Source organism: Dokdonella sp. (assembly GCF_017744955.1).
Classification (GTDB): Bacteria; Pseudomonadota; Gammaproteobacteria; order Xanthomonadales; family Rhodanobacteraceae; genus Dokdonella_A.
The window spans coordinates 1-56,081 of the sequence record NZ_JAGIAG010000018.1 but is presented as its reverse complement, the minus strand read 5'-3'; the positions used below and the strand labels follow the sequence as shown (position 1 = coordinate 56,081).

Annotated in this window: 53 protein-coding genes and 1 tRNA gene (1 of these 54 running past the window's edge); 32 read left to right on the top strand and 22 right to left on the bottom strand. The window is 65.8% G+C overall.

The genetic code is table 11. From position 1 onward, the window contains the following. Window positions 1–658 carry the 5' portion of an FAD-binding oxidoreductase gene (locus J7520_RS18775; RefSeq protein WP_345776925.1) on the bottom strand. Its footprint begins 491 nt before the window's first position, so 658 of the gene's 1,149 nt are visible here — the first part of the coding sequence; it begins with the start codon at window positions 656–658; its stop codon lies off the left edge, out of view. 461 nt (window positions 659–1,119) lie between these two features. Here J7520_RS18775 and J7520_RS18770 point away from each other — a divergent pair, with 461 nt between their 5' ends. The 5 genes from J7520_RS18770 (at window position 1,120) to J7520_RS18750 (ending at window position 6,846) form a co-directional block, all read left to right on the top strand. Further along, window positions 1,120–1,356, top strand: a complete 237-nt coding sequence (locus J7520_RS18770) for a hypothetical protein (protein ID WP_291191831.1) — start codon at window positions 1,120–1,122, stop codon at window positions 1,354–1,356. A 699-nt stretch (window positions 1,357–2,055) separates the two neighbouring features. Beyond that, on the top strand, window positions 2,056–2,352 hold the full coding sequence (locus J7520_RS18765) for a 2-hydroxyacyl-CoA dehydratase (protein WP_291191829.1): 297 nt from the start codon (window positions 2,056–2,058) through the stop codon (window positions 2,350–2,352). 463 nt (window positions 2,353–2,815) lie between these two features. Beyond that, window positions 2,816–4,042, top strand: a complete 1,227-nt coding sequence (locus tag J7520_RS18760) for a site-specific integrase (RefSeq protein WP_291191827.1) — start codon at window positions 2,816–2,818, stop codon at window positions 4,040–4,042. Between the two features lie 3 nt (window positions 4,043–4,045). After that, window positions 4,046–4,576, top strand: a complete 531-nt coding sequence (locus J7520_RS18755; protein ID WP_291191825.1) for a hypothetical protein — start codon at window positions 4,046–4,048, stop codon at window positions 4,574–4,576. Window positions 4,577–4,935: 359 nt separating this feature from the next. Continuing rightward, the gene (locus J7520_RS18750) at window positions 4,936–6,846 is read left to right on the top strand and encodes an AAA family ATPase (RefSeq protein ID WP_291191823.1); all 1,911 of its coding nucleotides are present in this window, start codon (window positions 4,936–4,938) and stop codon (window positions 6,844–6,846) included. Between the two features lie 706 nt (window positions 6,847–7,552). Here the strand turns inward: J7520_RS18750 and J7520_RS18745 are convergent. Both J7520_RS18745 and J7520_RS18740 read right to left on the bottom strand, forming a co-directional pair. Further along, window positions 7,553–8,713 carry a YaaC family protein gene (locus J7520_RS18745; RefSeq protein ID WP_291191821.1) on the bottom strand — a complete coding sequence of 387 codons (1,161 nt, stop codon included), beginning with the start codon at window positions 8,711–8,713 and terminating at the stop codon, window positions 7,553–7,555. A 251-nt stretch (window positions 8,714–8,964) separates the two neighbouring features. Beyond that, window positions 8,965–9,291, bottom strand: coding sequence for a helix-turn-helix transcriptional regulator (locus tag J7520_RS18740; protein ID WP_291191819.1), 327 nt, complete (start codon window positions 9,289–9,291; stop codon window positions 8,965–8,967). A 176-nt stretch (window positions 9,292–9,467) separates the two neighbouring features. On the opposite strand from J7520_RS18740, the gene J7520_RS18735 reads away from it, so the two are divergent. Beyond that, the gene (locus J7520_RS18735) at window positions 9,468–9,791 is read left to right on the top strand and encodes a hypothetical protein (RefSeq protein WP_291191817.1); all 324 of its coding nucleotides are present in this window, start codon (window positions 9,468–9,470) and stop codon (window positions 9,789–9,791) included. A gap of 106 nt (window positions 9,792–9,897) precedes the next feature. On the opposite strand, the gene J7520_RS18730 is transcribed toward J7520_RS18735, so the two are convergent. From J7520_RS18730 to J7520_RS18715, 4 genes are read right to left on the bottom strand one after another with little or no spacing between them, the layout of a single operon-like run. Then, window positions 9,898–11,985, bottom strand: coding sequence for a 3'-5' exonuclease (locus tag J7520_RS18730; protein WP_291191815.1), 2,088 nt, complete (start codon window positions 11,983–11,985; stop codon window positions 9,898–9,900). Then, entirely contained in the window at window positions 11,982–13,088 is a 1,107-nt protein-coding gene (locus J7520_RS18725) for a hypothetical protein (protein WP_291191813.1), read from the bottom strand. The genes J7520_RS18730 and J7520_RS18725 overlap by 4 nt, the downstream gene beginning before the upstream one ends. Continuing rightward, window positions 13,085–13,630, bottom strand: a complete 546-nt coding sequence (locus tag J7520_RS18720; protein ID WP_291191812.1) for a hypothetical protein — start codon at window positions 13,628–13,630, stop codon at window positions 13,085–13,087. Before J7520_RS18720 ends, J7520_RS18725 begins: the two co-directional genes overlap by 4 nt. 24 nt (window positions 13,631–13,654) lie before the next feature. After that, entirely contained in the window at window positions 13,655–16,486 is a 2,832-nt protein-coding gene (locus J7520_RS18715; RefSeq protein WP_291191810.1) for a site-specific DNA-methyltransferase, read from the bottom strand. Window positions 16,487–16,601: 115 nt separating this feature from the next. On the opposite strand from J7520_RS18715, the gene J7520_RS18710 reads away from it, so the two are divergent. Continuing rightward, window positions 16,602–16,808: a hypothetical protein gene (locus J7520_RS18710; RefSeq protein WP_291191808.1), complete on the top strand. Its 207-nt coding sequence runs from the start codon at window positions 16,602–16,604 to the stop codon at window positions 16,806–16,808. A 53-nt stretch (window positions 16,809–16,861) separates the two neighbouring features. On the opposite strand, the gene J7520_RS18705 is transcribed toward J7520_RS18710, so the two are convergent. Both J7520_RS18705 and J7520_RS18700 read right to left on the bottom strand, forming a co-directional pair. Beyond that, the gene (locus tag J7520_RS18705) at window positions 16,862–20,020 is read right to left on the bottom strand and encodes a DEAD/DEAH box helicase family protein (RefSeq protein WP_291191806.1); all 3,159 of its coding nucleotides are present in this window, start codon (window positions 20,018–20,020) and stop codon (window positions 16,862–16,864) included. 281 nt (window positions 20,021–20,301) lie between these two features. Next, window positions 20,302–20,377, bottom strand: a tRNA-Phe gene (locus tag J7520_RS18700). Between the two features lie 197 nt (window positions 20,378–20,574). On the opposite strand from J7520_RS18700, the gene J7520_RS18695 reads away from it, so the two are divergent. The 3 genes from J7520_RS18695 to J7520_RS18685 all read left to right on the top strand — a co-directional run bounded on the left by J7520_RS18695 (window position 20,575) and on the right by J7520_RS18685 (window position 23,810). Further along, a complete protein-coding gene (locus tag J7520_RS18695; RefSeq protein WP_291191804.1) occupies window positions 20,575–20,964 on the top strand; it encodes a BlaI/MecI/CopY family transcriptional regulator in 390 nt (129 codons plus the stop codon). Continuing rightward, window positions 20,954–23,326 carry a M56 family metallopeptidase gene (locus J7520_RS18690; protein ID WP_291191802.1) on the top strand — a complete coding sequence of 791 codons (2,373 nt, stop codon included), beginning with the start codon at window positions 20,954–20,956 and terminating at the stop codon, window positions 23,324–23,326. Before J7520_RS18695 ends, J7520_RS18690 begins: the two co-directional genes overlap by 11 nt. Window positions 23,327–23,399: 73 nt before the next feature. Next, complete coding sequence (locus J7520_RS18685) at window positions 23,400–23,810, top strand: DUF6491 family protein (protein ID WP_291191800.1); 411 nt, start codon at window positions 23,400–23,402, stop codon at window positions 23,808–23,810. A 22-nt stretch (window positions 23,811–23,832) separates the two neighbouring features. Here J7520_RS18685 and J7520_RS18680 read toward each other — a convergent pair whose 3' ends face one another. Beyond that, window positions 23,833–24,021, bottom strand: coding sequence for a hypothetical protein (locus J7520_RS18680; RefSeq protein WP_291191798.1), 189 nt, complete (start codon window positions 24,019–24,021; stop codon window positions 23,833–23,835). A gap of 12 nt (window positions 24,022–24,033) precedes the next feature. Between J7520_RS18680 and J7520_RS18675 the strand changes: the two genes are divergently transcribed. Both J7520_RS18675 and J7520_RS18670 read left to right on the top strand, forming a co-directional pair. Then, window positions 24,034–24,438, top strand: a complete 405-nt coding sequence (locus tag J7520_RS18675) for a DUF6491 family protein (protein ID WP_291191796.1) — start codon at window positions 24,034–24,036, stop codon at window positions 24,436–24,438. Window positions 24,439–25,422: 984 nt separating this feature from the next. Further along, window positions 25,423–25,863 carry a DUF6491 family protein gene (locus J7520_RS18670; protein WP_291191794.1) on the top strand — a complete coding sequence of 147 codons (441 nt, stop codon included), beginning with the start codon at window positions 25,423–25,425 and terminating at the stop codon, window positions 25,861–25,863. 9 nt (window positions 25,864–25,872) lie between these two features. Here J7520_RS18670 and J7520_RS18665 read toward each other — a convergent pair whose 3' ends face one another. The 4 genes from J7520_RS18665 to ftsY are packed head-to-tail and all read right to left on the bottom strand — an operon-like array spanning window position 25,873 to window position 29,030. Beyond that, complete coding sequence (locus J7520_RS18665; protein ID WP_291191792.1) at window positions 25,873–26,145, bottom strand: oxidative damage protection protein; 273 nt, start codon at window positions 26,143–26,145, stop codon at window positions 25,873–25,875. Then, complete coding sequence (gene mutY, locus J7520_RS18660; protein WP_291191790.1) at window positions 26,142–27,221, bottom strand: A/G-specific adenine glycosylase; 1,080 nt, start codon at window positions 27,219–27,221, stop codon at window positions 26,142–26,144. Before mutY ends, J7520_RS18665 begins: the two co-directional genes overlap by 4 nt. Next, complete coding sequence (locus J7520_RS18655; RefSeq protein ID WP_291191788.1) at window positions 27,218–27,895, bottom strand: hypothetical protein; 678 nt, start codon at window positions 27,893–27,895, stop codon at window positions 27,218–27,220. The genes mutY and J7520_RS18655 overlap by 4 nt, the downstream gene beginning before the upstream one ends. Then, the gene (gene ftsY, locus J7520_RS18650; protein WP_291191786.1) at window positions 27,888–29,030 is read right to left on the bottom strand and encodes a signal recognition particle-docking protein FtsY; all 1,143 of its coding nucleotides are present in this window, start codon (window positions 29,028–29,030) and stop codon (window positions 27,888–27,890) included. The genes J7520_RS18655 and ftsY overlap by 8 nt, the downstream gene beginning before the upstream one ends. 67 nt (window positions 29,031–29,097) lie before the next feature. On the opposite strand from ftsY, the gene rsmD reads away from it, so the two are divergent. The 8 genes from rsmD (at window position 29,098) to J7520_RS18610 (ending at window position 35,127) form a co-directional block, all read left to right on the top strand. After that, window positions 29,098–29,691, top strand: coding sequence for a 16S rRNA (guanine(966)-N(2))-methyltransferase RsmD (rsmD, locus tag J7520_RS18645; RefSeq protein ID WP_291191784.1), 594 nt, complete (start codon window positions 29,098–29,100; stop codon window positions 29,689–29,691). A gap of 45 nt (window positions 29,692–29,736) precedes the next feature. Then, window positions 29,737–30,231 (top strand): pantetheine-phosphate adenylyltransferase, encoded by a 495-nt coding sequence (coaD, locus tag J7520_RS18640; RefSeq protein ID WP_291192265.1) that lies wholly within the window; start codon window positions 29,737–29,739, stop codon window positions 30,229–30,231. A gap of 91 nt (window positions 30,232–30,322) precedes the next feature. After that, window positions 30,323–30,835, top strand: a complete 513-nt coding sequence (locus tag J7520_RS18635) for a hypothetical protein (RefSeq protein ID WP_291191782.1) — start codon at window positions 30,323–30,325, stop codon at window positions 30,833–30,835. Between the two features lie 101 nt (window positions 30,836–30,936). Beyond that, a complete protein-coding gene (locus tag J7520_RS18630) occupies window positions 30,937–31,260 on the top strand; it encodes a YfhL family 4Fe-4S dicluster ferredoxin (protein WP_291191780.1) in 324 nt (107 codons plus the stop codon). Window position 31,261: 1 nt separating this feature from the next. Next, a complete protein-coding gene (ggt, locus tag J7520_RS18625; protein ID WP_291191778.1) occupies window positions 31,262–32,947 on the top strand; it encodes a gamma-glutamyltransferase in 1,686 nt (561 codons plus the stop codon). A gap of 167 nt (window positions 32,948–33,114) precedes the next feature. Next, the gene (locus tag J7520_RS18620) at window positions 33,115–33,978 is read left to right on the top strand and encodes an MBL fold metallo-hydrolase (protein ID WP_291191776.1); all 864 of its coding nucleotides are present in this window, start codon (window positions 33,115–33,117) and stop codon (window positions 33,976–33,978) included. Then, window positions 33,975–34,706, top strand: a complete 732-nt coding sequence (locus tag J7520_RS18615; RefSeq protein ID WP_291191774.1) for a TMEM43 family protein — start codon at window positions 33,975–33,977, stop codon at window positions 34,704–34,706. The genes J7520_RS18620 and J7520_RS18615 overlap by 4 nt, the downstream gene beginning before the upstream one ends. A gap of 22 nt (window positions 34,707–34,728) precedes the next feature. Then, a complete protein-coding gene (locus J7520_RS18610; protein ID WP_291191771.1) occupies window positions 34,729–35,127 on the top strand; it encodes an MAPEG family protein in 399 nt (132 codons plus the stop codon). Between the two features lie 57 nt (window positions 35,128–35,184). On the opposite strand, the gene J7520_RS18605 is transcribed toward J7520_RS18610, so the two are convergent. Further along, a complete protein-coding gene (locus J7520_RS18605) occupies window positions 35,185–35,733 on the bottom strand; it encodes an NUDIX hydrolase (RefSeq protein WP_291191768.1) in 549 nt (182 codons plus the stop codon). Window positions 35,734–35,807: 74 nt separating this feature from the next. On the opposite strand from J7520_RS18605, the gene J7520_RS18600 reads away from it, so the two are divergent. Beyond that, on the top strand, window positions 35,808–37,292 hold the full coding sequence (locus J7520_RS18600; protein WP_291191765.1) for a hypothetical protein: 1,485 nt from the start codon (window positions 35,808–35,810) through the stop codon (window positions 37,290–37,292). Window positions 37,293–37,507: 215 nt separating this feature from the next. On the opposite strand, the gene J7520_RS18595 is transcribed toward J7520_RS18600, so the two are convergent. Next, on the bottom strand, window positions 37,508–38,437 hold the full coding sequence (locus tag J7520_RS18595) for a 5'-3' exonuclease H3TH domain-containing protein (protein WP_291191762.1): 930 nt from the start codon (window positions 38,435–38,437) through the stop codon (window positions 37,508–37,510). Window positions 38,438–38,668: 231 nt separating this feature from the next. Here J7520_RS18595 and J7520_RS18590 point away from each other — a divergent pair, with 231 nt between their 5' ends. Continuing rightward, window positions 38,669–39,274: an ECF-type sigma factor gene (locus J7520_RS18590; protein ID WP_291191759.1), complete on the top strand. Its 606-nt coding sequence runs from the start codon at window positions 38,669–38,671 to the stop codon at window positions 39,272–39,274. Further along, on the top strand, window positions 39,271–42,315 hold the full coding sequence (locus tag J7520_RS18585; protein WP_291191756.1) for a tetratricopeptide repeat protein: 3,045 nt from the start codon (window positions 39,271–39,273) through the stop codon (window positions 42,313–42,315). Before J7520_RS18590 ends, J7520_RS18585 begins: the two co-directional genes overlap by 4 nt. 116 nt (window positions 42,316–42,431) lie before the next feature. On the opposite strand, the gene J7520_RS18580 is transcribed toward J7520_RS18585, so the two are convergent. After that, window positions 42,432–43,001, bottom strand: coding sequence for a nitroreductase (locus tag J7520_RS18580; protein ID WP_291191753.1), 570 nt, complete (start codon window positions 42,999–43,001; stop codon window positions 42,432–42,434). 161 nt (window positions 43,002–43,162) lie between these two features. On the opposite strand from J7520_RS18580, the gene J7520_RS18575 reads away from it, so the two are divergent. The 4 genes from J7520_RS18575 to J7520_RS18560 all read left to right on the top strand — a co-directional run bounded on the left by J7520_RS18575 (window position 43,163) and on the right by J7520_RS18560 (window position 46,672). Further along, window positions 43,163–44,290 carry a Re/Si-specific NAD(P)(+) transhydrogenase subunit alpha gene (locus J7520_RS18575; RefSeq protein WP_291191750.1) on the top strand — a complete coding sequence of 376 codons (1,128 nt, stop codon included), beginning with the start codon at window positions 43,163–43,165 and terminating at the stop codon, window positions 44,288–44,290. Window positions 44,291–44,401: 111 nt separating this feature from the next. Further along, window positions 44,402–44,698 (top strand): NAD(P) transhydrogenase subunit alpha, encoded by a 297-nt coding sequence (locus J7520_RS18570; protein ID WP_291191747.1) that lies wholly within the window; start codon window positions 44,402–44,404, stop codon window positions 44,696–44,698. 5 nt (window positions 44,699–44,703) lie between these two features. Beyond that, the gene (locus J7520_RS18565; protein ID WP_291191744.1) at window positions 44,704–46,113 is read left to right on the top strand and encodes an NAD(P)(+) transhydrogenase (Re/Si-specific) subunit beta; all 1,410 of its coding nucleotides are present in this window, start codon (window positions 44,704–44,706) and stop codon (window positions 46,111–46,113) included. A 7-nt stretch (window positions 46,114–46,120) separates the two neighbouring features. Continuing rightward, a complete protein-coding gene (locus J7520_RS18560) occupies window positions 46,121–46,672 on the top strand; it encodes a L,D-transpeptidase family protein (RefSeq protein ID WP_291191741.1) in 552 nt (183 codons plus the stop codon). Window positions 46,673–46,702: 30 nt separating this feature from the next. Here the strand turns inward: J7520_RS18560 and J7520_RS18555 are convergent, their stop codons facing one another. Next, window positions 46,703–47,302: a cysteine hydrolase family protein gene (locus J7520_RS18555; protein WP_291191738.1), complete on the bottom strand. Its 600-nt coding sequence runs from the start codon at window positions 47,300–47,302 to the stop codon at window positions 46,703–46,705. Between the two features lie 113 nt (window positions 47,303–47,415). Here J7520_RS18555 and J7520_RS18550 point away from each other — a divergent pair, with 113 nt between their 5' ends. Further along, complete coding sequence (locus J7520_RS18550) at window positions 47,416–48,318, top strand: LysR family transcriptional regulator (RefSeq protein ID WP_291191736.1); 903 nt, start codon at window positions 47,416–47,418, stop codon at window positions 48,316–48,318. 21 nt (window positions 48,319–48,339) lie between these two features. Here J7520_RS18550 and J7520_RS18545 read toward each other — a convergent pair whose 3' ends face one another. The 4 genes from J7520_RS18545 to J7520_RS18530 form a co-directional block, all read right to left on the bottom strand. Then, on the bottom strand, window positions 48,340–48,762 hold the full coding sequence (locus tag J7520_RS18545; protein WP_291191733.1) for a hypothetical protein: 423 nt from the start codon (window positions 48,760–48,762) through the stop codon (window positions 48,340–48,342). Between the two features lie 101 nt (window positions 48,763–48,863). After that, a complete protein-coding gene (locus tag J7520_RS18540; protein WP_291191731.1) occupies window positions 48,864–49,688 on the bottom strand; it encodes an isocitrate lyase/phosphoenolpyruvate mutase family protein in 825 nt (274 codons plus the stop codon). Between the two features lie 52 nt (window positions 49,689–49,740). After that, window positions 49,741–50,229 (bottom strand): GNAT family N-acetyltransferase, encoded by a 489-nt coding sequence (locus J7520_RS18535; RefSeq protein ID WP_291191728.1) that lies wholly within the window; start codon window positions 50,227–50,229, stop codon window positions 49,741–49,743. Next, the gene (locus tag J7520_RS18530; RefSeq protein WP_291191725.1) at window positions 50,226–50,870 is read right to left on the bottom strand and encodes a pyridoxamine 5'-phosphate oxidase family protein; all 645 of its coding nucleotides are present in this window, start codon (window positions 50,868–50,870) and stop codon (window positions 50,226–50,228) included. Before J7520_RS18530 ends, J7520_RS18535 begins: the two co-directional genes overlap by 4 nt. Window positions 50,871–50,997: 127 nt before the next feature. Here J7520_RS18530 and J7520_RS18525 point away from each other — a divergent pair, with 127 nt between their 5' ends. The 4 genes from J7520_RS18525 to J7520_RS18510 form a co-directional block, all read left to right on the top strand. Further along, the gene (locus tag J7520_RS18525; protein WP_291191722.1) at window positions 50,998–52,437 is read left to right on the top strand and encodes a PLP-dependent aminotransferase family protein; all 1,440 of its coding nucleotides are present in this window, start codon (window positions 50,998–51,000) and stop codon (window positions 52,435–52,437) included. Window positions 52,438–52,546: 109 nt separating this feature from the next. Beyond that, window positions 52,547–53,101, top strand: a complete 555-nt coding sequence (sufT, locus tag J7520_RS18520) for a putative Fe-S cluster assembly protein SufT (protein ID WP_291191719.1) — start codon at window positions 52,547–52,549, stop codon at window positions 53,099–53,101. A gap of 255 nt (window positions 53,102–53,356) precedes the next feature. Continuing rightward, entirely contained in the window at window positions 53,357–53,776 is a 420-nt protein-coding gene (locus J7520_RS18515; RefSeq protein ID WP_291191716.1) for a hypothetical protein, read from the top strand. A 346-nt stretch (window positions 53,777–54,122) separates the two neighbouring features. Beyond that, on the top strand, window positions 54,123–56,081 hold a 1,959-nt coding region (locus tag J7520_RS18510), incomplete at its 3' end, for a S8 family serine peptidase (protein ID WP_345776924.1).

The following is a 56,081-nucleotide window of genomic DNA, read 5'->3' as shown; positions in this document are numbered from 1 at the left end:
ATTGCTGCGCTTCGTAGCCTCCGGCGAGCACGAGGTGGCGGCAGCGGATGCGCGCGTCGGTGTCCGTCCGCACGTGCACGGAGCCGCGTTTGGGGGAGAATTCGACCATCTGCGTGCGATCGAACACGCCTTTCCCCCTGCGCGCGACGACGGCGAGGAGGCGGTGCGTGAGCTGGTAGGGATCCACCTGCGCGGCGACGGCGGAAAGAATGGCCGCCGGCGCGGTGAAACCGAACTCGCGGCCGACGTCTTCGGCGTCCAGGAGGCGCACGTCGAACCCGTGTGCCTGCCGCAGCGCGGCCTCGCGGCGCAGCCGGAACTGATGATGCCACTTGCTCGCGTAGTAGAGGCTTTTCGCGTTGCGGAACTCGACCCCGCGAAATCTTCCAGCGAGTCGCGCGAGCGCGGGAATCGCCGCCGCGCAGGCGCGGTACGCCAACAGGGCGTCTTCGCGGCCGTACATGTCGACCAGATCCTGCAGCTCGGTGTCGATCTCGTACTGGAGCAGGGCGGTGCTGGCGGCGGTGCTGCCCCAGCCGGCTTCGCGACGGTCGATGACGCAGACGTCGTGTCCGGCCTGCAGCAGCGTCCAGGCGATCAGCGCGCCGGTCACGCCGGCACCTACGACGAGGACGTCGCAGTCGATGTCCTCGCGCAATATCGGATAGTTGCCGAGGAGGCCGTTCTTGACGTTCCAGTAGGGATAGCCGCTGCTCAGGTCCATGGAGTTGCTCGCGCTGATCTACATCGCCGCGGATCGCACGGCCGGGATACGAACGTCATCGGCGCGGAAGCGCGCCGCGGTCCCGCATCCACGGCCGGCGGTTTCGGTTGTGCCAGGCAAGGGTAGTTCCTTCGGTGCGATGGGTGTGCGGCAAGAGGAATACCACGGGACATCTTCGGAGAATGCTTCGGACGAGGATGTGGCTTTCCCAGGAAATTTGCCGCCAGTGGCTCGTCCGAAAAGCCATCGAAGGCATTGATATCGGGGGGGGGGGCGCTCGATGGCGACCTCAGGGCATACCCACGATCCTGCCCACGGTTCTCGTCGCTGCCCGACACGTCGCTGTACTTGAGACACCGTACACCGAAGCTTCGCGCCCCAGCTCAGGAGGCGCTATGCAGACGATCTACGTGGTGGAGACGTACAAGGAAGCGGAAGGACAGTTGTGGCCGGAGCGAGCGGTGATCTGCCGGAGCGATCAGGACGCGATCGGCAGGGCGCGGATGCTGTCCGAGAGCGCAACGGGCGTCATCGCCTACAGCCAGCTCGTCGACCCGGACGCGGGCGACTACGACCAGCCTGTGATCCTGGCGCAGCACGGTTCCGTCCCGAGTGAGAGTCGCGCCATCTGAGATCGCCTCGGTCGATCCTACGTCCGCCCGCCACCCCTCCGGCGGGCATCGTCACAGCCACTTGCCCGCAGCCGCCGTCGTGAGATGCCGGGTACTGCGGGCGTTTTCTCGTCTGCTCGATGACGCATGTGGGAGATTTCCAACAGCAACGGCTTCATCTGGCGGCATCGTTCGCTCAGCTTGTCGTTGCGCCACTACGTGGCCAGGATACGGAAGTTCTCGCCAAGGAATAACAAAAGCCCCGCCTAGCGCGGGGCTTTCAGTAGCTCGCTATCGCAGTGCAGGCAATGGTTGAGCCAGGGCCAGCAGATCGTGATCCAACCGATCTTTAGCGCGAACGGTTTCCGGCACCTCGGACAGGGCCAGAAAGCGACGTAGAAGAATAGCGGCACATAGATGGCCACCATGACCAACGCAATCCACGGGGCGATGAGCCCGGAAAGCAGTATCGCCAGAACAGCTGCCAGCAGAAGCACCAAGAACATCCTTCTCGCACGACGAAAGTTTCGTGCCTCGCTGGGCGAGATTGTCGAAGGAGGTGGCTCAGTATCGGACAAAGCTCTACCTCTGAAGGGCAGCTCGACGGCATCGACTCCGCATGGAATGGTAATACCATTCGCGCCCGCGTCAGATCCGCCGGACATCATTCGCTCCGCGAGAGCGTCAGACGCGCCGATCTTCCCTTGAGCCCGACTCCGCATGAAGCAGAACACCTACGACTTCCGCCAGTTCCAGGAGGAGCTTGCGGCGCTGGACCGAAAGGGCGATACGCAGAACGCTCCGGATCCAACGGTGGCGAAGATGGGGGCGGAGGCTCGCCTGGCGCAAGCCAAGGCGGAGTTCATGGCGCTACGCAAGCGCTATCGCCTTACGGTCGCCCATGTAATCGCGTTCTTCCCTGAGGAAGAGGGCGTCGCCTACCTTCAAGAACTCATTGCTGAGCAGGAAGGGAAATCGAGGCGTAAGGCGAAGAGCACGAGTTCTCCGGCGCCGTAGACAGGATGTTGCTCATTGGGATGCATCCTGTCGTTCGGTCTGCATTCTGGCTGCCGTCATACAGCTGTGGCCTGCTTCGTGCGCCAGTCTGCTCCGACGAGTACGCCGAAATGACATGCTTAGGGGTGGACTCGATGGCGGCGTGTTGCAGTACGGGCGCCTAGCTGTCCCATTGCAGGTACCACGCAGGCACCGGCGGGAGTCTAAGAATTCAGAGTTTGCGCGGATCTGCGCTAAGCACCTGATTTAGTGGTGGCGGGGACGGAATCGAACCGCCGACACGGGGATTTTCAAGCCGGCGAAACGCAATTTGTAACTCATTGATTTGCTTCGTAGCCGGTGAATCGCATCGGTCTAACACTATGTTTATAGAGGATAAATCGGTGACAAATCGCGTTGTCTCGGGGAAATTCGATCACCGTGGCGCACGTTGCGTCACGGCTACTGATCGGATACGAAACCCATGGCAAAAGTCAGAATCACGGACAAGCATCTTCGCTCGATGCGGCCTCCGCCGCCCGGCAAGAACGCGATGGACTATGACGACGAGCTCCGCGGCTTCGCGGTACGCATCACGTCATCCGGGGCGCGCACTTTCATTCTTTCGTACGCGTTTAAAGGAATCGAGAGGCGGTTCCCATTCGGTCGCTATCCCGCGGTGTCCGCGGAGGCCGCCCGCCGTCGCGCGTTAGAGTTGCGTCGCGCTGTCGACTTGGGGGGAGACCCTGCGGGACAAAAGCAGCAGGAAGCACGCGAGATGACGATGGGGCGCCTCGCTGAACGCTATCTCGCAGAGCACGCAGTCAAGAAGAGGTCGGGAGCGGAAGACAAACGTCGCGTTGAAAAGTATGTCCTCAAGGCTTGGCGGCACCATCGCGTCAAAGACATTCGCCGCGCAGATGTCGACGAACTTACTAGTCCGATCGCGGCGCGTGGCGCGCCCTACGAAGCGAACCATCTTCTCGCACTGGTTCGGAAGATGTTTAGCTTCGCCGTGGACAAAGGGGTTATCGATTTTCATCCATGCCTTCGCATGCGCTCGCCCGGTCCTCCGAAGGCACGCCGTCGCGCACTGACAGAGGCGCGTGAACTTCGCGCGTTCTGGCGCGTTACCAGTGAGAAGCACGTTTGGCGTCATTTGATGACGGAAACCGAAGCGGACTGCTTGCGATTCATGATCTATACCGGATGTAGGCCCAGCGAGGCGGCGGCGCTACCGTGGGCAGAAATCGACATGGCGGCTCGCAGTTGGACACTTTCAGCAGAAAGGTCGAAGAACAAGCGTGCTAATCTAATTCCTCTACCGGATGAGGCCTTCGACATCCTCGAAAGGCGAAAGAAACCGGGTGCGACGCACGTCTTCGGTGGTGCACGCAGTCCCCATCTCTCCGCGAACCGCCTGAGCATTGTTCTTCGGCGGGCGTGCAAGCGCCTGCAGCGCTTGAAGATCGCCTACTTCACGCCCCATGACCTGAGGCGTACTGTGGAAACCGGCATGGCTGCGGCGCGTGTCCCCAAAGAACACCGCGATCGCGTGCTCAATCATCTGGATGGAAGTGTCGGCGGCATCCACTACAATCTGTACGACTACGAACTTGAAAAGAAGAGCGCCCTAGAAGCTTGGGCTTTACGCTTAAGAACTTTTCTGAGCAACGACGCCAATGTGCTCCAGTTTCGCAAGGCGGTGTGACTCGTGGAGTTGGAATTCGATGCAAAAAACTGGATGTTCTTCTCTCTCCTAAGAAGAGCCAGTGGCGAGCGTGGTGCGCCGGCCGACGGAGATGCAGCTCGCGAGCTGTATCTTCATTTTGCCGATCGCATAGATCGCGGCGAGCAACTGATTCCCGCTGAAAAAGAAGCGCTTTCCTACGCGCTGCGTAGACTTGCGACCTACTACACATCTGAACCGTACACCGTTACGCCTGTCACCGCGTTCCTTCCGAATGACCGCCGTGCCGTGGCCGCTCCCGGTGCGAAGCCAGTTTCGAGACTGCCTCAGATATGCGAAATTGTTCAACGCGTTGACTCGATCTTGGAAGACAAGCCCGGCATGAAGGTGACGACAGCGATGAGGCAGGTCGCAATAGAAAACCTCCTCGCGGAAGGCCCCCTACCGAAGGACGACGCGAAGAAGCGGCGCGCCATGGAGAAACACCTTAAGCGTGTTAAGCGAGCGTGGTACGAGTACCACGCCGCACGCAATCCGCGCGCGGAGGAGATATAACGGCGGGACATTCCTCACCCTTTGAGGTGTCCCTCCTCGCTGACGGAAATTCGCAACCTCATCGTGCACTTTCGATGCAGGTACCGAAATGTCAGACGAAAACGCCGTCCTCAAGGGCCATCTTTCCGAATCGGAAGTTGCTGCTCAGTTAGGGAAGTGTGTCAGAACGTTGCGCAACTGGGCACGTCGTGGATATGGACCGCCGCGTGTTCGAATCGGGAGGAGCATTTACTACCGCCTAGTCGAAGTGAGTCGTTGGATCGACTCACTCGGCCGTCTTGGGTGAGTAGGGCATGCAAGACGCGTCCGACCTACCGCATGGCATACCCACTCCACGCGATGAGAGTGAAAGTGGGGTCGTGATCGACATCTCGCTCGCGGAGGAATTCCTGCGAACGCTTGACCCAAGTACAGATCGCTTCGAGTTTCGGACCTTTTCCGATCGCGAAGATGGGCCCGGGTCGAAGGCCACGGCGTTCAAGTTCTCAGGCACCCTCCGCGAACACGCGAATCAGCTTGCTCAACTAAATCGAGCTGGAGCCGGTGTCTTTGTCGTAGTGAACTCAGGAGGGCAGAAGGCCGCAGAAATCGATCGCGTGCGCGCCGTCTTTGTTGATCTAGATGGCGCTCCCATTGAGCCGGTGCTAGGAGCGAAGCTGCCGCCGCATATAGTTGTGGAGACTTCTCCGCAGCGCTTTCACGCCTACTGGCGAGTGACCGGTCTTGCGGTTCACGAATTCTCAGGAGTGCAGAGGGAGTTGGCGGCGCTCTTCGGGGGTGATGCTAGCGTCTGCGACCTACCGCGAGTGATGAGGCTTCCGGGTTTCATACATCAAAAAGCAGATCCCTGGTTCGTTCGCACCGTCGTAAGCGAAGGCGGTGAGTCATACCCGGCGAACTACTTCCGGCGTCACGCCGAACTGGACGGCCAACAGTTTGCTATCTCGGGTGTCCGCTGGATTTCGGACGACACCGAAGCCGACCTACGCAGCGCGCTTACGGCGATAAACTCAGATGACTATTCGACCTGGGTCAAAATAGGACTTCATCTTAAGGAGCTCGGTTCGAGAGGACAGGCGCTCTGGCTGGAATGGTCGAGCAAGAGCGAAAAATTCAACGAGAGCGAAGCACTCGAGAAGTGGACGAGGTTGGGTACATCGAAAACGAGCTATGAAGCAGTCTTCGCGGACGCGCAAGCGAAAGGATGGAAGAACCCCAAGGCTGCCGGAACACAACGCAACCTCGATCCTAAGATTGCCGACAGAAGAATTATCCGTTTCACTAGATATGGCGAGCTTGATCCTCGTCCGATCTCTTGGGTGATCAAAGGCTGGTTGGCGAAAGACGCAATTACCGCACTGGTAGCGCAGCCGGGTGTCGGAAAAACATTCCTGGCTTTGGATTGGGCAGCTAGCGTGGCCGCTGGTGTCGAATGGCACGGATGTCGCGTCGAGCAAGGGTCCGTTTTCTACCTCGCCGGCGAAGGCAACTTTGGACTCACGAACAGGTTGCGCGCGTGGGAGCTTGAGCATGACGTCTCGCTACGCGACGCATCATTGTTCCTATCAGACTGTCTGCCCGGTCTTTGTGATGAGAGCGCTGTTCGCACAGTTGTTGCCGAGGTGCGTAGCCTCGTTGAAATGTATGGCATGCCCGAATTGATAGTGGTCGATACGCTAGCACGCGCATTCGGCGGTGAAAATGAGAACGACACAGCCGCAATGAATCGTTTCATCGCGGCACTCGACGTTATCAGGCACGAGTTTGCATGTTCGGTGGTTGTGGTACATCACACAGGTCATGATCCACGGAAAACGGGACGCGGGAGTTCCGCTTTCGTCGGCGCGGTCGATGGCTCGGTCTATCTTGAAAAGACCCCGCTCGGAATAGAGCTGTCGAGCGTGAAAGAGAAAGATTGGCCCAAACCGCGTTCGCAGACGTTCTCGCTGCGACAAGTAGATCTGGATGTCCAAGACGAGGATGGAAACAAAGAGACGTCTGCGGTTCTCATCCAGCTACCAGATGTTCTGGGGATTGACTCCCGCGAAAAGGACCGATACGCAAAGCAGCGTCAGAAAGAAGAAGTGCTCACGCTGTATCGCGAGGGAACGACGACGGCTTCGATCAGCGAGCGCACCGGAATTCCGGTGTCGACAATTCAGTCCTGGATCAACAAAGCTGGAATCTCCCGCTCGCCTGGTAAGCCGCGCGGGGCGAAGGGACGCGAAAGCCCCCAGTTTCCGCACCCGCCTGTGACGGGGCCTTTATAGGCCCCTGGGCGATTGGCGATTAGGCGAATCCGTACGCCTTGGTTGGGCGAATCTGTAACAACGCTTGGGTGATTGGGCGTTGCACGAATAAAATACGGGAAAAATAGCGGGGTCCCGCTCCGAAGGTTCATGGGTGAGCGCGGAGGTCATAGGCGAAAGCCCAGGTAATTGCAGGAGTTCGGCGCTCCAAGCCCAGTGCGGTAGCGGCATCGACGACGGTGTCGGTAGGCTGCCCCAGGGCTCCCGTCAATCGCACGCAAACGCGGTGTAATGCGATTTGACGGGACGTCCCCGTACGCCTTGGGTCGATTTCAGGCTCGCCGCAACTCGCGGCACACTCGTTCATGCAACCCGATCGCAGCCCGACAGCGCAGTCGTTGGAGGGCAGGGCCGGCCTACCCCCTGACACGGGGATGCAGCGTCCCATTCCCGACTCCAATAATCCATTGAATCTATTGAGGATTCGGTTGAGCTCCGTGATTAGTTCCGTCAGATATCCGCCTTCCGAGACACCGCGTGCTGACCCGAATCCCACTTTCGAGGTAGAGCATATCCGTCGCAGCTGGCGGGTGGGCACCTCGATCGAGCAATCGGTGATGCTCGCCCATTTGATTCGGAACGTTCTAGCGTCTGGAAAAACGGTAGCACTAGCTGTCAAGAACGCGCCACCGGTGAGCGACATTGAAAAAAGCGCCAGACGTGGGCGCTATACAATAGCTGCTCGAGTGACTTCTTTCTCCGCAAACTCTGAGGCGAATAAATATGCCAATTGTTGCGGCTGATCGTTCAGGAACGCTTCCACGAAGGGGCCATGAGCGCTTTGCAGAATCTTGTCAAAATGGTGTGGCCGATACCGCACTATCGAGCCAAGATAGAAAGTGATCGCGTAAATGGAAAGGAGCTGCGTCAATACTTGCGCATGTTCAGCAACGGGTGCTGCATAGCAGTAGTATTTGCGATAGGGAGGTGATGTGAGCACCGTTCGCCAGAGGCGTTGCCGTATGCTCCCGACCAACTGTGGAATAACATCGGATGGCCGGTGGTTGTACGGCGTGACATTTGCTTGATCCAAGCAGATCAAACGTCGCTCCTGTTCTGTCTCTACTGTAGCTACTTCATAGAATGACCCTGCTAGTTGAGCTTGCAGGAGGAAATCCTGGTGTCCGAGATCGACACGGCGGAGATCGTCTGCGAATAAAAACATGCGAATCCATACTTCTCTCGCGTTCGGATTCTTGCGGAATTCGATTCGCTGTAGCGATACAAATCGTTCGCGATAGTTGGACGCTTCAATCCATAAGCGATGTCCGGGGACGATCTGTGGCATCAACGCAGGAAGGTCGAACCTGGTGTTGTTTACTGGGATTGCACCGCCGCTGCCGAGTGCCCGCGCGAGTTCGTGGAATACTTGGATGCGACCAAGAGGTATCGCACCAGCTGGTAGGGTCGTCGCGGCATTTAGCCAAGCGTTCAACAATTCCTTGTTGTTGGGAGGAGCATCCAATCTCTCTGATACGCCATGCTGCGCATTATCAACTTCTTGACGTTGACGCACGCAAAGGACCAGGGCCTTCGCTAGATTCATTACGCAGTAGTACATGAGCAGGGGTTTCGCAGCCTTGACCCCAGATGCAGCGGCGACGAAGAAGTCCTCTGCCTGTTCGATCAGCGCGCTTGCCGCGTCTTTTGTTGTCTTGAGACAGCGACGTTCAATGCTGCGACGGATGACGGTCCATGGGTCGGTCGCAAAAACCCGCGCGCCGAGTCCGTAGCGCCTCGTTGTGCGCTCCATCGGCCAGAACGAAAATTCAAGCGGTCGATCTTTAATGCGAAGAAGTTCACTCGCTCGTGGTTGAGGCAGTGGCATAGTCTCTCCGACGAGGTGGCCGTTGTTTCACTGAGACTCAGTCATTATGCGGTTGCGCAGCCCACTTTCGTATTCGGCCCGACAACATGCCCGCTTATCACCAATATCGCTGGCTTTCGCAGGACGTCCCGACATACTGCAGCGAATCTTCTTGATCGGCCGGCACAATTAGCTAGACGAACGACGATGTTGGATCCGAAACTTAGTCGGTCGGCTTCTCAGATCTCGGATCACCCGGTGTATAGGCGACCTTAAGTCGTTGAAGCACCGGTAAGATATGTCGCGAGTCGCCGACGCTGCGCCGCTGTGGCGCTGGCGAAGGCGATGATAAAGGCTGCCAACGTGTCATCGGCTGCGTAGAAATAGGGCAGAGGTCGATCCAAGACATTGCCCAAGCGTTCCAGGGTTGTCGGATCAGGCAGGTGCTTGCCGCGTTCGTATTGGTTGATACGCGGCGAAGCCACTGACGGGTCGATGCCGGCGCGCACGCCCAACTCTCGCTGCGAAATACCCGCTTCTATACGGGCCTCTCGCAGACGCTTGGCAACCGTCGGACCGCCTCTCTTCGCAGAACTCACACGCCCGCGCCGATGATGACTTGACGGGAAAGGTTCGGGGTCGTCGAATGCCGTGTATACTAAGGATTCCTTAGCGTGCTTCGCTGAGCCAGCTGACCAGTGAGGCTGGTGCGATTGGAGAATTTGCTATGAATCGGACGTGCGTTGAGTGCGGGGCGGTCAAGGCCGACGCCAGCATGACCGTAGACGAGGTGTGCCCGAAGTGCGGCGTGAATTTTCAGCGGGCTTCAATGGCGCTTGGGGAGCAGCTCCGCGTTTCGCTTCAATCGGAGCGCCGTAAGGCTTCCTCGGGGATCTCGCGGTTGGAACGCTTTTGTTGGATAGCAACCGTCATCGGAAGCGTGCTTGGCATTCTTCAGATCGTCGCAACGGCGCTCTCAGCAGCCAGCGCACCCCAACAGGCAGCTGGCGCGGGTTTGGCTGTTGCGACAGCAGCAGTCCCGTATTGCTTGGCTCGCGCTGTACAGCTCGGATTTCGCAACCAGAAATCGATCGAATGAAAACAACTGCTTGCACTGTCCAAGCATGAAGGCGGTCGACGCGCTTGTTCGGGGATTGCATGGCTGGGGCGGCCGAATGGTCCGGCTAGTATGTGAGGGGCGTCCTTCATCGTTGTTTTAGATCACTGATGAATTCCGATTCAGGCGACACGCCAGTCACCAGCAATCGATCACGCGCCCGAGTGCAGGCGACATAGAGTAAGTGCCTCTCTGTGTCGTAGATCTCCTGCAGGTCGGCGTCATCGGCAGCGTCTTCCGTACGCTCCTGAGACGGTATCACGTCGTCATCGCAGGCCATCACGGCGACAGCACGAAACTCCAGCCCCTTGGCGAGATGCATAGTGCCGATCGAAACACGGTCCGTTTCATCATCGATACTGCCGTCGAGTCGCTTGAATGGCTGACCGCTAATGTGAACAGCCTGCAACGCGCGGTTCAGTTCGGCTTCGCAGCGAACGAAGATGCCAATTTCGCGAAATGCGGTGCCTTCGCCGCGGCAACGCTTAAGCCATGCCGCGACCGCTTCCGCTTCGGCCAGCTGCGTATCGAACACGCACACTTCTGGTGCAGGTCCATTGAACATCGATACTGTGCCGCGACGCTCCTCCACATTGCCGTCCGCATCCGATACTTCCGGACCGAGCAAATGATCGGCCTGCATGCGAATTTGGTGCGAGGTACGGTAGTTGATGCGCAGCGTTCGCGAACGACCACGCACGTCGATACCGAGAGCCTTCCAAGAGAATGGCGTTTGAAAAATGCGTTGCCCCTGATCGCCAGCAAAGAATAACGCGTCTACGTGATGCCGACCCAGCGCTGTGAGGAAGCGCAACTGCGCCACATTGAGGTCCTGCGCCTCGTCGATCACCGCGAAATCGAACGGTGGATGCTTTCGCGTGGCAAGCTCAGTTTCCACCTTTGCATAGACCCCTGGCAGCGTCATCAAACCGCGCGCTGCGAGCTTCACACGTACACGCTCGAACACAGACCACAAAGCCGCGCGCCGCGCCTCTGGCAGGCGCGTTTTGCGGCCGAGCCGCCGAGCGGCGCGGTACGCTTCCCAGGATTCGAGCTGCCACGCATCGGCGACTTCTTCCCACTCCCCAAGCAGCAACGCATCCGAGAACATTCCACTACCAGTTTGTGTCGCAGCCTCGCTCAACTCTGCCCGCAGATCATCGCGTGATGCGACCCGTGCACGGCCGAAAACCGGCTCATACAGTCGCACCGCGAGGTCGTCGAGTGTATGCACATCAATGCGCTCGCCGAGTCTAGGTTGGCCCGTCAGCAGCCGCTTCAGAAGTCCGCGTAGCGCGTTCGCCAGTGTTTCGGAGAACGTGGCCAACAGCACCCGTGCATCCGGATTCGTGTGCGCCAGGTGCACAGCGCGATGTAACGCGACGATTGTCTTACCCGTGCCTGCCGAGCCAGACACGCGCGCAGAGCCGTTGTATTTTTGCTCGACGAGTTGTCGCTGCGCCGGGTGCAGAAAGACCATCCAGCGGTCCCACGGCCAAGTCAGCGCGCGCTCCAGTTCTTCGATACCCCGCACCGTACGGAAACGACGCTGCGCATCCGGATGTGCGAATGGATCAGCCCCCGGAACGGGCGCGACAGGCTTCTGCGGCCTACCGCCGGTCGCAAGCTCCAGCAATGCCTCCGCAGCTTCCGCCGGAAGATGCGTTGCGAGATCGAGCAACGCATCTTCATCCGCCGTGTGCACGTCGGCGAGCCACTCCTGCGGCACGCCGTAGCCAAGTAACTCCTCATCGGCGATATCGGCGAACGGAAGCACCTTCAATTTTGCGGACAGCTTCGACTGCTCGATCTCAATATAGCGGCGTACCGCCACTTCCTCGACACGATGACGAATCTCGATAAGCTGCGCCGCGCCAGTCGACGGATGTACCTCAAGCCTCCGCCGTTCAGCCCATGCGTAAGCCTTGTCGTGATGGTCCACGTAACACAACAGCAAGCTCGACGCTGTGCGATGCACGATTAGGCGGATGTCCGCATTAACGCGAAGCGACCAGAAGTTGCGGTCCTTCGCACGTTCGAGCTTGTGGAAGCTCATACCTGGATGTGCGGGATTCAATTGCAAATCGAAGGCGGTTGTCTTGGTCGCCTTCTGCTCGTCGCTGGTGAGGCGCGCAAGGCTCTCCGTGAACGTATCGGCGATACGAAATTCCATCATTCCGCCAGTTCGATATCAACGTAGAAGAGTTTGCCGGCAGAGCGGTTCACGCGGACGATGATCTGCTTATTGACCATCGGTCCGATTACGTCATCGACAGCATCCTCTAAGCCAATGACATGCGTCGGCACGCCATCGACCATGATATCCAACCAGTCCTTGTCGAGATGCACCGCACGAAGCGTTCCCCTCAGTTCCTCAACTGTCGACGCGCTGAGGACTGATGGCGCTTGTTCCATCTTGAGCGCCTTCCGAATGTTCACGCGCGCCTCAATGCCCAGGGAAACCGGTCGAGCATCGCCCGCACCCCGAAGTTCTATCGCATCGAAGCTCTTGCCCGTAGGCGCAAGGTTCCGAGTCAACTTCAAGAATGTGCTCCGGTAGGTTGGGTCCGGAACCAGTACTTCCATTCGTGCAGCATCGTCACTCGCTGACGCACCAACCACGTCGAGAAAATGGGTGGCGACGCGCTCGGGCTCAACATCGGCTTTGAAGAAGTCTGGTTGGGCAGGCGTCTGTATTGCGACCGTGAATTGATAGCTGCCCGGCGCCGCCTGGAACAACCAAGGGCGGCAAGCGTCCTGGATTTCCCTCGACGGCCTTCCAGATCGTCGATGCGAAGCTCCTTGCAAGTATTCGATAGTGCGATAGAACAATGATTGGATGGTTTGGACCTTCTCAACGATCAGATCCAGCGGCGCGCCGCCCGTAACGACTTCGCCACCTCTAACTGATACGGCGACCTGGCCGGGAAGGAACGCGACTCCCGCAGATTTCTTGGAAGCTTCCGTCCATATCGCCTGCACGAGATTCCGCAGATCACTTCTCGCGAACTCCGGTACTGTTGCGTCAGCCAACATTTGGTGCGCCAATTGTTCCGCAGCGGCGTATTCCTGCGCCTTGAACCAGAGCGCGACCGCGCTGACCGCTGTAACGGCACGCGTCCGCAACTTGGATGGATCAACAAGGCCAAGTGCATGGTATTCGGCCTCAGCAGCTCGCCGATAGAGTTCATACGCTCGCTCATACTCACGGCTCTTAGTTGCGAGATGTGCCTCAATTGCTAGCTTCTCGCTCTCGGCATGGAAGGTGGTCCAGCTCACAGCGAATCATCCACCTTCCGGATTGCGACAACGCGTTGTTTGAATCCAACGACGGAAGCTATGGCGGGCAAGTTGCACTTGCCAGCCCTGGTCTGCTGGACCTTTTGGCTCAGGCGTGTCTCAACGACGGAGAGGGTGCCGGTATCGGTGCCGGAGACTTCTAAGCGATAGCAGGCTTCCAAGTCGTCGGATGCTGCACCTACTGGGGCCACATACCAATCCGCGCCGGAAAGCGTCTCCGCGCGCCGGACGGCGACGAGCGATTCCACAGCCTCAACCGCAGCAAGACTCACGCCGTAGGCTCCGGCTTCCGTTGCGTCGATCTCATTCGCGTGGGCGTTGCGTTCCCTTTCATCGGGAGGATCGAAGGCAAATTCTCGAACAGCGCTTCCTTCCTTCCGCACGATCTCCACATCGACAGGCGACTCGTGATGACGGCTGAAGCAAACGCATGCTGCCTCAAAGAAGGTTCCACCGAGGGCGGCCGTCAGCCCGGTGTGACGTTCATGAAGATCGCCAACGAGAAGTCTGGGCTTCGCCATGCCGGGCTCGTTCGCGCTCACGATCTATGTGACCTTGAACACTTTCATTACTTCGTCGCCGAGGTGGTTGATGACCTTAACGGCGATGCGGCCGGAGGTCGGCTTGTCGAAGGGGCGTGAGATGTCGCTGTGTAGTGTGGTCCAGGCATCTTCGTCGATCTCGGCTTTCAGTGTGGTCTTAAGAGCCTTGTAGGGATCGTTCGCGCCGAGGAAGTAGGCGTGGCGGACAAAGAAGGATTCTTCGTTGTAGTCGGTGTCGATGAACCAGCAGGCGATTTCGTCGGTGCTGCTGGATTCGATCTTGCCGAGATTCGGCTTGAACACGTCCACGCCATTGACTTTGACGCGGAGTTGGCCGGGCGCGCTGTCGGGGTCGGCGTCGAGGATGTCGATGTCGGGTTCGCCGAAGATAACAAACAGGTTGCCCTTGCCGGTGTTCTTGAGATCTTCGGCCATGTGCAGATCGGCATTCATGCGCGCCTTGAGTACGGGGATGCGGCCGAGTTTGGCGAAGTCCGTCGAGTGCGCGTCGTAGTTGAAGGCGCAGGCGATCAACACGTCGAAGTCGGCGTCGCCGGCTTCGCGCGCAGCGGAGACGAGGTCGGGGCGCGAAACCGTGCCGAACTCCGGGCCGATGAAGACCGCGGCGCGCTTCTCCTTGTCGCCTTCCGTGTATCGTCCTTCGGCGCAGATCAGGCTGCCGGGCCACGGCGTCAGGGTTGTGAAGATGATGCGGTCTTCCTTGTGTGCCTGCTGCACACCGGCGACACGCAGGGCTTCGAGGATAATCTGCACGAAGTCGCGGCTGTCACCGTAGCCGGCCTTCTCATCGCCGACGCCATCGATCAGCTCGTCGTTCTCGTCCACGCCGAGTACGCGGTGCGGCAGCAGGCTTTCGACGGTAAAAGGACCGGCGACACGGACCTTTCGCTTGTCGTCGTAGGGCTTGTCATAGAGGTATTCGTACTCGGCCTTGGTGGCGATCGAGGCATCAATCTCCTTTTGGCGTGCGATGCGCTGCTGCCACCATTTCTCATGAAACACCTTGCCGCCGAGAGATAGCTTTTCGTTACTGCGCGGAATCTCCCATTCCGCCCAGTGCGTGCCTTCCTCCTTGTTCAATTTCTCGCGCAGCGGCTCCAGCACCTGCTGGTACTTGTCCCAGATCACATCGATCTCGGCGTTTTTGCCGATTGACTTCAGCGTGATGTGCGGCACGCGCTCGTAGACGAAGCCGTGGCGGATGTTGCCCCAGGTCGCCGCGGACTTTGGCACGGTACGAGTGACGTCGGCTTCCTTCTGCTGACCCTCAAGGGAGTCGGCCAGCAGGTAGAACGGATAGCGCGCACCCATGATGCGCGCGCGCGCCAACGCCAGCGCGACGCGCGAAGTGTCGATCGTGATCCAACGGCGGCCCCACTGTTCCGCGACATAGGCGGTGGTGCCGGAGCCGCAGGTAGGATCAAGCACGAGGTCTCCCGGGTCTGAAGCCATCAATACACATCGTTGAATGATCGGCGTATCTGTTTGGACAACATACCAACGTAAAGTGGATTTACCCGATGTGTCCAACCATGCGTTGGTCATACGCTTGAACGGACTATCCGAATGAAATTTCCGCATCCACGGCGGACCACCTCGCGTTTCAAGTCGATCTGCTTTGACTAGACGCTCCATCCCTTCACTGGTTGTCTTCCAATGAGCATTCGCACCAGCCGAGAATGCCTTGCCACGAAAGACGAATGGGCGATCCGCCGCTGCTGGTCCAGCTGAGTTCGTCTTTGAAAGGGCATACACCTCGCCCTGTGGAATTGTGGTTGGATCGTCGCGTTCAGAAGGCTCAAGCGGGCGGTAGTCAACTGGCGTGGATTTTAGCCCCCATGAACCACCACGAGTTTCGGAGACCCATTCTCCCATTGGCTTGTCGAGCAACAAAGTGCGGAATTTGGTGTCTTTGCGATTCTTTCCGTACCAAAGCAAGTAGAAGAAATTGTCGTCGAGAAGCGCGCTCGGCGTCGCCGTTTTCAGTACATTGATTTGCGCAATTAGGTGGTCATCCCCAAATACTTCATCCATCACGCCACGCACGCGGTGAACGTTCTCTTCGCCGATCTGTACAAAGATCGAGCCAGACTCGGTCAGCAGGTCGCGTGCCACCGTCAATCGGTCGCGCAGATAGGTCAGGTAGGAATGGATGCCGTCGCGCCAGGTGTCGCGGAACGCCTTGACCTGTTCCGGCTCACGCGTAATGTGCGCGGTGTTGCCGTCCTTGACGTCGCGGCTGGTCGTCGACCACTGGAAGTTGCTGTTGAATTTGATGCCGTAGGGCGGATCGAAGTAGATGCACTGCACCTGGCCGCGCAGCCCCTCACGCTCGGCCAGCGAGGCCATCACTTGCAGGCTGTCGCCGAGGATCATGCGGTTCTGCCAGTTCGCGTCGTGCTGGTAGAATTCGGTCTTGTCGGCGCCTTCGGGGATGCCGTTAAAGTCGGCGAAGAGGTCGTCCATCGTGCCGGCTTGGGCGCCCTTGCCGGCTTCGCTTCGCCGCTTGAGGTCGTCGATCAACGCCTTCGGATGCACCTTCTCCTGGATGTACAGCGGCGGCGCGTTGACGACGAGGTCGGACCAGTCCTGCTGGTCCTTACCGCGCCAGACGAGCTGCGGGTCGAGGTCGCGGTTGCGCTGCTGCTTCTCGTCCTCCAGCCCGTGCGCACCGCGCGCATAGGCGACCTTGACCGCCTCGCGCTCGCCCTTCTGCATGACCGATTGCATCTCGGCTGTGGGCAAGTTCTTGCGCTTCGCATCGGCGTGGGTCAGCGCGGCGATGGTCTTCGGGAGCTGCTGCTTCTTGGCCATGGACTTCCAAATCCTACTCGCAAAATGAGATCAAAAGCTCTTCCGCGATATCGCGGAGTCGCTTGTCACGCGTCCACAACAAGCATCCCGGGTGATTCAGCACCGAGCATAGAAGATGGACATCGACCAGTCCGATTCCACGGCTCATCAAGCCGTGACTCTCGATCAGATCCAGGGCCGCTCCATTGCAAAACTCCTTGACGGGTGGAAGAGCTTTCCAATCCTCTATCCGCTGCGATCGATTCGCCAGGCTCCCGCAAGCCAATTCACCCAGCACCGCCGAATGCATCATTACCGAGTCTGCATGCAGAAGCTCTGCTAGCTTCGTAACGCTGGTTCTGAGGTGGTCAACCCACACTGACGTATCAACAAGAATCATTCATCCAACTCGCTTCTGCGACGAGGAATCGGCTCAAGGTTCGGCTCGCTGCCCCCCGCGTTAGCCAACCGCCTTGCTCCTGGAGCCCCCCCCGAACGAGCAACGTTCGAGATCATCTTGTCGAACTCAGATTTGACCTTCTTGGCGAAATCTTCTTGCAATTCGTACACGTCGCCGAACTCGGCGAAAGCCCAGCGGCCGTGGCTGCCGAGGTGGTTGACGCCGGGAATCCAGTAGGTGTCCATCGTGGACTTCTTCTCCTTAGCGTCCTCGCGGCGGTAGCCCTTGATCTCGATGATGAGGTTCAGCGGATCGTCCACGCCGCGGCCATCGTCGATGCGGACGATGAAATCCGGCAGGTACTTGCGCGTTTGCGAACCGAAGCGGTAGGGCACTTCGAGGCCGAGGCCGTGGTTCTTCGCATAGGCGAGCACACGCGGGTGCGACTCGGCGACGCGGCAGAACTCGGCTTCCCAGCCGCTGTCGAGCACAATCCAGTTGACGTGGCACCTACGTGCGTCAGTCTGCCAGCGATCGCTGCGCGAGGTCGTGAAGTTGACGTGGCGCGTCGACCCACGCGGGTTGTAAGGATCGAGGATCGCCTTGACCGGGTTCCGGCCGATCTGGTCCAGCGTGATCGCTGCGGTGATACGGTTGCAGGCGATATCGGCGAGTTCCTGATACAGCAACTGCGCCGGGAACGTGCCGCCCTTGCAGACGAGGCAGGTGTCGAGCCATTCCTTGGTGATGCGTTTCAATTGGCCGAACAGCGCGAAGCGCGGCGCTTCGCCGGGATCGCGCCACTTGGTCATCAGCAGGCGTTGGGTGAGGCGGTAGAGCACGGTCGACAGGCGCACGTCGCCGGTGTGCATGAGGCTCAAGTCGACGCCTTCGCCGATGATGCCGGCGTTCTTCGTGATCGACGGGCCGATCAAGTCCGGCGTGAGTTCGAGCACGGAGTCGTCGGTGAATCGCGCGGTGAGCCGGTCCTCGGGCAGTTCGGTGCGGTAACCGGCGACGCGCGGGAACGCGATCTCCAGTGCGTCGCGCTCGGGACGTACGGCGCGCACCTGCACGGTCTCGCGTGGCGGCTGCGGGGGGGCGATGACGGGTTTCGCGGTGAAATCGAACGGAATGCCGAGCACGTCGGCGTACTCGACGTCGAACAGGCCTTCCGCGTTGAGTTCATACGACTGCCGGCGCAGCGCGCGGCCAATGACCTGCTCGCAAAGGAGCTGCGTGCCGAACGCACGTACGCCGAGCACGTGGGTCACCGTGTTCGCGTCCCAGCCTTCGGTCAGCATCGAGACCGAGACGACGCAACGGATCGCTTCACCGAGACGGCCTTCCTTGCCGACCGTGTTCATGACCTCGCGCAGCAGGTCCTGGTCGGTTACGGCCTCGGCCTGGCGCGGGTCGCCGGTGCGTTCGAGGATCTCGCGGCGGAAGCGTGCGATCTCGTCGCCGGCAAATTCGCGGAAGTTGGTGTCGAGCGCCTCGCCGGATTCGAGCTGCTCACTGTCGATCAGCAGGGTGTTCGGACGCGGCTGCGGCTCGCCGTGCTCATCGAAATTGCGAAACAGCGCGAGCCGACCCTGCTCGAACGATGAGGAGTCGTCCTCGTTCGTACGTCGGAAGCCGGAAATGAAGTCATAGACCAGCTTGGAGATCGCCGTGTTCTGGCAGACGATGATGAAGCATGGTGGAACCTTGATGTCAGCCTTGCGCCAGAGTTCGAACGTTTTTTCGTAGTGGCCGTAGAGCGCTTCGAGCGCGGTCTGCAATTCGACCGGCAGGCTCAGCGGATCGAGCTGGCCGCCGGTGCTGCGGCCCTTCTTCGGCATCTTTTTGCCAATGTGTTTCCACAGCTCGCGGAACTTCGGCATCTCCGCCGCGGCGTCGGGCAGATTGTCGGCGATCGGCACGCGCGGCAGCTTGACGATGCCGCATTCGATCGCGTCCATCAGCGAGAAATCGCTCATCGTCCACGGGAACAGCGTGCCTTCCGCATAGCCGGAGCCGCCGAGGAAAAACGGCGTCGCCGAAAGATCTATCACGCGCGCGATGCCGAGCGTGCGGTTTACTGCTTCGAGACCGGAAATCCATACTCGCGCAGCCTCGTTGTTGCGCTCGGCTTCCTTGCGATCCTCGCCCTTAAGAAGGGTGTCTTCGTCCTCGTTGTCCAGGCGCGGCTTCTCGCGGTAACAGTGATGCGCTTCGTCGTTGATTGCGAGGATGTTCTTAAGGCCCATCAGTTCCGGCATCACGCGCTGGAGCATCTGGCCTTCGGTCTCGATCGTATCGAGTACTTCGCCGCCGCGACCTTGCAGCAGTAGGCGGCCGGTCTTCGACAGTTCCAGGCGGTCGCGTCGTTTGAACGCGTGGTAGTTCGTGATGACGATCTTCGCGCGTTCGAGATCGGGCAGCAGATCAGCCGGCACGAGCTCGCGGTTCGCGTAGTAGCTGTCCGGATCGTTCGGCTGGAGCACGCGAAGGCGATCGCGAATGGTCAGGCCCGGCGTGACGACGAGAAAGCCTCGCGTGAAGCGCTTGCTGGTCGGTCGGCGTACCGCGTTGACGGTCTGCCAGGCGATCAGCATCGCCATCACGGTGGTCTTGCCGGCACCGGTCGCGAGTTTGAGAGCGAGGCGTGCGAGATCGGGATTGGCATTGGCGTTCGCATCGGCCATGTGATCGAGGAAACGTTGGCCGTTTCTGCCGATCTGCGGAGCGACCTCGGTCAGCCAGATCGCGGTTTCGATGGCCTCGACTTGACAAAAAAACGGTCGTACACCGGTGAACGCATGGCTGCGCCAGTGCTGCAGCAGGCGTCCGGTTTCGGGTGTGACGCGCCAATCATTCGGATTCGGTAGGCTGCGCCAACGGTCGACCTCGGCGCGCACGCCGTTGATGATCGCAGTATGTGCATACTGCTGGGATTCGGTCGATAGGTCCTGCTGACCAAGCAGCAAATCCTTTTGTTGCGCCCCCTTGCGCTTACGCGGCAGTGGGATAGGCGTGACGAATTCTGCCCGACGTCGGCTCGGAATAATTTCCTGGGTCGGTTGACCCTGGTCATCGAGTTCCCAGTGCTTGGTGGGCACGTCGTACGGTGAGTTCAGCACCGGACGATCGAAGAACGGATTCTCACTCATGGACGACAGCACGCTTCCCCACGGCCGAAGGGGGAGAGCTTAAACGCTCCGCGTACGTCGGTGACGCCCCGAGTGTCGTATGAGGCAGACGAGAACCACTGTGAACGAGTCTGGAGGGTCTCTGGTATTAGGCGGGAGCCACCTCGGGACCTCAATAGATCAAAGTCGGTGCGCTCGAACACGCGCGCCGAAAGGCGTCGGCCTGTATGCACGAATACCGGCTATCGATCGGAACGCGATTCTTCATGGAACCGTGATCGATAGGTAACTCGTTGATTTTGTGGTGGCCGGGGACGGAATCGAACCGCCGACACGGGGATTTTCAATCCCCTGCTCTACCAACTGAGCTACCCGGCCATGCGTGCTGCGTGCGTGCGACCGGGGAGCGGCCGCAGCGGGGCCGCGTATTAGAGCCGCGAGTCTGGATTTCGTCAAGCCGGCCGGCCGGTCGATGCCGGACAGGCGGCCGTGATGCGGGCATGACTTCCGGCCTGTTGCCAGCGCCGCGTCTATCTACTACAAATGTAGTACGACAGACGTAGAAGGCGGACGGCATGGTCAAGACGCGCGACGTGAGCCTGAGCGAGTTGCAGATCGCGCTGATGCGCGTGCTGTGGCGGTGCGGGGAGACGAGTACGGCCGAGGTGGCGGCGGAACTCGCCGAGGCGCGCGGTCTGAAGCACACCACGGTGGCGACGTTGCTGACGCGTCTGGAGAAGCGCGGCGTGGTGGCGCAGCGTCGCGACGGGCGCCAGCTGTTCTATCGCGCGCTGGCCGACGAGGCAGACGTGCGGCGCTCGATGGTGGCGGATCTGGTCGGTGCCTTGTTCGCCGGCGATGCGCGCGAACTGGTCGCGCATCTGGTGCAGGAATCGGAGATCGAGCCGGGCGATCTGGCCAAGGTCAGGCGCCGTCTGGCGCGGGGAGGCGGCAATGACGATTGAGATGATGCTGGCTGGATTGTCGACGTTCGCCGTGCACGCCACGGTGCTGCTGGGTTTGGCCTGGGCGGTGGATCGCGGCTTCCTGCGCAGGTATCCGGCCTGGCGTGAACTGCTCTGGCGAGTGGCATTGTTCGGCGCATTGCTGACCGCGGGCGCGCAGGCCGCGTCGAACGCACCGCTGCCGCTGCGTTTCGCATGGCCGTCGATGTCGCCGGTGAATGTTCCGGCGCTCGGGACCGACGACGGCGTCGACGTGATCGGTCATGCATCGAGGTCGATGCCGAAGGAGGTCGCGAACGGGCGCGTCGCGGCGAAACCGGCGGACGCCGACGTTTCGCGCGTGGGCGCTGCAAGCCAGAACGGTCTCTTCGTCACGGCTTCGCCCGGACCGTCGTGGCCCGCGTTGCTGCTGGCCGGCTGGCTCGCCGGCACGCTGTTGTCGCTGGCACGGGTCGCGGCGGCATGGTTGCGGCTGCGGCGCACGCTCGCCGGCGCCGAGCCGCTGCGCAAGATCGCGATCGACACCGACGTCGCGGCATTGGCGATCGCTGCCAACATCGCGCCGCCGCGGCTCGCGGTGCTCGACGATCTCGCCAGTCCGATCGCGGTGCTCGGCGGTCGCGTCGTGCTGCCGCGCTGGGCGGTGGAGATGCTCGATCGCGAACAGCTGCGCGCAATGCTCGCGCACGAGACCGCGCATCTGGCGCGCCGCGATCCGTCGTGGAAGCTCGCCGCGGCGGTGTGCTGCGCCTTGCTCTGGTTCCTGCCGCTGGCGACGTTGGCACGGCGGCGGCTCGACGAAACCGCCGAGCTCGCCTGCGACGCCTGGGCTGCGCGCCATCTCGGCGACGGCCGCTCGCTGGCCGAATGCCTGGCCGAATGTGCCGAACACCGCCTCGGCGGCTTCGAGAGCGCGCTGGTGCCGGGCATGGCGCAACGCGAATCGTCGCTGCTGCAACGTATCGACCAATTGATCGGAGGATCACCCATGGAGACGACGCTGTCGCGCGCTCGCGCCGCTGCCGCCGTGACGTTCACGCTGGCCGTCGCCAGCTTCCTGCTGCCGGGATTCGGCACGGCGATCGCACATTCGACACCGCCGGATCCGCCGCCGCCACCGAGCCTGCCCGGATCGCCGCCGCGTCCGCCGAGTCCGCCGACGCCGCCGAAAGAGAGTCGCGAAAGCCACGTGCACATCTCCAGCGACATCGACTTGGGCCGCGGCAAGCGCGAATACACCAGCATCAGAGTCGGCGACAGCGATCGCATGCTCAGCGTGAAGATCAAAGGCACGGTCGTCTTCAACGATCGCGACGACGGCATCGCCAGCCTCAGCGACGGCGGCAGCGCGAGCTTCGCCGAGACCAAGCAGGGCGTCGAGCGCCGCGTCGACTACGCGATGCGCGACGGCAAGCTCGAACAGCGCTATTTCGTCGGCGACCGCGAGCAGCCGCTCGACGACGCCGGCCGCAGCTGGATCGCCACGTTGCTGCCGAACATCATTCGCGACACCGCGATCGGCGCCGAGGCGCGCGTCAAGCGCATCCACGCCGCCGGCGGCGCCGCTGCGGTGTTCGACGAGATCGCCCGCATCCAGTCCGACTACGCGCGGCGCATCTACCTCGAGCAGCTGTTCGCGCTCGGCAAGCTGGCGCCGGCCGAAGTCACGCGCGCTCTGCAGGCGATCGACAAGCTGGACTCCGACTACGAGCGCCGCAACGCGCTGGCTGCGTTGGCCACGATCGCGCCGTTCGACGAGGCACAGCAGAAGCTGGTGCTCGGCCAGGTCGACAAGATCGACTCGGACTACGAGCGCGCCGAAATGCTGATCGGTGTGCTGCCGAAACTGGCGCCGACGCCGGAGCTGCGCAAGGCGTGGCTGGCGGCCGCCGAGAAGATCGGTTCGGACTACGAGCGCCGACGTGTGCTGAGCGCGCTGCTCGACGGCCGGCAGGTCGACGAGGCGACCTTGCAGGAAGTCCTGCGAGCCTCGAACGCGATCGGCTCGGACTACGAGCGGCGCGAGCTGCTGGTCTCGACGATACGCCGCGCCGATGACAGCGAACGCCTCGCCGCGGCCTACGCGACAGTGGTCGACGGCATCGGCTCGGACTACGAGCGCCGCGAGGCCACGATGGCGCTGCTGCGGGCGCCGAAGTTCGGCAAGCTCGGTGCGCGGAGTGTGCTGGACGTCGCAGATCGCATCGGTTCGGACCACGAATGCCGTGAAATCCTCGTTGCGCTGGCGAAGGTCATGCCGCAGGATGCCGACCTGGTCGCGCGTTATCGGGACGTCGCGCGGCGCCTGTCCGACAGCGATCGCGGTGCGGTCGAGCGTGCGCTGGATCGCGGCGATACCTGAGCGACGGAACGGGCGGCCGCTGCGGGAACTATTTCCGCATCGGCCCGAAGCGTCCATCCCACGGAGAATCGCGATGAAAACCTCGATCGCAGGCCTGTTGTGCGGCGTGCTGCTCTTCGCAGGCGCCGCCCAGGCGATTGCGCCGCAGACGCCGAAGAAGAGTTTCGAACAGATCGCGCCGTATCTGCAGGACCCGGTGGATCAGTTTCCGTTCCAGTCCCTCCAAAAGTGGCAGGCAGTCGCGGCGGACAAGGTCGCGGTCTGGTCGACGGCCGACGATGCCTATCTGCTGACCGTCGAGACGCCGTGCGCCCAATTGCAGACCGCCACCGATCTCGGCCTGACACCGCAGACGGCCGGTATCGTCATGCGCCAGTCCGATTCGGTGACCGCCGGCAGTGATCGTTGCCGCATCCTCGAGATCGAGCCGATCGATACCGAACGCATGGAAGGAAGGCCGAAGAAGTCCGCCGACCCGGCCTGAGGAGACGGGGCCAATGCCCCTTTCAGCGGTTCAGGCGAAGTAGTCGGCGTTTTTTCGCCGAACCTTCGTGGGGACCGTTTTTCCGTTTTGCACAAATGAGCGCGCGCGCCGGCCAAGCGGTTGCGCGCGAAAACGCAACGCCGGCTGAGCGGCGGAAAAGCGTTGCGTCGGAATCGAAGTCGGTGCCGTCTTCCGGGATGAGTCGATCCACGGAGAAGATCCAATGAAAAGCTTGGTCGCCGTACTGTGCGGTGTGCTTCTGCTGGCCGGCGGCGCGCGCGCCGATACGCCGGAGACGCAGAGCGAGAATCTCGAGCGATTCACGCCCTATCTGCAGCGGCCGGTGGAGCAGTTCAAGTTCTGGTCGATGTACAAGTGGCAGCTGGTCGGGCCGGACAAGGTCGTCGTATGGACCACGATCGATGATGCCTATCTGCTCACCGTCGAGACGCCGTGCACGCAGTTGCAGTGGAGCCGAGACATCGGCGTGACGTCGCAGGCGAGCCATACTGTCATGCGGCGCATGGACGCCGTGGTCGCCGGCAACGACCGCTGCCGCATTCTCGAAATCCGGCCGGTCGACTACCGGCTCATGCAGAGCGAGTCTCGTGGAAAACCGGTGCGTTGATCGGTTCGACGTGTAGCATCCCATCCGATGGGGCACACCGAGGTCCGCAGGCGCAAGGGCCAGCGGGAGGAGATCCGCCTTCGGCGCTGGAAGGTGGTGGAAGCAGCTCGCGGGCATGGTGACGAACCAGCAATGTTCGCTCTCGTGCCGGTCCGGCGCGATACATCGGGGCGCATGGAAAGATCCCGATTGCCGCCGTTGCCTCGAACGTGTTCCGCAAGGATGACGAGGTTGTTCGAAGTGCCTATCGACGATCAGGGAAGAGTGGGAGCTTCGAAACTCTCCATGCGAGCCCGCGTCGCCCTTGTCGTCATTCTGCTCGCCCCGCTTTTTTCGGCCTCCGCCTTTGCGGAGCGTTCCGTCGATGCTACGAAGCGGCGGATTGCTCGCGATCTCATGGCTCGGGCGTTTCGCCGGACAAGAAGGATCGAAACCCGATCAGCGAAAGAACGCCGCTCATGCGGGCAGTCGTTTCCGACAAGCCGTCTCTCGTCGAGGCGTTCGTGGCGTGCGGTGCGGGCCTGTCTCTCACCGACAAGAAAGGCAGGACTGCGCTCGACCTGGCCAGGCAGCTCGAGAACGCGAGAGTGCTGGAAATCCTCGAGCGTCCTTCCGCTTCCCGTTCGTGCGGCGATTGACGAAGCAGCGGCCGCCGCCCGCCGGCACGCACAGGTCGATCTGCTCCGGCTTCAGTCTTTCCCGAAACGATCCTCGTCGCCCGGCACACGTCTTCTGCCGGCAATCGGCGATTCAGCCGCGAAGTGCAGGTGCGGATGGACGGGGCCGCATGAGGTGAACGCAGCGGCGAACGCTGCTCTCCGCGCCGATTAACAAACTTTCATAACCCCATTGGCCCGTTCCGGCCGATTGAGCTGGTGATCGCGATGCGGCGCGACGCGGGCCGAGCCGCATCGTCGAACGGCCCTGGAATGGCGGGCAAGCCGCCGGCCGGCCTGGAAGTGCCCGATGGCGCGGAGAAACGCAATGAAGAGCGGAATCGGCAGTCTGTTGTGCGGGGCAATGCTGCTGGCCGGCAGCGCCCAGGCGGATACGCTGGAGGCGATGAAGAGGAATCTCGATCGGTACAGCCCGTACCTGCAGGGCCCGGTGGACGAGATGGAAATCCGTCGCTGGGACGATTTCGCGGCGTGGCCGATCGGCCCGGACAAGGTCCTGGTGCGGATGTGGCGCGGGAAGACGGCCTATCTGCTGACGGTCGACACGCCCTGCACGCGGTTGCCGTGGGCGACCAACATCTTCTTCAACCGTCGCCCCGTCGAAACCAGCGCCGCGATGACCGTGCGCAAGGGGGTCAAGGTGGTCATCACCACGACCGACGGCAGGGACTACTGCCCGATCACGGAAATCCGGTCGATCGACTACGCCCGCATGATGAAGGACGGCCAGGCGAACCGTTATCGCTGAGGCGCGCGCTCAGTTCTCCGGCGCGACGTAGCCGGCCGGTTTCTCCGAACCTCCGCCGAAGAAATACTTCTCCATTTCCGCGGCGATGAACGCGCGCGTCTTCGGGTCGAGCGGGTTGAGGCGGTTCTCGTTGATCAGCATGGTCTGGTGCGCCAGCCATTCCTGCCAGGCCTGCTTGCTGACCTGCTCGTAGATGCGCCGGCCGAGTTCGCCGGGCCATGGGGCGAAGGCGAGCCCTTCGGCTTCGCGTTGCAGTTTCACGCAATGGACCATGCGTGTCATCGAAGAAGGTCCTCGTCGTTCAAGGTGTCGAGCAGCTTGCGTACCGGTGCCGGCAGGCCGACACCGGCGAGTTCTGCCGGCGCGTACCAGGCGCGATCGTCCGCGTCGGCGACGCGTGCGACCGGCTGCGCATGTTCCAGCAGCAGCGGCGTGATTTCGAGAGTGTAGTGGCTGAACACGTGCACGAACGGCGCCAGCGCCGCGCCGCCGTCGGCGCGTACGGCGTAGCGTTCGAGCAGGTGCCGCGGTGCCTCTGCCGCGGTGTCGATTTCGGGCAGGCTCCACAGGCTGGCCCAGATGCCGACCGACGGGCGCCGCTCCAGCAGCACGCGCCGCTGCGCGTCGCGCACGATCAGCATGGTCGTCTTGCGCGTGGGTTTCGCGCGCGCCGGCTTGCGCGCCGGAAGCTCGGCGGTGAGGCCTTCGCGCAGGGCGACGCAGCCGGTCGCGACCGGGCAGCGCGTGCAGTGCGGGCGCGCGCGGACGCACAGCGTCGCGCCGAGATCCATGATCGCCTGCGTGTAGTCGGCGACGCGTTCGTGCGGCGTGTGCTGCTCGGCCAGGCGCCACAGTTCGCGCTGCGTCGCCGTCTCGCCCGGCCAGCCGCGCAGGCCGTGCCAGCGCGCCAGCACGCGGCGCACGTTGCCGTCGAGGATCGCGTGGCGCTCGTTCCAGGTCTGCGCCAGGATCGCCGCCGCGGTCGAGCGGCCGATGCCGGGCAGGGCGGACAGCGCGTCGAGCGCGCGCGGCAGCTCGCCGCCGTGTTCGGCGACGCAGATCTGCGCGGTGCGATGCAGGTTGCGCGCGCGGCTGTAGTAGCCGAGGCCCGACCACAACGCCAGCACCCGGTCCTGCGGCGCGGCGGCCAGCTCGGCGAGCGTCGGCAGCGCGGCGAGGAAGCGCTCGAAATACGGAATCACCGTGCGCACCTGCGTCTGCTGCAGCATGACTTCGCTGAGCCAGACGCGATAGGCGTCGCGCTCGCGCTGCCAGGGCAGGTCCTTGCGCCCGTGGCGGTCGTACCAGTGGAGCAGCGCGGGTGCGAAGCCGTCGATCGAAGCGGTGTCGGTGTTCATCGTTTCGGCGCGGCGCCGTCGTCCTGCACTTCGACGCGCAGACCTTCGATCCGCGTGGCGCCGATCTGCAGCGTCGCCGCCTCCGCGCTGCCGGCCAGCGGCGGAAGCAGCGACGAATTCGCCGTGCGCACCTGCGCGAGCCAGGCGGCCAGGTCGCCGGCGTTGGCGAACTGGAGATTCAATCCCTCGGCGATCGGCTTGCCGGAGGCGAGCAGGGCGCCGTCGCGCACGCGTATCGCAAAGCGCACGTCCGGAGCGGCGCCGCCGGCGGGGCGCGCGGCGAGCCAATGCGCGAGCGCGTCGAGATCGAGGCGCGGCTTCTCGATCTCAATGCGTTCGATGTCGACGCGCTCGCCCCAGATCGTGTGCCAAGGCACGACGACGCCGATCGAGTCGGCGTCGAGCAGCACGCCGCCCTCGGCGGCTTCGAGCGAAGACTTCGGCAGCAGCACGCGCAGGCGCGGCAGCAGGCCGAAACCGGCGCTGTCGCCCAGCGCAAGCTTGAGGCCCAGTTGCGACTGCGCCTGCTCGATCAGCAGTGCGGTGAGCTTGTCCGGCCGCGTGTAGTGGCGCAGCACCAGCGCGCCGAGGCTGGTCAGCAGCGCCAGCGCCAGCAGTACGTACGGCCAGCGCCGGCGACGCGGCCGTGCTTTGGTTGCCGGCGTTTCAGCCATTGCCCAGCGTCGCCGGCAGCAGGCCGTCGACGAAGGCTGCGGCGTCGAACGGGCGCAGGTCCTCGGCGCTTTCGCCGAGGCCCACATAGCGGATCGGCAGGCCGAATTCGCGAGCGAGGGCGAACACGACGCCGCCCTTGGCGGTGCCGTCGAGCTTGGTGACCACCAGGCCGCTGACGCCGATCGCCTGCTGGAACTGGCGCACCTGGCTGATCGCGTTCTGGCCGGTGGTGCCGTCGATGACCAGCAGCGCCTCGTGCGGCGCGTCGGCGTCGAGCTTGCCGAGCACGCGACGGATCTTCGCCAGCTCGTCCATCAGGCCGGACTGCGTGTGCAGGCGGCCGGCGGTGTCGGCGATCAGCACGTCGGTGCTGCGCGAGCGCGCGGTCTGCAGCGCGTCGAAGATCACGCTGGCCGAATCCGCGCCGGAACCCTGCGCGATGACCGGCACGCCGTTGCGCGTGCCCCAGGTCTGCAACTGCTCGACCGCGGCGGCGCGGAAGGTGTCGCCGGCGGCGAGCAGCACCGAGCGGCCCTCGCCGCTGAAGCGGAAGGCGAGCTTGCCGATCGTGGTGGTCTTGCCGACGCCGTTGACGCCGACCATGAGCAGCACGAACGGCTTGCGGCCGCCGACGTCGAGCGGTTTCTCGACCGGCTTCAGCTGGCCGACCAGTTCCGCGCGCAGCGCCACGAGCAGCGCGGCGGCGTCGGCGAACTCGCGCCTGTCCACGCGCTTGCGCAGTTTCTCGATCAGTTCGGTCGCCGCGGCGACGCCGACGTCGGCGGTGATCAGGCAGGTTTCCAGCTCGTCGAGGAACGCGTCGTCGAGCACCGGATTGCGCGTGAACAGCGAAGACAGGCCGCGCGCGAAGCCGCTGCCGGCGAGGCGTTCGCGCCAGGAGCGTTTCGCCGGCGGTGTAGCCGGCTCGGCGACGGCTTGCGGTGGCGGTACGTCGACGTCAGCAGCGGCGGCGACCTCGGCAACCGGCGCGGGCTCCGGTTCCGTGGGCGGTTCGGGCGCGGCGACCGGCGCGGCAGCTTCGCTCGCCGCCTCGATGTCGGCCGCGGTTTCGACGGGCGCTTCCTGCGCCGGCGCTGCGTCGGCCGGCTTCTTCCTTTTCCAGAACTTCAGCATCGCGGACGGACAAGCGAGAATGCGAGCCCGCAATGCTAACACCCGCGCCCAGGACGCAAGCCGAACCATGACCAAAGCACGCGGCAGCTCGGCGGGCGGCAGCCTGCGCATCGTCGCCGGCCGGCTGCGCGGCTCGCGCCTCGCCGTGCCGGATCGGCCCGGCCTGCGGCCGACGCCGGACCGCGTGCGCGAGACGCTGTTCAACTGGCTGGCGCCGATCATCGACGGCGCGCGCTGCCTCGATCTGTATGCCGGTACCGGCGCGCTCGGCATCGAGGCGCTGTCCCGCGGCGCCGGCACCTGCGTCTTCGTCGAGCGCGATCGCGAGCTGTGGCGGCTGCTGCAGGACAACCTCGCGCGGCTCAAGGTGACCGGGGCGGAGCCGGTCAACGAAGAGGCGTTCGGCTTCCTGGCCGCCCGCGCGGCGCGGCCGTTCGACCTGGTCTTTCTCGACCCGCCGTTCGACGCCGACCTGTGGGGCGAATCGGCGCGCCGGCTGGAGCAGGGCGGCTGGCTCGGCGCCGCGGCGTACGTCTACGTCGAAAGCGCCGAGGGTGCCCGCTTCGCCGTGCCGGCGAACTGGAGCCTGCATCGTGAAGGCCGCGCCGGCACGGTGCGCTTCGCGCTGTATCGTCGCTCGCCGGCCGATCCGTTAAGCTAGCGTCTTCGCGGCCGGTACGGCCTGAGCAGGCTTGCAGCAATGGCGATTTCGCAGCAGCGCGCGCGCATCGCGGTCTATCCGGGAACGTTCGATCCGATCACCAACGGACACATCGACCTGGTCAGCCGCGCCTCGCCGCTGTTCGATCGCGTCATCGTCGCCGTCGCCGACAGCTCGACCAAGGGGCCGGCGCTCGCGCTCGACGAACGCATCGCGCTGGCGCGCACCGCGCTGACCGGCGTGGCCAACGTGGAAGTGCGCGGGTTCTCGGTGCTGCTGGCGGAATTCGTCGAGGACATCGGCGCCGGGGTGATCCTGCGCGGACTGCGTGCCGTATCGGACTTCGAGTACGAATTCCAGCTCGCCAGCATGAACCGACATCTGATCCCTGCCGCGGAAACCCTGTTCCTGACGCCGGCCGAGCAGTACAGCTTCATCTCCTCGTCGCTGGTGCGCGAGATCGCGCGACTCGGCGGCGACGTCTCCGGGTTCGTGCACCCGGCGGTGCAGCAGGCGCTGCGAATGCGCTATTCGAAATAGATCCCCGGAGTGGTTCGAAGGGCCGCTCCGTTTTCTCGGAAGCCGCGCGCGGTTTCCGAATTGCTCCGATGACCAACCAGTGAGGTATGCCATGCGCAAGTTTCTCCCGACTCTCGTCCTCGCCTGCGCCGCGACGTTCGCGCTGAGCGCCTGCGACCAGGGCGAAAAGAAGCCGGAAGCCGCCGCCACCGAGCAGAAGCCGGCGAAGGTGCCGCTGCCGGCCAACCCGGCCGACAAGACGGCGTGGAAGCAGTATCTGGTTGCGGTGGTCACCGACAACATGCAGGGCGTCAAGAGCAACCGTCCGTACATGTACTTCGTGCCGGGCGGCGACGACGACGCGGCCAAGGCCGATCGCGCCAACCAGCTCGACAACGTCAAGACCACGGTCTCGCGCGGCGTGCTGCCGGGCAACATGATGGCGTTCGGCGGTCCGGATTCGGCCGCGACCTCGCAGCTGATCGTCGAGGCGTTCAAGGACGCCCAGCCCGGCTCGTTCAAGGACGTGGTGGTGCTGTTCATCGGCGCGCCGGCCGACGGCGAGACGGTGAAGCAGGCGCTGGCCGCGTCGGCGGCGGACGTGCGCTTCGTCGAGGCGAAGTAGGAAAGCCGGGATTTCGGGGTTCGGGATTCGGGATTGGATCGGCGCCGCCCTGGCCGCAGTTTCTTTTCCGAATCCCCAATCTCCAATCCCGGCCCCAACGCATGTCCCTGAAGATCACCGAACTCTGCGTCAACTGCGACGTCTGCGAGCCGGTCTGTCCGAACGCGGCGATCAGCCTGGGTGCGGAGTTCTACGAGATCGCGCCGCAGCGATGCACCGAATGCGTCGGCCACTACGACACGCCGCAGTGCGTGGAAGTGTGCCCGGTCGAATGCATCATCACCGATCCGCAGCATCCCGAATCGCGCGATCAACTGCTGGCGAAGTTCGACGTCCTGACCCGGACGGACGTCCACGAGAAAGGCGGCCACGGATTGCCGCTGCCGATTCCCGCGCGCAAGGACGACGCCCAAGGAGAAACCTGACATGAAGCGCGTACGCGGCTTCGTCGCCGCGACGGCGACATTCGTCTTCTTCTGCAGCGCCGCGGCGCCGGCCGCCGACAAGCCGCCGCGTGCGGCGATCGCGAGCGCACACACGCTGGCCACGCAGGCCGGTTTCGAGGTGCTCGCCGCGGGCGGCAACGCGTTCGACGCCGCCGTCGCGGTCGCGGCAGCGCTGTCGGTGGTCGAGCCGCAGAGTTCGGGCATCGGCGGCGGCGGCCTGTTCCTGCTGCATCGCGCGAGCGACGGCAAGGAAGTGATGGTCGACGCGCGCGAGACCGCGCCGGCCGCGGTCGATTCGAAGTTCTATCTCGACGCCAACGGCGAGCCGGATCGCGACCATTCGACCAACGGCCCGCTTTCAGCGGCGATTCCGGGCGAGCCGGCCGGCCTGGTCTGGCTGGCGCGGCACTACGGCAAGCTGCCGCTGACGAAATCGCTGGCGCCGGCGATCCGCCTCGCGCGCGAGGGTTTCCAGCCGGACGGCCGGTTCCTGAAGGAGCTGGCGGCGCGCAAGGAAGTCATCGCGCGCTATCCGGGTTCCGCCGCGCTCTATCTCGTCGACGGCGAGGCGCCGAAGGCCGGCTGGACGTTCAAGTCGCCGGATCTGGCGCGCGTGCTCGAGCGCATCGCCGAGCACGGCAACGACGGTTTCTATCGCGGCGAACTGGCGAAGACCCTGGTCGACGGCGTGCGCGCGGCCGGCGGCAACTGGACGCTCGACGACCTCGCCAAGTACGAGGTCAAGGAGCGCGCGCCGCTCGCCTTCGACTATCGCGGCTGGCGCATCGTCACCGCGCCGCCGCCGTCGTCCGGCGGCATCGCGCTGGCCGAGATGCTGAACGTCCTCGGCGGCTACGAGCTGTCCAAGCTCGATCGCGTGCATCGCGTGCATCTCACCGTCGAGGCGATGCGCCGCGCATACCGCGACCGCGCCGAATACCTCGGCGATCCGGACTTCGTCGAGATGCCGATCGCGCGGCTGATGAGCGCGGACTACGCGGCCGGCCTGCGCGCATCCATCCATCCGGAGAAGGCGACGCCGAGCGAACTGCTGCCGCCGTACCTCGCTCCGCCGCAGGGTACGCACACGACGCATTTTTCGATCATCGATCGCGACGGCAATCTCGTCTCGGCCACGCAGACGGTCAACCTGATCTTCGGCTCCGGCTTCGTCGTTCCCGGCACCGGCTTCGTGCTGAACGACGAGATGGACGATTTCGCCCTGGTCGCCGGCAAGCCGAACGCGTTCGGCCTGCTCGGCAACGAGCGCAACGCGCCGCGGCCCGGCAGCCGCCCGCTGTCGTCGATGACGCCGAGCTTCGTGATCGGCGCCGACAAGGTCGGCGTGATCGGCACGCCCGGCGGCAGCCGCATCATCACGATGGTGCTCGAAGGCATCCTCGCCTTCGTCGACGGCGAGTCGCCCGAGAAATTCGTCGGCAATCCGCGCTATCACCACCAGTACATGCCCGACGTGATCTCGGCCGAGAAGGACGCCTTCACGCCGGACGAGGTCAAGGCGCTCGAGGCGATGGGGCACAAGGTCAACGAGTCCGAGCGCCGCTGGGGTTTCATGAACGCGGTCAGCTGGGACAAGAAGACCGGCGCGGTGCAGGCGGGTTCCGATCCGCGCGGCGATTCGGGGAGCGGGTTGGTGAAGCCGTGATTGGTGATTCGGGATTGGTGACCGCAGGGGCGGCGCGTTCGCGACTGCTCGCGGAATGAATCGCGAATTGTGACTTGCGCGAAACTGCGGGACCTGTAGCCTCCTCTCCCGAATCCCGAATCCCGAATCCCGAATCCCGAATCCCGAATCCCGGATCCCGGCTCCGAATGAAACTCTGGTCCCTCCTAGGCAATTCGCAGAAGCTCGACGGCGGCGCGATGTTCGGCAACGTGCCGCAGGCGATGTGGTCGCGCTGGATCACGCCGGACGAACACAACCGCATTCCGCTCGCCTGCCGCGCGCTGCTGGTCGACGATCTCGACGGCAAGACGGTGCTGTTGGAGACCGGCATCGGCGCGTTCTTCGATCCGAAGATGCGCGAACGCTACGGCGTGGTCGAGGATCGTCACGTCCTGCTCGATTCGCTGCGCGAAGCCGGCTTCTCGCACGAGGACGTCGACGTCGTGGTCGTGTCGCATCTGCATTTCGACCATGCCGGCGGCCTGCTCGACGCGTGGCGCGAAGGCGAGCCGCCGCGCCTGTTGTTCCCGAACGCGACCTACGTCGTCGGCGAGGAATGCTGGCAGCGCGCCCTGCATCCGCATCCGCGCGACCGCGCCTCGTTCATCCCGGAACTGCAGCCGCTGCTCGAAGCCTCCGGCCGGCTCGAGCGCGTGCAGGGCGAACGCAGCCTCGCGCTCGGTCCGCACGTGCGGTTCAGCTATTCCAACGGCCACACGCCGGGCCTGATGCTGGCCGAGGTCGAAAGCGCCGACGGCGGCATCGTATTCTGCGCCGACCTGATCCCGGGGCGGCCATGGGTGCATCTGCCGGTGACGATGGGTTACGACCGCTATCCGGAACTCCTGATCGACGAGAAGCGCGCGTTCCTCGACGACAAGCTCGCACGCGGCGTCCGGCTGTACTTCACGCACGACGTCGGCTGCGCCGCCGCGCGCGTGGTGCGCGACGACAAGGGTCGCTACTCGACCGTCGACGAACGCGCCGAACTCGTCGCGGAGGCGGCGTGAGCGAGCGCGCGAACCGCGGCGCGACGACGGCGCAGGTGCTCGTCGGGGTGACGCTGGCGATCGCGATCGTCGCCTTGCTCTGGCTCACCTGGCGCCAGCGCACCGAGACCGCGCCGGCGTCGGTCGCCACCGCGGAAACCACGCCGCTGGCGGTGTCGGCCGACCGCATCGATCCGGCCAACCAGGGCCGGTTGATCGAAGTCAGCGGCAGGTTGCGCGGGAAGGACGCGCCGCGCGACGAGCAGTTCGGGATCCATGCCGAGGCGGGAGCGATCGGCCTGATGCGTTCGGTCGAGATGCGGCAATGGGAAGAGACCTGCGCGCAGGAGAAATGCGAGTACGAGCAGGTCTGGTCCGCGCAGCTCATCGATTCGAGCGAATTCCGCCAGCGCCAGGGGCACGAGAATCCGCAGCGAGCGCCGTTCGACGGCGATCTGTTCGACAGCGACGAACTGCGCCTTGGCGCATTCCGTTTCGATCCCGACCTCGCCGCGCAGGTGCTCTTCGACGTCGAGGCGCCGGTCGCGCTGCCGGTGCGCGCGTCGCAGCTGCCGCCGAACCTGGCGGCGACCTTCCGCGACAGCGACGGCGCGCTCTACACCGGCGATCCGCAGCACCCGGCAATCGGCGACCTGCGCGTGAGCTATCGCGTCATCGCGCCGGTCGAGGTGTCGCGCATCCACGGCATCCAGGACGGCGAGTGGCTGCGGATGCCGGCCGCAAACTGACGTCGAAGAGGGAGGGGAGACGATGCGAATCACCGCGATTTACGCCGCATTGGCGGCGCTGCTCGTACTGGTTCTGGCCGCGCGCGTGGTGATCGCGCGCAATACCCGAAAGGTCGGCCTCGGCGACGGCGGTGACGGCGACCTCGCCAGACGCATCCGCGCCCACGCGAATGCGCTGGAGAACTTGCCGCTGGCGTTGCTGCTGCTCCTGCTGCTGGAGCTGAACCAGACGCAGCCGGTCCTGCTGCACGGCTTGGGCATCGCTCTGATCGTCGCGCGCATCGCGCACGCGATCGGCCTGTCGCGTTCTTCCGGCCACAGCGTCGGCCGTTTCGGCGGAACCGGGCTGACCTGGCTGGTGATGCTGGCGATGGCGTTGCTGTTGTTGTGGCAGGCCTTCGCGTTCACGCGGCTGACCTGATTTCCGCGCCCGCTGCGGGGGCGCCGGTCGCGGCGAGGTGGAGAGGATCCGCGCCGACTAGGAATGCGGATCGCCGAACAGCGCCTCGCCGTGATCGAGCAGGTAGAGGCCGGCGAACATCTTCGGGTCGATCGAGTAGCCAGCGCGGATCTTCGCCACCAGCCACGCCGGGGCTTCCGCCCGCGGGATCTCGTGCACGACGATGTCCTCGGTCTCGTCGCCGCCGCCCGCGTGCGCGCGCTCGAGTTCGTAGGCGCGCACGAAGGCGAGGATCTCGTTGCTCATGCCGGCCGAGGTCGGTCCGGCCATCAGGAATTCGATGCGGCCGGCGCGGTAGCCGGTTTCCTCGATCAGTTCGCGGTGCGCGGCCTCGACCGCGCTTTCATCGGCGTTGCCGGCGACGTCGCCGACCAGGCCGGCCGGCATCTCGATGGTCATGCATTCGATCGCCGGCCGGTACTGCTCGACGAAGAGAATGCGGTCCTCGGGCGTGACCGCGACAATCATCACGCCGCCGCCCGGATTGGTGCGCTCGGCGTATTCCCAGCGCCCGCGCTTCTTCAGGCGTAGCCAGGTTCCGTTGCAAAGCGTCTGTGTTTCGGTCATGGTAGGCGGCTTTCCTGAACTTTCCTGAGCCCGTCGGGTCTTGCTACGTCCGGCTAGCTTGCGAGGTACCCTCGATGAAGATCAAGCAGATTCTGTGTGCGCTCGCCTTCAGCGCGATGGCGGCGACGGCGTTCGTGCGGCCCGCATCCGCCGACGGCCAGCCGGCCGTCGACCCGGCCAAGCTGAGCGAAGCCCAGATCACGCAGATGCAAGTGCCGCAGGCGCTGTTCAAGCTGGCGACGATCTACAAGGAGAGCGGCGATCTCGAGCGGCTCTCCTGGGCGCTGCGCCGTCTCGTCGCGCTGCGGCCGAGCAGTCCGGAGCTGAAGCTCGCGCTGGCCACGACCTACGCGCAGCGCGGCCAGAAGACCGAGACCTACGAGCTCCTGCTGGCGATGCAGAAGCAGGGCCTCGGATACGACCTGACCAAGAACGAGAACTTCAGCAAGGTCTCCGACACCCGCGTCTGGAAGTACATCCTCGAGGGTCTCGAGGCGAACCTGAAGCCGTTCGGCGAAGGCAAGGTCGCCTTCTCCCTGCCGGCGGGCGACTACATGTTCGAGTCGCTGGCCTACGATCCGGCGCGCAAGCGGTTCCTCGCCGGCAGCGTCCGCGAAGGCAAGATCTACCTGGTCGGCAAGGACGGCAAGCTCGAGGACTTCATCACGCCGAGCGCGGCGAACGGGCTGTGGAGCGTGTACGCGATGGCGGTGGTGCCGGAGGACGACGCGCTGTACGTCGCCAGCACCGCATCGGTGTACTTCAAGGGCTTCAAGCAGGACGACTACGGCAAGGCCGGTGTGTTCAAGTTCAAGCTGTCGACCGGCAAGCTCGTCGACAAGTACCTGCTGCTGCCCGACGGAAATCCGCGCACCCTGTCGACCATCGCGGCCGGACGCGGCGGCCTGGTGTTCGCCGCGGACGGGCTGCGCAACCAGATCTATCGCCTCGACGGCGGCCAGCTGAAGCTGACGATGGAAAATCCGCACCTGACCAGCGTGCGCGGCCTCGCCCTGGACGACGCCGGCAAGACGCTCTACTTCGCCGACTTCTCGCTCGGCGTGTTCGGCATCGACCTCAATGCCGGCAGGGGCTTCGACGTCGCCTACGATCCGCGCTCGCTGACCCTCGGCGGCATCGACGGCCTGTACTGGTACCAGCAGAACCTGGTGGTGATCGAGAACGGCATGAGCCCGCAGCGCGTGATGCGCCTGTCGCTCAGCGAAGACGGCCGCAAGATCATGCGCGCCACGCCGCTCGACGCGTCGAATGCCGACTTCGAATTGCCGACGTACGGCGCCATCGACGGCGACGGGCTGTACTTCATCGCCAACAGCCAGAAGAACCTCTACGACGGCTACGGCACCCTGAAGAGCGACGCGAAACCCAAGCCGGTGAAGGTGTTCCGCAGCGACCTGCGCTTCGCCTGGGATGCGAAGGGCACGCCCGACCTGCGCCCGCCGCACATGATGCCGATGCTGCCGGAGAGCCGCTCCACGCCAGGCACCGGCGTATTCGGCAACGTGGTAGGCGGTTCGAAGAGCGCCGCCGGCGGCTGACGCCCGGCGGGCTCGCACTCGGCGGCGAGGTTTTCGCGTCGTCGAGTGCGCGGCGCCGGCCGCGGCGATTCGATTCGCGGCAGCCGCGAACGATCGGGCCGATATTCCCCGGCGATGTCATGCCCGCGAACGCGGGCGTCTCCGGAAGGACTGGCGCATCCTGCCGCGAGAAACTTCCCGCACGGCGCTGCCGCCGCGCAGCTCGTCCTCGCCGCTCAGGCCTCCCGCATCGCGGGAATGACGGCGTCTTCCGCGGCTTCTCTTCGCGTCGCCAGGGCACGCACGCGTGTCCGCGTCAGCGGGCCGAAGTTGAGCCGGTCGAGCAGGACTTCCAGCTCGCCGTCGAACGCGCGGCGGCGATAGCCCGCTTCGTCCGCCGGCACCGGCGCGTCCAGCGCGATGCCGGTGAGGCGGCGCGACAGGCGCGCGAGTTCGGCGTGCTCGCGCAGCTTCTGCGCTGCCGCGGCCGCGCCGCGCGTGCGCAGGAACGCGACCTCGTCGGCGCGCTCGAGCAGGGCGTCGAGCGTGCCGAAATGGTGCAGCAGGATCGCCGCGGTCTTCGCGCCGATGCCGGGCACGCCGGGAATGTTGTCGGTGGCGTCGCCGGTCAGGGCGAGATAGTCGGCGACCTGGTCCGGCCGTACGCCCAGGCGCTGCTTCACGCCGGCGCCGTCCCAGCGCAGATTGCGCGACGGGTCCCATTGTTCGTCGTGCAGGCCGATCAACTGGCCGAAGTCCTTGTCCGCCGAGACGATCACGCTGCGCACGCCGGCGCGCCGCAGCGCTTCCAGCGCGCTGCCGATCAGGTCGTCGGCCTCGTACTGCGTATCGCGCAGCACGATTGCGCCGAGTGCCTGCGCGATGCGCCGGCAGCTGTCGAACTGGCGCAGCAGATCCGGCGGCGCCGGCGGCCGGTTCGCCTTGTAGTCGGCGTAGATCGCGTTGCGGAAGCAGGTGGTCAGCGACTCGTCGAACGCGACGGCGAGGTGCGTCGGCTGCGCGCGCTCGAGCAGATCGAGCAGGAAGCGCGTGAAGCCGTGCACCGCATGCGCCGGCGCACCGTCGGCGTCGAACACGTCCGGTCCTTGCGCGAACCAGGCGCGACAGACGTAAAGACTGCCGTCGACGAGATGCGCGGTTCTCATCGCGCGCGGACGCAAGGCGAGCGGGGCGGGAGCGCGCGCTCGTGACGCAACGGCATGAAAAGCACGGAAATCAAGCGGACTCCGACACACGGCGAACGAGAGGCATGGTTTAGCATACCCGGACAGGGCCGCAGATCGTTCGGTTCGCGGCGGAGGGGGCCGCGATGGACTTGCAGTTCCGCACGGCCGGCCGCATTGCGTGGTCCGCCGTGACGGATGAGGAAAGCCATCATGACGGGCTCAGACAACGCCACAACGGATCGTCCGGCCGACGACCTCACCGACTTGTTCCGCGCCTGGCGCGACGGTGAATCGGGCGCGTTCGACGCCTTGTTCGCCGCGCTCTACCAGCAGTTGCGCGCGCTGGCCCATCGCCAGGCGTCGCGCGGCGGCGCCGGCACGATGCTGCAGACCACCTCGGTCGTCCACGAGGCCTACTTGCGGCTCGCCGGTTCCCCGCAGATCGAGGTGGAGGGACGCGAGCACTTCTTTTCGCTGGCCGCGCGCGCGATGCGTTTCGTGCTGGTCGACTACGCGCGCATGAGCGGATCGGACAAGCGCGGCGGCGACGCCTTGCTGGTGACCCTTGGCGAAGCCGTCGGCGTGGCGGCGCCGACCGCATCCGCCGAGGAAGTGCTGATCATCGACCAGGCGCTCGAACGCCTGGCCACGCTCGACGCCCGCCAGGCGCAGGTGTTCGAGCTGCGCTCGTTCGGCGGCCTGACTGTCGATGAGATCGCCGAGCTGATCGGCGTCGCCCGCGCGACCGTCAAGCGCGACTGGGACAAGGCGAAATTGTTCGTCGCGCGCGAGCTGGGCGGAGGCGCGCCGGCGTGAATGCCGGCGGCGACGACGCGGCGGCGCGGCGCTGGGCGCGCGTCGGAGAGATCCTCGATCGCGCGCTCGGCGCGTCCGGCGCGGAACGCGAGCGGATCGTCGAGGAATGCTGCGCGGGCGACGCGGACTTGCGCGCCGAAGTCGAAAGCCTGCTCGGCGCGGAAGCGGTCGCCGACGCGAAGCTGGAGAACCGCGTGCTCGAATGGGCCGGCGATCTGGCCGGCGAGGAGATCCCCGGTGTCGCCGCCGAGCACGTCACCGGCGACCTGATTGGCGGCTGGCGCCTCGGCGGGGAAATCGGCCGCGGCGGCATGGGCACGGTCTGGCGCGCCGAGCGCGCCGACGGCGTGTTCGAGGAGCGCGCGGCGTTGAAGCTGATCCGGCGCGGGCTGGACAGCGACGCGATCCTGGGGCGCTTCCTGGCCGAGCGCAGGATTCTCGCGCGGCTGCAGCATCCGAACATCGCACATCTGGTCGACGGCGGCATGACCGAGGACGGCCGGCCGTACTTCGCGATGGAGCTGGTCGAAGGCGAGCCGATCACGACCTGGGCCGACGCGCGCAAGCTGTCCGTGCGCACGCGCGTCCGCCTGCTGCTCGGCGCGATCGACGCCGTGCAGCACGCGCACCAGCGGCTGGTGATCCATCGCGACCTGAAGCCGTCGAACATCCTGGTGACGACGACGGGCGACGTGAAGCTGCTCGATTTCGGCATCGCCAAGCTGCTCGACGCGGAAACGGCCGGAGCGGAGTCGGCCTCGCTGACCCAGCTCGGCCTGCGCATGCTCACGCCGGAATACGCCGCGCCGGAACAATTGCGCGGCGAATCGGCGACGACCGCCACCGATGTCTACGCGCTCGGCGTGCTGCTCTACGAATTGCTGGTCGGCGAGCGCCCGACCGCCGCGCGCCACCAGCAGGGGCCGCCGGCCGACGGCTCGGTGCGTCCGGTGCCGCGCCCGTCGACGCGCGTCGGCGAGCAGGCCGCGCACGACCGCGGGAGCAGCCGCGATCGTCTGCGACGCGCGCTGCGCGGCGACCTGGACACGATCACGCTGCGCGCCTTGCACGAGGAACCGGAGCGCCGCTATCGCACCGCCGAGGCGCTCGGCGACGACCTGCGCCGCTATCTCAATGGCCGCCCCGTGCGCGCGCGGCCGGACAGCGTGGGATATCGCGTGCACAAGTTCGTCGTGCGCAACCGGCTGGCGACCGCCGCGGCGGTGCTGGCGACGCTGAGCCTCGGCGGCGGCCTGTTCGCCACCGCCTGGCAGGCGCGCCGTGCGGAACAGCGCGCGGACGAAGCTCGACTGCAGGCGCAGCGCGCCGAGGAGGTCAAGGGTTTCCTGGTGCGCATCTTCGAAGCCGGCGGCACGCGCGAGTGGCGCAAGGAGCCGACCGCGCGCGAACTGCTCGACGCCGGCGCACGTCGCGTCGACGAGGAACTGGCGGCCAATCCTGCGTTGCGCGCGGAGATGCAGGCCGTCATCGGCGAGCTCTATCTGGACCAGGGCCGCCTGGACGCCGCGGAGCCGCTGCTGCGGAGCGCGCTCGAGCAGCGGCGCAGGTCGCCCGGCGAAGGCAGCGCGGAGTACGCCGACTCGCTCTACCAGTGGTCCGTGCTGCTCCACGAGAAGGGCGACTGGCGCGAGGCGCAGGCCGCGCAGACGCGCGTGCTGTCGCTGCTGCGCGGCGGCGCCGCCGCTGATCGGTCCGCCGATCGGCCGGACGATCTGCCTGACGATCTGCCTGACGATCGGCGCGTGGCGAAGGCGCTCGGCGGCCTGTCGGCGTCGACGTGGGCACTCGGCGATGCGGACGAGGCGATCCGTCTTCGCCGCGAGGCGATCGCCATCGCGCGCCGAGCGAGTGGTGCCGACGATGGTGCCGTCGCCGACGATCTGCGCCTTCTCGCGTCGATGCTCGCCGAGCGGCAGCAGTACGCCGAAGCGGAGCCGCTGTTCGAGGAGGCGCTGGCGATCTACCGGCGCGTCCACGGCGCGCGCAGCGTGCGCTACGCGCTCGGACTCAACGACCAGGCGGTCGCACGCCAGAGCCGCGGCGAGATCGAGCGCGCGGCGACCGCCTATCTGGAAGCGGCCGACATCTATCGCCAGGCGGGCGATCCGATCGATCGGGAAGAGTCGATCCATCGCTACGGCAAGGCGCTGTGCACGCTCGGCCGTTTCGACGAGGCGGAGAAGCGCCTGCGCGAATCCCTGGAGCTGGTGAAGCGCGACCACGTCGCCGCGGACCGGGTGACCATGCGCACGCTCGATCTGGGCGCCTGTCTCCTCGAAGCGGGGCGTCATGCCGAGGCGGATGCGCTGCTGCGCGCCGGCCTGGATGGGCTGCCGCGCAATGGCGAATCGGACACGAGCTGGGCGGCGTCCGCTGCCTGCAAGTACGCCGACTCGTTGCTCGAGCAGGGCCGCCTCGACGAGGCGAAGCCGTGGTTCGAGCGCGCCCTGCGCTCGTCCGGCCGTCTGCTCGGCGCGGACGACGCATCCGGCGCCGACTGCCTGCGCGGCCTTGCCCGCGTGAATTTCGCCGCGGGCGCGCGCGAGGAGGGATTGGCGCAGACGCGGCAGGCGTTGCAGGTCCTGCGGCGCACGCGCGGACCGACCCATCCGGCGGCCGCGGCGGCCGCCGTCGACCTGGCCGCGCTGGAGCTGCGCGCCGGTAACGCCGAGGACGCGGAAGCGCTGCTGCGCGAGGCCGAGCCGGCGTTCGAGTCGAGCGGCGACCGTCCGCACCTGGTCATGGTGCGCATGCTGCGGGGAGCGGCGTTGAGCCGGCTCGGGCGTGCGGACGCCGCGCAGCCGCTTCTGCGCGAGGCGTTCGCGGCGCGGCGCGGCTTATACGGCGAACGCAACGTCAGGACCGCCGAGGCCGAGATCCATCTCGGCCGATGCCTGATCGAGAATGGCGAGAAGAAGGAAGGCCGGCGCCTGCTCGAACACGGACGCTCGATCCTGCGCCAGCGCATGCGCGGGCACGAGGCGCTCGATATCGCCAACGCGGCGCTCGCGCGGACCTGACGCAATCGTTCCGCGGCAGGGCGAACGCTCGGGATCGCTCAGCGACCCCGAGCGGCGTGCCGGTCGAGCGTGCGGATTTCGCGACCGGAACGCCTCACCTCATGTTCGCTGCGCGGTCAGGCGTTCCACTCGCCGAGGATGTCCGCCAGTGCCGGGCGGTTGCGCTCGGGGGCCGGCTCGCGGCTGGTGCCGATGTGCACGAAGCCGACCACGCGCTCGTGCGCGGCGAGGCCGAGCAGGTTCGCCGCTTCGCGGTCGTAGGCGGCCCAGCCGGTCAGCCATTGCGCGCCGTAGCCGAGCGCCTGCGCGCCGAGCAGCAGGTTGTAGGCGACGCAGCCGGCCGAGAGCAGTTGTTCCTGCTCCGGCACCTTCGGGTGGTTCGCTTCGAGCCGCGCGATCACGGCGACGATCAGCGGTGCGAACGAATAGCGCTCGCGATCCTTCTGCAGCGCCGCCGGCGGCGCGTCGGGCTCGTTGCGCGCGTGGATTTCGGCCAGCGCCGCGCCGAGCTTCGCGCGTGCTTCGCCGCGGACGACGAGCAGGCGGAACGGCACCAGCTTGCCGTGATCCGGCACGCGGATCGCGGCGGTGAGCAGGCGTTCGAGTTCGGCGGCGTCGGGACCGGGTTCGCCGAGCTGGCGCGAAGGGACCGAACGGCGCTGGTTGAGAGTGTCGAGTGCGGACAAGGGAAGTTCCGGAAAGCGATGACGAATGGGGTCCGAGCATAGCGGACGCCTCCGACATGTGCTGGTCGTGTGCGGCGCATTCAAGTCGCGGCCCCGGCGGCTCGCCATGCGCCGCTGAACTAGGCTAGGATCGAGATTCATCTGGGGTGCGAGAGGCAGGCATGGCGACGACGATCGTGGCGTTGCGCGAGACCGTTCCCGGCGAGCGCCGTGTCGCGCTCACTCCCGAAGTCGCCAAGAAGCTGCGCGCGCGCGGCGCACGCATCGTGCTGCAGGACGGCACCGGCGCCTCCGCGTATTTCCCCGACGCCACCTACGCCGACAGCGAGATCGCTGCCGCGTCCACCGCGCTGGCGCAGGCCGACGTGCTGCTGAAGGTGCAGCCGCCGTCGCTGGAAGAGATCGCCGCGTTGAAGGAAGGCGCGGTCGTGATCGGCCATCTGCAGCCGCATCTCGCTCCCGAACGCACGAAGGCGCTGCGCGACCGCAAGATCACCGCGTTCGCGATGGAACTCCTGCCGCGCACGACGCGCGCGCAGGCGATGGACGTGCTGTCCTCGCAGGCCGCCGTGTCCGGCTACAAGGCCGTGCTGATCGCGGCCGAGGCGGCACCGAAATTCTTCCCGATGCTGACCACCGCCGCCGGCACGATCCGGCCGAGCAAGGTGCTGATCGTCGGCGCCGGCGTCGCCGGCCTGCAGGCGATCGCGACCGCCAAGCGCCTCGGCGCGCAGGTCGAAGGCTTCGACGTGCGGCCGGAGACGAAGGAGCAGATCGAATCGCTCGGCGCCAAGTTCCTCGACCTCGGCGTCAGCGCCGCCGGCAGCGGCGGCTACGCGCGCGAGCTGACCCAGGAAGAACGCGACAAGCAGCAGCAGGCGCTGGCCGACCACCTGAAGAACATCGACGTGGTCGTCACCACCGCCGCCGTGCCCGGGCGCAAGGCGCCGCGGATCATCAGCGCGGCGATGGTCGCCGGCATGCGCCCCGGCGCGGTGATCGTCGACATCGCCGCGGAAACCGGCGGCAACTGCGAGCTGACCAGGGCCGGCGAGTTCATCACCACCGACAACGGCGTCGGCATCATCGGCCCGGTCAACCTGCCGGCCAGCGCGCCGGTGCACGCCAGCGAGATGTACGCGCGCAACCTCTACAACTTCCTCGAGCTGTCGCTCAAGGACGGCGCGCTGACGCTGGATTGGGACGACGAGCTGATCGCCAAGACCTGCATCACGCATGCGGGCGAGATCCGGCACGAGCCGACCAAGGCGCTGGTCGACGGATCCTGACGCCGTCATTCCCGCGGAGGCGGGATCCATGGGCTCCAAGGTTCGACGCAGTTCGCGAAACAGGGATTCCCGCTTTCGCGGGAATGACGAAGCAAAGACGAGAGCAGCCACATGATCGACGGATTCCTCGCGCTGTACATCTTCATGCTCGCCGCGTTCACCGGCAAAGAGATCATCGGCCGCGTGCCGGTGATCCTGCACACGCCGCTGATGTCGGGCTCGAACTTCGTGCACGGCATCGTGCTGGTCGGCGCGATGATCGCGCTGGCGCACGCCGAGTCGCCGCTGGCCATCGCGATCGGCTTCATCGGCGTCGTTCTCGGCGCCGGCAACGCCGCCGGCGGCTACGTGGTCACCGAACGCATGCTCGAGATGTTCAAGTCGAGTAAGGACGAGAAGAAGGGATGAGCGCGATGGACACTCAAATGATGCTCGTCTGGGTCGCCAAGGCCAGCTACTTCCTCGCCGCGGTACTGTTCATCCTCGGCATCAAGCGCATGTCCTCGCCGGTCACCGCGCGCAAGGGCATCGTCTGGGCCGGCGTCGGCATGGTCATCGCGACGCTGGCGACGTTCGCGATCACGCGCGGCCACAACCTCGGCTACATCCTCGCCGCGATCGCGCTCGGCGTGGTCCCGACCTGGCTCTGGGGCAAGAAAGTCGCGATGACCGACATGCCGCAGATGGTCGCGCTGTTCAACGGCATGGGCGGCGGCTCGGCGGCGGCGATCGGCGCCGGCGAACTGCTCAAGTTCTCGCACGCCGGCGCGCCGACGCCGCCGCTGGCGACGCTGGCGCTGGCCGTGATCGGCGCGCTGATCGGCGCGATCTCGATGACCGGCTCGATCATCGCCTGGGCCAAGCTCGACGGCCGCATGGACAAGCGCTTCACCTTCGGCGGCCAGCAGGTGGTCAACTTCGCCGTGTTCGCGGGGGCGGTGCTGGCCGGTCTGGCGCTGGTGTTCTGGAAGCTCGACGCGAGCCTGGTGGTGGTGTTCTTCCTGCTCGCGCTCGCCTTCGGCGTGCTGATGACGCTGCCGATCGGCGGCGCCGACATGCCGGTGGTGATCTCGCTGTACAACGCGTTCACCGGCCTCGCGGTCGCGTTCGAAGGCTACGCGATGGGCATCGAGGCGCTGATCGTCGCCGGCATGGTGGTCGGTGCGGCGGGCACCTTCCTGACCCAGCTGATGGCGAAGGCGATGAACCGCCCGATCAGCAACGTGCTGTTCTCCAATTTCGGCGGCGGCGGCGAAGGCGCCGAGATCGCCGGCGCGCAGAAGCCGATCGACGCGGCCGACGCGGCGTCGCTGCTGTACATGGCCGAGAAGGTCATCATCGTGCCGGGCTACGGCATGGCCGTGGCGCAGGCGCAGCACAAGATTTGGGAACTGTCGCAGGCGCTGATCAAGGCCGGCAAGGAAGTGAAGTTCGCGATCCATCCGGTCGCCGGCCGCATGCCTGGCCACATGAACGTGCTGCTCGCCGAAGCCGGCGTGCCGTACGACCTGATCGCCGACATGGACGACATCAATCCCGAGTTCAAGACCTGCGACGTCGCCATCGTGATCGGCGCGAACGACGTGGTGAATCCGGCCGCGAAGACCGACAAGTCCTCGCCGATTTTCGGCATGCCGATCCTCGACGTGGTCGATTCGCGCCAGACCATCGTGATCAAGCGCGGCAAGGGCACCGGCTTCGCCGGCATCGAGAACGCGCTGTTCTACGCCGACAACACGCGCATGCTGTACGCCGACGGCAAGGAAGCGGCGAACCAGCTGATCTCCGAGCTGAAGGCGATCGAGGGCGGCGGCGGGCACTGAGCGAGGCATGTGCCGCTTCGCGCCGCGCGCGATCCTGCTCGCCGTCGCGGCGTGCTGCGCGGCGTTCGCGAGCGGCGCGCAGGCCGCGACGGCGATCGCGAATGCGCGCATCGAAGTCTTCAAGGCCGAGCGCGAGCTGCGCGTCTACTCCGGCGACGCGCTGCGCAAGACCTACCGCATCGGCCTCGGCAGCAACCCGGTGCCGCCGAAGCGTCGCCAGGGCGACCGAGCGACGCCGGAAGGGCGCTATTTCATCTCGCACAAGAACCCGCGCAGCCAGTTCTACCTCTCGCTCGGCGTCAGCTATCCGAACGCGGACGATGCCGAGCGCGGCCTGCGCGAGAAGCTGATCGGCAAGGCGCAGCGCGACGGCATCGTGCGCGCGATCGAGGCGCGCCGGCCGCCGCCGTCGAACACGGCGCTCGGCGGCGACATCTTCGTGCACGGCAACGGCTCGGCATCGGACTGGACCTGGGGCTGCATCGCGCTCGACGACGCCGACATGAAGGAACTGTACAACTCGATCGAGGCCGGCACGCCGATCACGATCCATCCCTGAGCGTCAGGCTTCGATCCGAGGCTGCGATCGTCAGGCCGGAACGTCGGCAGCCGTCGCCACGACCACCGCGAACAGATCGCCGAGTGCCGCCAGCGACGCGGCCTGCAGCGCGGATGCCGCCAGCGTGCCGCCGTCGGCGGTCGGCAGCGCGCGCGTCGCGGTGGCGTCGCCGGGCACCGTCACCTGGTAGCCGAGATTGAACGCGCCGCGCGTGGTCGAGTTGATGCACATGTGCGTCATGAAGCCGGCGACGACGAGCCGGTCGCGGCCGAGCGCCTTGAGGCGGGCGTCGAGATCGGTGCCGACGAACGCGTTCGGAAAGTTCTTCACGATCACCGCTTCGCCCTCGCGCGGCGCGACCGGCGCGGCGATCGCGCCGATGGGCGTGCGGATGTCGAACGGCGTTCCCGCGCCCGAGTCGTGCTGGATGTGCACGATCGGCGCGCCGGCGCTGCGCGCGCGCTCCAGCAGTTCCGCGCAGCGTTCCAGCGCGGCCTCGACGCCGTCGAGCAACATCACGCCCTCGCGGTAGGTGTTCTGCGCGTCGACGATGATCAGCGTCGATTCGGACAACGACGCGGGAGCGGCGGGGCGGCCGGCGAGATCGCGCAGGGTGACGAGCTTGGACATGGCACTTCCTTTCGGTTCGTAGGGAGCGCCAGCGTAGCTTCGCGGGTATCCTGCGTGAATTCACATTCGTGCACGTCGAACCTGCAAAATTGCAGGCAGGTCCGGAGCCGCTCATGCATTGGGACGATCTGCGTTTCCTGGTCGAAATCGGCCGCTGCGGCTCGCTGGCCGCCGCGTCGCGGCGCCTGCGCGTGGACCAGACCACGGTCGCGCGACGCCTGCGTGCGCTCGAACGACGGCTCGGCGCGACGTTGTTCGAACGCGTCGACGGCCGCTGGATCGCGACGGCGCTCGGCCTGCGCGTGCTCGAACGCGTCGAAGGCATCGAGGAGAGCGTCGCCGGCATCCAGCGCGTCGCCGCCAGCGGCGGCAAGGCCGTCGCCGGCACGGTACGCGTCACCTCGATCGCCTCGATCGCGATCGGCTATCTCGCGCCGCGGCTGCCGTCCCTGTACGCGCGTCATCCGGTGCTCACGGTCGACCTGATCGAGAGCAACGAAAACTTGAGCATTTCGCGGCGCGAAGCGGACATCGCGATCCGCCTCGCGCGTCCGGACAGCGGCGATTTCCTGATCCGCAAACTGGTCGATTGCGGGCTCGCGTTGTACGAGAGTGCGGACCCTTCCGCGGCGCGCGCGGCGGAGGATTGCTGGGTCGCCTATCGCGAGGACCTGGCCGGCACTCCGGAGATGCGCTGGATCGAGCAGCATCGCGACGGCGGCCGCATCCGCCTGCACTCCAACAGCCCCGGCGGCCTCGCCGCGGCGATCGCCGGCGGCGTCGGACGCGGCATCCTGCCGTGCTTCCTCGGTGATGCGTGGCCGGGCCTGCGCCGGGTGAGCGGGCGCGAGCCACTGCTCAACCGGCCCTTGTGGCTGCTCAGCCATCGCGAGGCACGCCGCCAGGCCGGCGTGTCGGCAGTGGCGCAGTGGTTGACCGAATGCTTCGAGGCCGACGCGTCGAGTTTCGTCGGCGTGCTGTCGCGCGATCCGGCGCCGCAGCGGCGCCGGCGCTGAGTCGGGCCGATCGAAGCGGCGTCAGCGCCGCCAGGTGGCGAGCACGGCGCCGGCCAGGGCGAGCAGGACGATGACGCCCGACCAGCCGCGCAGATTCGCCGCGGCGATGTCGACTGCCATCGCGGGATCGATCTGTACCAGGGCCGCGCGCATCGGCAGGCCGAGCAGTGCGGCGACCTGGGCGACCGCCTGCAGGTAGAACGCGTAAGCCGTCGCCAGCGCGACGCAGACCGCGGCGGCGAGCGCGCCGCCCCAACGGCCCGCGTAGCCGTTGCCGCGCAACTGCCAGACCACGACCGCGGCGACGACGAACGCGAACGCGGCGAGGTCGCCGCGCGTGTACAGGGAGAGCAGGCACCAGACCGCGCCGCCGGCGAGCGCGCACATCAGCGCGATGACGAGGCCGAACACGCGCGGGCGCTGCATGGCATTGGTGGCGGACATCGGCGGCATCGCTCCGGCGCCGACCCCTGGCGCGAAACAATCGATGATAACAGCGGCGCGCGCAGTCGCGCGGAATCCCTTCGTTCCTCCTCGCGGAGGCTTCAGTCGAGCAGGAAGCCGTTCAATTCCGCGGTCGTCAGCGTGCGATCGAGGTAGTCGAAGCGGCCGTTCTCGCGGATCTCGCGCGCGGCGGCGTGCAGGCCGCTCATCGCGGCGCGGTAGAGCGAGGTGGCGAGGCTGATGCGGCGCACGCCGGCCGCTTCGAGCTCGGCCACGGTGAACGAACGGCCGCGGATGCCGACCATGAAGTTCAGCGGTTTCGTCAGCGCCGCGCAGACCGTGCGCACGGCGTCGAGATCCGGCAGGCCGGGCGCGAACAGCACGTCGGCGCCGGCGCGCTCGTAGGCCTGCAGGCGGCGGATGGTGTCGTCGAGATCGGCGCGGCCGTGCAGGAAGTTTTCCGCGCGCGCGGTCAGCGTGAAGCGGAACGGCAGCGCGCGTGCCGCTTCGGCGGCCGCGGCGACGCGTTCGACGGCATGCGCGAGATCGTAGATCGGCTGCGTCTCGTCGCCGCCGAAGTCCTCGATCGAGCCGCCGACCAGGCCTACGTCGGCGGCGAGACGGATCGTCTCGGCGACGACCTCGGGCGCGTCGCCGAAGCCGTTCTCGAGATCGGCCGACACCGGCAGGTCGGTCGCGGCGACGATCGCACGCGCGATCGCCAGCGATTCCTCGCGCGTGATGCCGCCGTCGTGCCGTCCGAGCACGGCGGCGCTGGCGCCGCTGGAGGTCGCCAGCGCGTCGAAGCCGAGTCCGCCGAGCAGGCGCGCGGAGCCGGCATCCCAGGCGTTGGCGATCACGAACGCGTGCGGCTGCTCGTGCAGGGCGGCGAAGCGTTCGGCTTTGGCGGCGGCATCGATGTGCATGAGGCGAGCCCTCGTGGGTTCGGAATTTCGCCGGCGATCAGCGCCCGACCCTCTAGCGCTCGACCATCGGCTTGGAGAAATGGAAGCCCACGATCGTCATTCCGTGGCGGAAGTAGAAGCGATGCGCGCGTTGACGCTGCGTGCCGGAGTCGAGCGTGAACGTCTGGCAGCCGGCCGCGCGCGCGAGCGCTTGCAGGTGGACGAGCAGCGCTTCGCCGACGCCTTCGGATCGTCGCGTCTCGTCGGTGACGAGGTCGTCGACGTACATGTGCAGGCCGTCGAACGTGTTTTCGTGGATCCGGTACACCGCCACGCCGGTCACCGCGCCGTCGCGCACGGCGACGCACAAGCGACCGCCGTCGGCGAAGACGCGAAGCATCTTGCGCTCGTAGTCGGCCGGCAGGTGCGGGCGCAGTTGCCGATGCACCGTCTCGGCCTTGGCCAGCCATTCCGGTTCGCGCACCGATCCCGTCGCGTCGTTGACGTCGACGATGCGCAATGCCGACGCGTCGGGCGGCGTCGTGGCCGTGGGACGGTTCATCGGCGTGCTCCCGGCGCGAGCAGCGCGCGCACCGAGGCGGGCAGGCCCGCGTCGCCCATCGAGGCATCCGGTTGCGGCGCGGCGTAGCGCGTCTCGATCGGCACCACGCCGGCCCAGTGCGGGAGTGCCAGATCGGCCGCGTCGTCCTTGACCCCGCCGTCGCGCACCTTCGCGCTGGCGTCCTCGATCTCGAAGCGCAGCAGCTTGGTCGCGGCGAGTTCGTTGCGGTCGGCGGCGCGCGATTCGGCGGCACGCCCCGGGATCAGCGCCTCGACGAGGCGCTCCAGCGCGGCGGCCTTCTGCGCCGGGTCGTCGACCAGCACGGCGCGGCCGAACGCGACCACCGAGCGATAATTGACCGAATGATTGAAATGCGAGCGCGCCAGCACCAGCGCGTCGGTCAGCGTCACGCCGACGCAGGCCGGAACGCCTTCGCCGAGGCGGTTCAACAGGCGGCTCGCGATCGAGCCGTGCAGCAGCAGCGCGTCGCCGTCGCGCGCGTACAGCATCGGGATCACCACGGGCTGGATCGCACCGGGCTGCGTCTCCACGCAGAAGCCGACGTGGGCGATCATGCCGGCGTCGAGGATCGCGTGGATCGCCTCGCGCTCGTAGTGCGCGCGCTGCTTGACGCGTTGCACGTGGTGGCGGGGCTTGCGAGTACCCGGGCGAGGTTCCATAGATGTTTCCCGACGAACGAGGCGATACCGTAGCGCCGCTTATTGGTACCATGTAGCACCAAGATTCCGGTCATCGACAGGGCCAATCATGTACCTCGACCTGGACGGCCAGGGCGCGCGCTACGCGCAGCTGATCCGCGCCTTGAAGGGCGCGATCCTCGACGGCCGCTTCGCCGCCGGTGCGCGTCTGCCGGCGAGCCGCTCGCTCGCACGCGAACTGGACCTGTCGCGCAACACGGTGCTCGCCGCCTACGAGCAACTGCAGGCGGAGGGCTTCCTGCTCGGCCGCGTCGGCTCGGGCAGCTTCGTCGCCAACGTCGGCAGCACGGCGCCGCCGAAGCGGCCGTCGAACGCGCTGATCGCGCCGCTGTCGGCGTTCGCGCGGCGCGCGCTGACCAACACCGACGGCCGCGGCATTCCCGGTCGCCAGCACTTGGACCTGCGCTACAACCTGCAGTACGGCCTGCCGCTGGTGAATCCGCTGCTGGCGAGCGTGTGGCGGCGCGAGGTCAGCCGCGCGGCCGAACACGCCGAGTTCGACTATCCCGACGCGCAGGGCCTGCCGACGCTGCGCGAGCAGATCTGCGACTACCTGTCGCGCCGGCGCGGCGTGCCGGCCGCGCCCGAGGACGTCCTGATCGTGTCCGGCACGCAGCAGGCGTTCTCGCTCGCCGCGCGCGTGCTGCTCGAGCCCGGCGACACGGTCGTGCTGGAAGATCCGCACTATCGCGGCGCGCGGCAGGCGTTCACCACGCACGGCGCGCACGCGCGCGGCTGCCGCGTCGACGCCGACGGCCTGGTGCCGGCCGCGCTGCCGGCCGGCGCGCGGCTCGCCGTGGTGACGCCGTCGCACCAGTTCCCGACCGGCGCCCTGCTGCCGCTGACGCGCCGCGTCGAGCTGCTCGATTGGGCCACCGCGCAGCACGCCTGGCTGATCGAGGACGACTACGACGGTGAATTCCGCTACGGCGGGCGCCCGCTGGCGGCGCTGAAGTCGCTCGACCGCGACGGCCGCGTGATCTACATCGGCAGTTTCTCCAAGGCGCTGTTCCCGGCGCTGCGGCTCGGCTACATGGTGCTGCCGCCGGCGCTGCGCGACGCCTTCGTCGCGGCCAAGTGGCTGGAGGATCGCGGCAACAACTCGCTGGAGCAGGCCGCGCTGGCGCACCTGATGCACAGCGGCGGCTTCGAGCGCCACCTGCGCCGCGCCGCGCTGGCGCTGCGCGCGCGCCGCACGACGATGCTGAACGGGCTGAAGAAGCATGCGGCCGGGGTCGTCGAGGTGGTCGACTCGAACGCCGGCATGCACCTGACCGCGTGGCTGACCAAGGCCAATCATGGTGATTGCGAGCGCCTCGTCGCGCATGCGCGCGAGCGCGGCCTGGGTCTGTACACGGTGGCGCCGTACTGCATGAAGCCGCCGCCGCGCCCGGGCCTGGTGCTCGGCTACGCCGGCCTGCCGCCGGCCGACATCGAGGCGGCGATGAAGCTGTTCGGGCGCTGCCTGCAGGAAATCGGCCTGAAGTGAACCGGCGTGTTGAAGCGGGGCGGCGCCGCCCTGATCTGAGCCTCACGGGCGACGAGTCGCCGCGGCCGGCATAATGCGCGGCTGATTTCCTCGGCCGACCGAGAGCACGATGGGCTACAGCCAAACCTCCGAACCGATCCGCCTCGAACGCGACTGCGACGCCGTGATGGTGCCGCAGGGCGAGGTCGTGACCCTGCCGGCGGGGCAGGTCGGCTACATCACGCAGGCGCTCGGCGGCAGTTTCACCGTCTACGTCGACGGCAACCTGTTCCGCATCCGGGGCGCCGACGCGGACGCGCTCGGCAAGGAAGTGCCGGCGGCGCTGGAGCTGCCGGAGGGCGCCGGCGACGCCGACGTGGAGAAGCTGGTGTGGCAGCAGCTGCGCACCTGCTTCGATCCGGAGATTCCGATCAACATCGTCGAACTCGGACTGGTCTACGACTGCGACCTGGAACGCCTCGACGACGGGCAGCGCAAGGTCAACGTGCGCATGACGCTGACCGCGCCGGGCTGCGGCATGGGCGACATCCTCGTCGACGACGTGCGCACCAAGCTCGAGGCGATTCCGACCGTGGCCGAGGCCGACGTCGACCTGGTCTTCGATCCGCCGTGGAACCAGACCATGATGTCCGAGGCGGCGCGGCTCGAAACCGGCATGCTCTAGGGCCGCAAGGCAGTCGAACGATCCCGCCGCCGCGTCGTGGAACGCCGGTGCGCGGATGAAGAGCGGTTCTCTCGCAGAGGCGCAGAGGACGCAAGGAAAGCGTTTTTTTCTTAGCCTCCGCGCTCCCTGCGTCTCCGCGAGAGCCCGCTCTTTTTTCCCACCTCGAACAACGAGATTTCCCGTAGCGGACACGAGAAGCGGTCGTCGTCGCGCCGGCCGCGTTTCGTTTAGCATCGGCGGAACGGGGAGGGCACCATGAAAGCTCGTTTGCACCTGTTCGCGCTGTTGCTGTTTTTCGTCAGCCTGATCTACGACCTGCTCGTCTGGGGCGCCGTGCCGGCGTTGGACGAGGTCGGTCCCGCGATCGCCGACTCGGCGCGCCGCGAGGCGCCGCTGGCGGCGACCTACATCGCGCTCGGCGCGTCGATCGACGCGGCGATTCCGTTCCTGCAGTCCTTCGGCCGCGAGCGATTGACCGAGGCCTGGTCCGAGAGCTTCGAGCGCATCCGCGAGGACAAGACGGTCGCGATGGATCTGGTCTTCGGCACCACCTGGAACGCCCAGCACCGCTGGATCAAGACGATGTACTGGGCGCCGCCGCTGCTGCTGCTGGCGACGCTGGTGCTGTGGCTGCGGCGTTCGAAGCAGGTGCACATGCTCACCCCGCGCCGCTGAGCGCGCGGCCGAATTTTTCGATGCCCCGCGACGTGCGCGTGTCGCGCGCGATTCTTCAGATTCCGTAAAAATGCCCGCTGTTTTTGTGTGCGTCACTGCGTGGAAATACGCATTGGTATGGTGCTAGCGTCGTCAAGCGCTTCGCTCGTTGGATCGCGAAGCGCCGGTACCGCGGCGCCGTGCAGCAATGCAAGGCGCCGTCGCAGAAAAAGCCCGACCACGGACTTAGAGAGGAGTCCGCAGCCAGGCGGATGCGACCGCGGGGCGGAGGGAGTCGCTGAACGGTCGTCGCGCAACTCGCAGCGCGGCGGTTTCGTCCACTCCAACGCTTGGGGATACAACCAGCATGTCCATTTCGCACCGTCGTATGCGGCGTTCCGTGCTCGCGGGCGCCATTCTTGCCGCCGGTCTGTTTTCGGCGGCGCAAGCCGCAACTCCCGTCAGTGCAACCGATCTGCAGACCTATGCGGACCGCGCGAACTTCGCCGCGGCTTCCGAGCAGATCCTCTACCAGCGCTACATCGTGACCTACGCGCAAGGCAGCGCGCAGCGCACGCAGCAAGCCGCCAAGCGGCAGGACCTCGAGCGCGTCGCCGCGGAAACCGGCCTCCAGGTCGAACACGTGCGCGCGCTCTCGACCGGCGCGGATCTCGTCACCGTCACCGGCGACCGGCAGCGCTTCGCTTCCTACGCCGACAGCGCGCGCCAGGTGATGGTCGCGTTCGCGAAGAATCCGGCGGTCGAGTACGTCGAGCCGGACCGCATCATGCACGCGGTGCTGACGCCGAACGACACCAACTACGGCAGCCAGTGGGACCTGACCGATCCGACCGGCGGCGTGAACCAGCCGGCCGCCTGGGACGTGTCGACCGGCAGCGGCATCAAGGTCGCGGTGATCGACACCGGCATCACGCCGCACAGCGACCTCACCGGGCAGATCGTCGGCGGCTACGACTTCATCAGCGATTCCACCGCCGCGCGCGACGGCAACGGTCGCGATTCCAATCCGAACGACGAGGGCGACTGGAACAACGCCACCGAGTGCCCGCCGTACGGCGCTTCGAACTCGAGCTGGCACGGCACCCACGTGACCGGCACGATCGCCGCGCTGACCAACAACGCCAAGGGCGTGGCCAGCATGGCCTACGGCGCGAAGGTCGTGCCGGTGCGCGTGCTCGGCAAGTGCGGCGGTTCGGTGTCCGACATCGTCGACGCGATCGTGTGGGCCTCGGGCGGCTCGGTCAGCGGCATCCCGGCGAACGCGAATCCGGCGCGCGTGCTGAACCTCAGCCTCGGCGGCGGCGGCGCCTGCGGCTCGTTCCAGGCGGCGATCAATACCGCGCGCGCGAACGGCTCGGTGTTCGTCGTCGCGGCCGGCAACGAGAACCAGAACGTGACCAACTCCTCGCCGGCGAACTGCAGCGGCGTGATCTCGGTCGCGGCGACGACCAAGGCCGGCGCGCGCGCGTCGTATTCCAACTACGGCAGCACGATCGTCGTGTCGGCACCCGGCGGCGCCGGCACCGGCGGCAGCGCGGACATCCTGTCCACGCTGAACAGCGGCACCACCACGCAGAGCAGCGAGACCTACGCCTACTACGCCGGTACCTCGATGGCCTCGCCGCACGTGGCGGCGCTGGCGGCGGCGGTGCTGGCGAAGAACTCGGCGCTGACGCCGGACCAGGTGAAGAACCTGATCACCGCCAATGCGCGTCCGCTGCCGGGCAGCTGCTCGGGCGGCTGTGGCGCCGGCATCATCGACGCGAAGAAGACGCTCGACGCGGTCGGCGGTGGCGGCGGCAACGTCGCGCCGGTGGCGAACTTCAGCTTCACCACCAGCGGGCTCACGGCGAACTTCACCGATTCCTCGACCGACAGCGACGGCAGCATCAGCGCGCGGTCGTGGAACTTCGGTGACGGCGGTACTTCGACCGCGGCCAACCCGAGCCACACCTACGGCGCGGCCGGCACCTACAGCGTCGCGCTGACGGTGACCGACAACGGCGGACTGACCAACACCAAGACCCAGTCGGTCACGGTCTCCGGCGGCGGTGGCGGCAACGTGCTGCAGAACGGCGTCGCCGCGACCGGCCTCACCGCCAGCACCGGCAACTCGGTGACCTACACGCTGAGCGTGCCGGCCGGCGCGACGAACCTGAAGTTCGTCACCTCCGGCGGCAGCGGCGACGGCGACCTGTACGTGAAGTTCGGCTCCGCACCGACGACCTCGAGCTACGACTGCCGCTCGTGGAACTCCGGCAACAGCGAGACCTGCACCATCACCACCGCGCAGGCGGGCACCTAC

Coding starts and splice junctions, on each gene's coding strand:
- J7520_RS18550 (WP_291191736.1), top strand. CDS start 47,416: ATGCATTGGGACGATCTGCGTTTCCTGGTCGAAATCGGCCGCTGCGGC.
- J7520_RS18675 (WP_291191796.1), top strand. CDS start 24,034: ATGAAAAGCTTGGTCGCCGTACTGTGCGGTGTGCTTCTGCTGGCCGGC.
- J7520_RS18690 (WP_291191802.1), top strand. CDS start 20,954: ATGACGATTGAGATGATGCTGGCTGGATTGTCGACGTTCGCCGTGCAC.
- J7520_RS18565 (WP_291191744.1), top strand. CDS start 44,704: ATGGACACTCAAATGATGCTCGTCTGGGTCGCCAAGGCCAGCTACTTC.
- J7520_RS18590 (WP_291191759.1), top strand. CDS start 38,669: ATGACGGGCTCAGACAACGCCACAACGGATCGTCCGGCCGACGACCTC.
- J7520_RS18545 (WP_291191733.1), bottom strand. CDS start 48,762: ATGTCCGCCACCAATGCCATGCAGCGCCCGCGCGTGTTCGGCCTCGTC.
- sufT (WP_291191719.1), top strand. CDS start 52,547: ATGGGCTACAGCCAAACCTCCGAACCGATCCGCCTCGAACGCGACTGC.
- J7520_RS18710 (WP_291191808.1), top strand. CDS start 16,602: ATGGACATCGACCAGTCCGATTCCACGGCTCATCAAGCCGTGACTCTC.
- rsmD (WP_291191784.1), top strand. CDS start 29,098: ATGACCAAAGCACGCGGCAGCTCGGCGGGCGGCAGCCTGCGCATCGTC.
- ftsY (WP_291191786.1), bottom strand. CDS start 29,030: ATGCTGAAGTTCTGGAAAAGGAAGAAGCCGGCCGACGCAGCGCCGGCG.
- J7520_RS18670 (WP_291191794.1), top strand. CDS start 25,423: ATGAAGAGCGGAATCGGCAGTCTGTTGTGCGGGGCAATGCTGCTGGCC.
- J7520_RS18535 (WP_291191728.1), bottom strand. CDS start 50,229: ATGAACCGTCCCACGGCCACGACGCCGCCCGACGCGTCGGCATTGCGC.
- J7520_RS18540 (WP_291191731.1), bottom strand. CDS start 49,688: ATGCACATCGATGCCGCCGCCAAAGCCGAACGCTTCGCCGCCCTGCAC.
- J7520_RS18730 (WP_291191815.1), bottom strand. CDS start 11,985: ATGATGGAATTTCGTATCGCCGATACGTTCACGGAGAGCCTTGCGCGC.
- J7520_RS18685 (WP_291191800.1), top strand. CDS start 23,400: ATGAAAACCTCGATCGCAGGCCTGTTGTGCGGCGTGCTGCTCTTCGCA.
- J7520_RS18765 (WP_291191829.1), top strand. CDS start 2,056: ATGAAGCAGAACACCTACGACTTCCGCCAGTTCCAGGAGGAGCTTGCG.
- J7520_RS18575 (WP_291191750.1), top strand. CDS start 43,163: ATGGCGACGACGATCGTGGCGTTGCGCGAGACCGTTCCCGGCGAGCGC.
- J7520_RS18635 (WP_291191782.1), top strand. CDS start 30,323: ATGCGCAAGTTTCTCCCGACTCTCGTCCTCGCCTGCGCCGCGACGTTC.
- J7520_RS18705 (WP_291191806.1), bottom strand. CDS start 20,020: ATGAGTGAGAATCCGTTCTTCGATCGTCCGGTGCTGAACTCACCGTAC.
- J7520_RS18570 (WP_291191747.1), top strand. CDS start 44,402: ATGATCGACGGATTCCTCGCGCTGTACATCTTCATGCTCGCCGCGTTC.
- J7520_RS18595 (WP_291191762.1), bottom strand. CDS start 38,437: ATGAGAACCGCGCATCTCGTCGACGGCAGTCTTTACGTCTGTCGCGCC.
- J7520_RS18655 (WP_291191788.1), bottom strand. CDS start 27,895: ATGGCTGAAACGCCGGCAACCAAAGCACGGCCGCGTCGCCGGCGCTGG.
- J7520_RS18745 (WP_291191821.1), bottom strand. CDS start 8,713: ATGCCACTGCCTCAACCACGAGCGAGTGAACTTCTTCGCATTAAAGAT.
- ggt (WP_291191778.1), top strand. CDS start 31,262: ATGAAGCGCGTACGCGGCTTCGTCGCCGCGACGGCGACATTCGTCTTC.
- J7520_RS18695 (WP_291191804.1), top strand. CDS start 20,575: ATGGTCAAGACGCGCGACGTGAGCCTGAGCGAGTTGCAGATCGCGCTG.
- J7520_RS18555 (WP_291191738.1), bottom strand. CDS start 47,302: ATGTCCAAGCTCGTCACCCTGCGCGATCTCGCCGGCCGCCCCGCCGCT.
- J7520_RS18560 (WP_291191741.1), top strand. CDS start 46,121: ATGTGCCGCTTCGCGCCGCGCGCGATCCTGCTCGCCGTCGCGGCGTGC.
- J7520_RS18610 (WP_291191771.1), top strand. CDS start 34,729: ATGCGAATCACCGCGATTTACGCCGCATTGGCGGCGCTGCTCGTACTG.
- J7520_RS18715 (WP_291191810.1), bottom strand. CDS start 16,486: ATGGCCAAGAAGCAGCAGCTCCCGAAGACCATCGCCGCGCTGACCCAC.
- J7520_RS18760 (WP_291191827.1), top strand. CDS start 2,816: ATGGCAAAAGTCAGAATCACGGACAAGCATCTTCGCTCGATGCGGCCT.
- J7520_RS18605 (WP_291191768.1), bottom strand. CDS start 35,733: ATGACCGAAACACAGACGCTTTGCAACGGAACCTGGCTACGCCTGAAG.
- mutY (WP_291191790.1), bottom strand. CDS start 27,221: ATGAACACCGACACCGCTTCGATCGACGGCTTCGCACCCGCGCTGCTC.
- J7520_RS18665 (WP_291191792.1), bottom strand. CDS start 26,145: ATGACACGCATGGTCCATTGCGTGAAACTGCAACGCGAAGCCGAAGGG.
- J7520_RS18525 (WP_291191722.1), top strand. CDS start 50,998: ATGTACCTCGACCTGGACGGCCAGGGCGCGCGCTACGCGCAGCTGATC.
- J7520_RS18515 (WP_291191716.1), top strand. CDS start 53,357: ATGAAAGCTCGTTTGCACCTGTTCGCGCTGTTGCTGTTTTTCGTCAGC.
- J7520_RS18620 (WP_291191776.1), top strand. CDS start 33,115: ATGAAACTCTGGTCCCTCCTAGGCAATTCGCAGAAGCTCGACGGCGGC.
- J7520_RS18735 (WP_291191817.1), top strand. CDS start 9,468: ATGACCGTAGACGAGGTGTGCCCGAAGTGCGGCGTGAATTTTCAGCGG.
- J7520_RS18720 (WP_291191812.1), bottom strand. CDS start 13,630: ATGGCGAAGCCCAGACTTCTCGTTGGCGATCTTCATGAACGTCACACC.
- J7520_RS18770 (WP_291191831.1), top strand. CDS start 1,120: ATGCAGACGATCTACGTGGTGGAGACGTACAAGGAAGCGGAAGGACAG.
- J7520_RS18630 (WP_291191780.1), top strand. CDS start 30,937: ATGTCCCTGAAGATCACCGAACTCTGCGTCAACTGCGACGTCTGCGAG.
- J7520_RS18600 (WP_291191765.1), top strand. CDS start 35,808: ATGAAGATCAAGCAGATTCTGTGTGCGCTCGCCTTCAGCGCGATGGCG.